44 protein-coding genes, 1 tRNA gene and 1 pseudogene are annotated in these 53705 nt (G+C 38.1%); 25 read left to right on the forward strand and 21 right to left on the reverse strand.

All coding sequences use genetic code 11. The features are described 5' to 3' along the window. Nucleotides 1–44 precede the first annotated feature (44 nt). The 10 genes from C9E89_RS15245 to C9E89_RS15290 all read left to right on the forward strand — a co-directional run bounded on the left by C9E89_RS15245 (nt 45) and on the right by C9E89_RS15290 (nt 12940). Nucleotides 45–120 (forward strand) — tRNA-Trp (locus C9E89_RS15245). 74 nt (nt 121–194) lie between these two features. Beyond that, on the forward strand, nt 195–635 hold the full coding sequence (secE, locus tag C9E89_RS15250) for a preprotein translocase subunit SecE (RefSeq protein WP_107009198.1): 441 nt from the start codon (nt 195–197) through the stop codon (nt 633–635). Between the two features lie 7 nt (nt 636–642). Beyond that, a complete protein-coding gene (gene nusG, locus C9E89_RS15255; RefSeq protein ID WP_004920613.1) occupies nt 643–1176 on the forward strand; it encodes a transcription termination/antitermination protein NusG in 534 nt (177 codons plus the stop codon). A gap of 131 nt (nt 1177–1307) precedes the next feature. Beyond that, nucleotides 1308–1736: a 50S ribosomal protein L11 gene (gene rplK / locus C9E89_RS15260; RefSeq protein ID WP_107009199.1), complete on the forward strand. Its 429-nt coding sequence runs from the start codon at nt 1308–1310 to the stop codon at nt 1734–1736. 3 nt (nt 1737–1739) lie between these two features. Next, nucleotides 1740–2435 carry a 50S ribosomal protein L1 gene (rplA, locus tag C9E89_RS15265; RefSeq protein ID WP_107009200.1) on the forward strand — a complete coding sequence of 232 codons (696 nt, stop codon included), beginning with the start codon at nt 1740–1742 and terminating at the stop codon, nt 2433–2435. A 319-nt stretch (nt 2436–2754) separates the two neighbouring features. After that, entirely contained in the window at nt 2755–3261 is a 507-nt protein-coding gene (gene rplJ, locus C9E89_RS15270) for a 50S ribosomal protein L10 (protein WP_107009201.1), read from the forward strand. A 48-nt stretch (nt 3262–3309) separates the two neighbouring features. Then, a complete protein-coding gene (gene rplL, locus C9E89_RS15275) occupies nt 3310–3678 on the forward strand; it encodes a 50S ribosomal protein L7/L12 (protein ID WP_107009202.1) in 369 nt (122 codons plus the stop codon). Between the two features lie 307 nt (nt 3679–3985). Then, the gene (gene rpoB, locus C9E89_RS15280; protein WP_107009203.1) at nt 3986–8074 is read left to right on the forward strand and encodes a DNA-directed RNA polymerase subunit beta; all 4089 of its coding nucleotides are present in this window, start codon (nt 3986–3988) and stop codon (nt 8072–8074) included. A gap of 154 nt (nt 8075–8228) precedes the next feature. Beyond that, the gene (rpoC, locus tag C9E89_RS15285; RefSeq protein ID WP_107009204.1) at nt 8229–12422 is read left to right on the forward strand and encodes a DNA-directed RNA polymerase subunit beta'; all 4194 of its coding nucleotides are present in this window, start codon (nt 8229–8231) and stop codon (nt 12420–12422) included. 161 nt (nt 12423–12583) lie between these two features. Next, the gene (locus C9E89_RS15290) at nt 12584–12940 is read left to right on the forward strand and encodes a DNA transfer protein p32 (RefSeq protein ID WP_107009205.1); all 357 of its coding nucleotides are present in this window, start codon (nt 12584–12586) and stop codon (nt 12938–12940) included. Between the two features lie 65 nt (nt 12941–13005). On the opposite strand, the gene hisIE is transcribed toward C9E89_RS15290, so the two are convergent. Then, nucleotides 13006–13788, reverse strand: a complete 783-nt coding sequence (hisIE, locus tag C9E89_RS15295; protein ID WP_107009206.1) for a bifunctional phosphoribosyl-AMP cyclohydrolase/phosphoribosyl-ATP diphosphatase HisIE — start codon at nt 13786–13788, stop codon at nt 13006–13008. A gap of 111 nt (nt 13789–13899) precedes the next feature. On the opposite strand from hisIE, the gene C9E89_RS15300 reads away from it, so the two are divergent. Then, the gene (locus tag C9E89_RS15300; RefSeq protein WP_213069646.1) at nt 13900–14169 is read left to right on the forward strand and encodes a hypothetical protein; all 270 of its coding nucleotides are present in this window, start codon (nt 13900–13902) and stop codon (nt 14167–14169) included. Nucleotides 14170–14228: 59 nt separating this feature from the next. Here C9E89_RS15300 and C9E89_RS15305 read toward each other — a convergent pair whose 3' ends face one another. The 7 genes and pseudogenes from C9E89_RS15305 to C9E89_RS15335 form a co-directional block, all read right to left on the reverse strand. Then, entirely contained in the window at nt 14229–14597 is a 369-nt protein-coding gene (locus C9E89_RS15305; RefSeq protein WP_107009207.1) for a hypothetical protein, read from the reverse strand. Continuing rightward, nucleotides 14590–14848: pseudogene (locus C9E89_RS23845) on the reverse strand (oxidoreductase); the annotation flags it as partial. The pseudogene C9E89_RS23845 and the gene C9E89_RS15305, both read right to left, overlap by 8 nt. A gap of 20 nt (nt 14849–14868) precedes the next feature. Then, a complete protein-coding gene (locus C9E89_RS15315) occupies nt 14869–15951 on the reverse strand; it encodes a patatin-like phospholipase domain-containing protein (protein WP_107009208.1) in 1083 nt (360 codons plus the stop codon). Between the two features lie 607 nt (nt 15952–16558). Further along, complete coding sequence (locus C9E89_RS15320) at nt 16559–18178, reverse strand: ABC1 kinase family protein (protein ID WP_107009209.1); 1620 nt, start codon at nt 18176–18178, stop codon at nt 16559–16561. Between the two features lie 3 nt (nt 18179–18181). Further along, nucleotides 18182–18862: a ubiquinone biosynthesis accessory factor UbiJ gene (locus tag C9E89_RS15325; protein ID WP_107009210.1), complete on the reverse strand. Its 681-nt coding sequence runs from the start codon at nt 18860–18862 to the stop codon at nt 18182–18184. A gap of 31 nt (nt 18863–18893) precedes the next feature. Then, nucleotides 18894–19838 carry a bifunctional demethylmenaquinone methyltransferase/2-methoxy-6-polyprenyl-1,4-benzoquinol methylase UbiE gene (gene ubiE / locus C9E89_RS15330; protein WP_107009211.1) on the reverse strand — a complete coding sequence of 315 codons (945 nt, stop codon included), beginning with the start codon at nt 19836–19838 and terminating at the stop codon, nt 18894–18896. A gap of 152 nt (nt 19839–19990) precedes the next feature. Continuing rightward, complete coding sequence (locus C9E89_RS15335; protein ID WP_107009212.1) at nt 19991–20698, reverse strand: FFLEELY motif protein; 708 nt, start codon at nt 20696–20698, stop codon at nt 19991–19993. 206 nt (nt 20699–20904) lie between these two features. On the opposite strand from C9E89_RS15335, the gene pap reads away from it, so the two are divergent. Next, the gene (gene pap / locus C9E89_RS15340) at nt 20905–22323 is read left to right on the forward strand and encodes a polyphosphate:AMP phosphotransferase (protein WP_107009213.1); all 1419 of its coding nucleotides are present in this window, start codon (nt 20905–20907) and stop codon (nt 22321–22323) included. 108 nt (nt 22324–22431) lie between these two features. Here the strand turns inward: pap and C9E89_RS15345 are convergent, their stop codons facing one another. Beyond that, nucleotides 22432–22944, reverse strand: coding sequence for a hypothetical protein (locus C9E89_RS15345; RefSeq protein WP_107009214.1), 513 nt, complete (start codon nt 22942–22944; stop codon nt 22432–22434). 180 nt (nt 22945–23124) lie between these two features. Here C9E89_RS15345 and C9E89_RS15350 point away from each other — a divergent pair, with 180 nt between their 5' ends. The 3 genes from C9E89_RS15350 (at nt 23125) to recD (ending at nt 32403) form a co-directional block, all read left to right on the forward strand. Then, on the forward strand, nt 23125–26781 hold the full coding sequence (locus C9E89_RS15350; protein WP_107009215.1) for an exodeoxyribonuclease V subunit gamma: 3657 nt from the start codon (nt 23125–23127) through the stop codon (nt 26779–26781). A 24-nt stretch (nt 26782–26805) separates the two neighbouring features. After that, entirely contained in the window at nt 26806–30570 is a 3765-nt protein-coding gene (locus C9E89_RS15355) for a UvrD-helicase domain-containing protein (RefSeq protein ID WP_107009233.1), read from the forward strand. Between the two features lie 87 nt (nt 30571–30657). Continuing rightward, complete coding sequence (gene recD, locus C9E89_RS15360; protein ID WP_107009234.1) at nt 30658–32403, forward strand: exodeoxyribonuclease V subunit alpha; 1746 nt, start codon at nt 30658–30660, stop codon at nt 32401–32403. Nucleotides 32404–33001: 598 nt separating this feature from the next. Here recD and C9E89_RS15365 read toward each other — a convergent pair. Further along, nucleotides 33002–34300, reverse strand: coding sequence for a serine hydrolase domain-containing protein (locus C9E89_RS15365; protein ID WP_107009216.1), 1299 nt, complete (start codon nt 34298–34300; stop codon nt 33002–33004). Between the two features lie 257 nt (nt 34301–34557). On the opposite strand from C9E89_RS15365, the gene rpsO reads away from it, so the two are divergent. The 3 genes from rpsO to C9E89_RS15380 all read left to right on the forward strand — a co-directional run bounded on the left by rpsO (nt 34558) and on the right by C9E89_RS15380 (nt 38546). Then, entirely contained in the window at nt 34558–34827 is a 270-nt protein-coding gene (rpsO, locus tag C9E89_RS15370) for a 30S ribosomal protein S15 (RefSeq protein ID WP_107009217.1), read from the forward strand. A gap of 263 nt (nt 34828–35090) precedes the next feature. Beyond that, the gene (pnp, locus tag C9E89_RS15375; protein WP_107009235.1) at nt 35091–37178 is read left to right on the forward strand and encodes a polyribonucleotide nucleotidyltransferase; all 2088 of its coding nucleotides are present in this window, start codon (nt 35091–35093) and stop codon (nt 37176–37178) included. Nucleotides 37179–37325: 147 nt separating this feature from the next. Further along, nucleotides 37326–38546: a magnesium transporter CorA family protein gene (locus tag C9E89_RS15380; protein ID WP_107009236.1), complete on the forward strand. Its 1221-nt coding sequence runs from the start codon at nt 37326–37328 to the stop codon at nt 38544–38546. Between the two features lie 12 nt (nt 38547–38558). Here C9E89_RS15380 and C9E89_RS15385 read toward each other — a convergent pair whose 3' ends face one another. The 6 genes from C9E89_RS15385 to C9E89_RS15410 form a co-directional block, all read right to left on the reverse strand. Next, nucleotides 38559–38822 (reverse strand): YdcH family protein, encoded by a 264-nt coding sequence (locus C9E89_RS15385; RefSeq protein WP_107009218.1) that lies wholly within the window; start codon nt 38820–38822, stop codon nt 38559–38561. A 105-nt stretch (nt 38823–38927) separates the two neighbouring features. Continuing rightward, entirely contained in the window at nt 38928–39263 is a 336-nt protein-coding gene (locus tag C9E89_RS15390) for a chaperone modulator CbpM (RefSeq protein WP_107009219.1), read from the reverse strand. A gap of 29 nt (nt 39264–39292) precedes the next feature. Beyond that, nucleotides 39293–40255 carry a DnaJ C-terminal domain-containing protein gene (locus C9E89_RS15395; RefSeq protein ID WP_107009237.1) on the reverse strand — a complete coding sequence of 321 codons (963 nt, stop codon included), beginning with the start codon at nt 40253–40255 and terminating at the stop codon, nt 39293–39295. Nucleotides 40256–40508: 253 nt separating this feature from the next. Next, nucleotides 40509–40961: a DUF2147 domain-containing protein gene (locus C9E89_RS15400; protein ID WP_107009220.1), complete on the reverse strand. Its 453-nt coding sequence runs from the start codon at nt 40959–40961 to the stop codon at nt 40509–40511. A gap of 129 nt (nt 40962–41090) precedes the next feature. Then, on the reverse strand, nt 41091–41966 hold the full coding sequence (hslO, locus tag C9E89_RS15405) for an Hsp33 family molecular chaperone HslO (protein ID WP_107009221.1): 876 nt from the start codon (nt 41964–41966) through the stop codon (nt 41091–41093). Between the two features lie 73 nt (nt 41967–42039). Beyond that, nucleotides 42040–43923 carry a monovalent cation:proton antiporter-2 (CPA2) family protein gene (locus tag C9E89_RS15410; RefSeq protein WP_107009222.1) on the reverse strand — a complete coding sequence of 628 codons (1884 nt, stop codon included), beginning with the start codon at nt 43921–43923 and terminating at the stop codon, nt 42040–42042. Between the two features lie 128 nt (nt 43924–44051). On the opposite strand from C9E89_RS15410, the gene C9E89_RS15415 reads away from it, so the two are divergent. Then, nucleotides 44052–44327 (forward strand): hypothetical protein, encoded by a 276-nt coding sequence (locus C9E89_RS15415; RefSeq protein WP_107009223.1) that lies wholly within the window; start codon nt 44052–44054, stop codon nt 44325–44327. Nucleotides 44328–44354: 27 nt separating this feature from the next. On the opposite strand, the gene C9E89_RS15420 is transcribed toward C9E89_RS15415, so the two are convergent. Then, nucleotides 44355–46571: a primosomal protein N' gene (locus C9E89_RS15420; protein ID WP_378227882.1), complete on the reverse strand. Its 2217-nt coding sequence runs from the start codon at nt 46569–46571 to the stop codon at nt 44355–44357. A 188-nt stretch (nt 46572–46759) separates the two neighbouring features. On the opposite strand from C9E89_RS15420, the gene gspF reads away from it, so the two are divergent. The 3 genes from gspF (at nt 46760) to C9E89_RS15435 (ending at nt 49061) form a co-directional block, all read left to right on the forward strand. Next, on the forward strand, nt 46760–47965 hold the full coding sequence (gspF, locus tag C9E89_RS15425) for a type II secretion system inner membrane protein GspF (protein WP_107009225.1): 1206 nt from the start codon (nt 46760–46762) through the stop codon (nt 47963–47965). 50 nt (nt 47966–48015) lie between these two features. Further along, on the forward strand, nt 48016–48453 hold the full coding sequence (gene gspG / locus C9E89_RS15430; RefSeq protein ID WP_107009226.1) for a type II secretion system major pseudopilin GspG: 438 nt from the start codon (nt 48016–48018) through the stop codon (nt 48451–48453). A gap of 272 nt (nt 48454–48725) precedes the next feature. After that, on the forward strand, nt 48726–49061 hold the full coding sequence (locus C9E89_RS15435; protein WP_107009227.1) for a hypothetical protein: 336 nt from the start codon (nt 48726–48728) through the stop codon (nt 49059–49061). 67 nt (nt 49062–49128) lie between these two features. Here C9E89_RS15435 and C9E89_RS15440 read toward each other — a convergent pair whose 3' ends face one another. Next, nucleotides 49129–49557 carry a GFA family protein gene (locus C9E89_RS15440; RefSeq protein ID WP_107009228.1) on the reverse strand — a complete coding sequence of 143 codons (429 nt, stop codon included), beginning with the start codon at nt 49555–49557 and terminating at the stop codon, nt 49129–49131. Between the two features lie 87 nt (nt 49558–49644). Between C9E89_RS15440 and C9E89_RS15445 the strand changes: the two genes are divergently transcribed. Then, nucleotides 49645–49983 carry a tRNA-binding protein gene (locus tag C9E89_RS15445; RefSeq protein ID WP_107009229.1) on the forward strand — a complete coding sequence of 113 codons (339 nt, stop codon included), beginning with the start codon at nt 49645–49647 and terminating at the stop codon, nt 49981–49983. Nucleotides 49984–50029: 46 nt separating this feature from the next. On the opposite strand, the gene lnt is transcribed toward C9E89_RS15445, so the two are convergent. After that, nucleotides 50030–51589, reverse strand: coding sequence for an apolipoprotein N-acyltransferase (gene lnt / locus C9E89_RS15450; protein WP_107009230.1), 1560 nt, complete (start codon nt 51587–51589; stop codon nt 50030–50032). Further along, nucleotides 51586–52425, reverse strand: coding sequence for an HlyC/CorC family transporter (locus C9E89_RS15455; RefSeq protein WP_107009231.1), 840 nt, complete (start codon nt 52423–52425; stop codon nt 51586–51588). The genes lnt and C9E89_RS15455 overlap by 4 nt, the downstream gene beginning before the upstream one ends. Nucleotides 52426–52619: 194 nt before the next feature. Here C9E89_RS15455 and tusA point away from each other — a divergent pair, with 194 nt between their 5' ends. Both tusA and C9E89_RS15465 read left to right on the forward strand, forming a co-directional pair. Then, on the forward strand, nt 52620–52877 hold the full coding sequence (tusA, locus tag C9E89_RS15460) for a sulfurtransferase TusA (protein WP_107009232.1): 258 nt from the start codon (nt 52620–52622) through the stop codon (nt 52875–52877). A gap of 32 nt (nt 52878–52909) precedes the next feature. Then, nucleotides 52910–53485 (forward strand): hypothetical protein, encoded by a 576-nt coding sequence (locus C9E89_RS15465; RefSeq protein ID WP_228199051.1) that lies wholly within the window; start codon nt 52910–52912, stop codon nt 53483–53485. A gap of 99 nt (nt 53486–53584) precedes the next feature. Here the strand turns inward: C9E89_RS15465 and C9E89_RS15470 are convergent. After that, nucleotides 53585–53705 (reverse strand): 4Fe-4S dicluster domain-containing protein (locus C9E89_RS15470; protein WP_147305725.1); only part of this gene is annotated, 121 nt, incomplete at its 5' end.

Here is a 53705-nt window from a genome sequence, read left to right on the forward strand (position 1 = left end):
AGTATTGTCTCAAGCCGAGGGTTTCGATTCTCGGTTTGTGTTATAGGTCAGTAGTTCAATTGGTAGAGCGTCGGTCTCCAAAACCGAATGTTGGGGGTTCGAGTCCCTCCTGACCTGCCATATTTTTAATAAAAAGCTTGATGCCGACTGAACTGGTCATATAATAAGTCGCGAATCCTACGACGAGTAAAAGAATGTCGAATGATAAATCGCGTGACGCAATGGGCGGCGCGCCAATTCCTCAAAGAAATAATCCTGCTGAAGTAGTAAGTTCTGGTTCTCCACTAGATGTGGTGTTTTGGATCGTTGCCTTAATCTTATTGGTTGGTGCAATGATGGTGAATCAGTTTCTACCAGCATATTGGGCACCAGCAAATAGTATTTGGGTGCGCATTGGGGTAATTATAGCTTGTATCGTAGTGGCTTTAGGTTTATTATACGCCACCCATCAAGGCAAAGGTTTTGTTCGTTTGCTAAAAGATGCTCGACTTGAATTGCGTCGAGTGACTTGGCCTACAAAACATGAAACAGTCACAACTTCATGGCAAGTTTTACTGGTTGTGGTCGTTGCCGCTATCGTATTGTGGTGTTTTGACTACATGATCGGTTGGTTTATGAAGTTTATTATCGGGTAAGAGAGCTATGAAACGTTGGTACATTATTCATGCCTATTCAGGTTATGAAAAACAAGTGATGCGTTCACTTAATGATCGAATCCAGCGTAGCGCTGTTGCTGATAGTTTTGGTGAAGTCCTTGTTCCTACCGAAGAAGTGGTGGAAATGAAGGATGGTAAGAAACGTAAATCAGAGCGTAAATTCTTTCCAGGCTATGTGTTAGTTGAAATGGAAATGAATGATGAAACTTGGCACATTGTAAAAGAATGTCCAAAAGTATTGGGTTTCATTGGTGGTACAGCAGAAAAACCTGCACCAATTACGCAAAAAGAAGCTGATGCGATTCTTGCACGTGTACACAATAAAGGTGAAGCACCACGTCCTAAGACGATGTTTGAGCCTGGTGAAGAATTATTGGTTATTGACGGTCCATTCACAGACTTTAAAGGTGTGGTGGAAGAAGTTCAATACGAAAAGTCTCGTTTAACGTTGACAATTAATGTATTCAATCGACCAACTCAAGTTGAATTGGAATTTCGCCAAGTCGAAAAAACAATCTAATTTGTGTTGTTCAGGAACGCCCGATTTTTTGAAAGTCGGGCATTGTTGTTGTAACGGTATCATACTGATTTTACGTTACATTAAAAATATGGGGAGCTCTAAAAGGCGTTTGTACCCAGAGGTAATTTGAAATGGCTAAGAAGATTGACGGCTATATCAAGCTGCAAGTTCCAGCTGGTAAAGCGAATCCATCTCCACCGATTGGTCCTGCACTAGGTCAACGTGGTGTTAACATCATGGCATTCTGTAAAGAATTCAATGCTGCTACACAAAAAGTTGAAGCTGGTCTTCCAATTCCTGTAGTGATTACTGTGTACAACGATAAGTCGTTCACATTCATCATGAAAACTCCACCTGCTGCGATTCTTCTTAAGAAAGCTGCTGGTATTCAAAAGGGTTCAGCTGTACCTAACAAAACTAAAGTTGGTAAGTTGACTCGTGCTCAGTTAGAAGAGATCGCGACTACTAAAGAACCAGATTTAACTGGTGCTGATTTAGACGCTCGTGTACGTACCATCGCTGGTTCTGCACGTTCTATGGGCTTGGATGTGGAGCTATAAGACATGGCAAAGTTAACTAAACGTCAAAAAGCCATTGCTGCTGCAATTGAAGCTAACAAAGTTTACACTTTGGAAGAAGCAGTACAAGTTCTTAGCAGCCTACCTGCTGCAAAATTCAAAGAATCTTTGGATGTTGCGGTAAATCTAGGTGTTGATCCTCGTAAATCTGACCAAGTTGTTCGTGGCGCGACTACACTTCCTGCAGGTACTGGTAAAACTGTACGTGTTGCTGTGTTTGCTCAAGGCGCTGCTGCTGAAGCTGCTAAAGCTGAAGGCGCGGACATCGTTGGTTTTGATGATCTTGCTGAAAGCATTCAAGCGGGTAACTTAGACTTTGACGTAGTAATTGCTGCTCCAGATGCAATGCGCGTTGTAGGTAAGTTAGGTACAATCCTTGGTCCACGTGGCTTAATGCCAAACCCTAAAGTGGGTACTGTAACTCCTGACGTTGCAACTGCAGTTAAAAATGCAAAAGCAGGTCAAGCACGTTACCGTGTAGACAAAGCGGGTATCATCCACGCTGCGATCGGTCAAGTAGGTTTCACTGCTGAAGCTGTTCGTTCAAACGTTGAAGCACTTGTTGCTGACCTTAAGAAAGCAAAACCTGCAACTTCTAAAGGTATTTACATTCAAAAGATCACTTTGAGCTCAACTATGGGTCCTGGTCTTACTGTTGATGTACAAAACGTTTCTAAATAAGTTTTAACTTATTTAAATAAAGAATTTTAAAGCCCTGAAAATCTCCCCCAGCCCCTCTTTATGAAAGAGGGGAGTAAGTCCCACTTTTTTAAAGGGGGATTTAGGGGGATTCTTAGGCAAACTTTGAATTGATAAGTGAATATTTATCAGCGTCAAAGACCTCAGGCGAGGTGGTTTTTCGAAGCCACTTCTTAAAAATCCAGTCTGAGTAGACGCGGTGGTGTGATTTGTTCCTCCTCCGCGTGTAAGTTCAGTGATGATCTTACGAATTGGGAGTGCACTTTTTTAAGTGCATAAATCACCGTTAGGAGGTTTTACAATGGCTCTTCTTATCGAAGACAAAAAACAGATCGTAGCTGAAGTAACTGAAGTTGCTTCTACTGCGTATGCTGCTGTTGTTGCTGACTATCAAGGTTTAACTGTTGAGCAATTAACTGCTCTACGTGTTGAAGCTCGTAAACTTGGTGTTGCTACTCGTGTAGTGCGTAACACTTTAGCTAAACGTGCGCTTCAAGACACTCAATTCAATATTTTGAGTGACAACCTTGTTGGCCCAACAATCTTAGCTTTCTCAACTTCTGAAGACGACATGGGCGCAGCTGCTCGTTTGTTTGAAGATTTTGCTAAAACTAATAAAGCATTTGAACTTAAAGCTGCTGCATTCGACGGTAAAGTTTATCAAGGTGCTGAAGTGAGCGTTATCGCGAACCTTCCAAACCAAGAGAAAGCGCTTACTATGCTTGCAAACGTTCTTCAAGCTCCTATTTCGAAATTGGGTCGCCTTATTACAGCGCTCAAAGAGAAAAACGAGTCAGAAGCTGCTTAAGCTTAAACATTTTTACACACCATTCAATATCCATTTGGAGTTACTCTCATGGCTTTAACTAACCAAGAAATCTTAGACGCAGTTGCTGAAAAAACAGTTCTTGAACTTGTTGAACTTATTTCTGCTTTTGAAGAAAAATTCAATGTATCTGCTGCTGCTGTAGCTGTTGCTGCTGCAGGTCCAGCTGTTGCTGCTGCTGAAGAACAAACTGAATTCACAGTTGAACTTGCTAGCTTCGGTGCTAACAAAGTTGCTGTAATTAAAGCAGTTCGTGAAGCAACTGGTCTTGGTCTTAAAGAAGCTAAAGATCTTGTTGAAGGCGCTCCTTCTGCAATCAAAGAAGGCGTTTCTAAAGAAGAAGCTGAAGAACTTAAAACTAAACTTGAAGCTGCTGGTGCTGAAGTTAAACTTAAGTAATCTTAAGCGGAGTCGATTATTTAAAAATCGACTCCACAAATTGGCTGATAGCTCTTGGGCTATCAGCCTTTTTGCGTTACAATAATCGGCTCGATTTTAAATTGAATGATGGGAAAATCGTCAATTTTAAAAATAAACAAAGAAAATCAAACGCTTAACAATGTTTTTCGATTTTGAAAATATTGTTAAGCGTTTTATACCACTGAAAATTGCAGCATTTGTATAAAGGTGGTGGTCATATCGACCTGCGTAATTCCTTCTAAATCTGTTCTGCAGGCGGATTTAGTTTACTTTCCGAGGACTCCAGATGGCATACTCATATACCGAAAAGAAACGGATCCGTAAGAATTTTGGTAAATTGCCCCAAGTCATGCATGCTCCGTACCTGCTCTCGATTCAAGTCGACTCGTACAGAACATTCTTACAAGATGGCAAATCTCCAAAAAATCGCGAAGATATTGGTCTCCAAGCCGCATTTCGTTCAGTGTTTCCAATTGAAAGCTATTCTGGCAATGCTGCTTTAGAATTCGTTGAGTATAGCCTTGGTAAGCCAGAGTTTGATGTACGTGAATGTATTCTTCGCGGCTCAACTTATGCGGCACCAATGCGTGTGAAAATTCGTTTGATCATTAAAGATCGTGAAACGAAATCAATCAAAGACGTTCGTGAGCAAGAAGTTTACATGGGTGAAATGCCACTCATGACAGAGAATGGTACCTTTGTTATCAATGGTACTGAGCGTGTAATTGTATCGCAATTACATCGTTCACCAGGTGTATTCTTTGATCATGATAAAGGTAAAACACACTCAAGTGGTAAAGTGCTTTATTCAGCACGTATTATTCCTTACCGTGGTTCATGGTTAGACTTTGAGTTTGATGCAAAAGATTTAGTTTATGTACGTATTGACCGTCGTCGTAAATTATTAGCTACCGTTGTACTACGTGCATTAAATTATACAAATGAACAAATTCTAGACATGTTCTATGAAAAAGTTCCTGTATATCTTGATATGGGTAGTTATCAAATTGACTTAGTGCCTGAACGCCTTCGTGGTGAAATGGCGCAGTTTGATATTGCTGACAATGATGGTAAAACTATTGTTGAGCAAGGTAAACGTATTAATGCGCGTCATGTACGTCAAATGGAAGCTGCGGGCTTAACAAAACTCCCAGTTCCTGATGAATACTTATATGAGCGTATTGTTGCACAAGATATCACTTTACATAATGGTGATGTGATTGCTGCAAATACAGTATTGAGCCATGAAGTAATGGTGAAATTGGCAGAAGGCGGTGTTAAACAATTTAACGTGCTTTATACCAATGACATCGATCGTGGTCCATTCGTTGCGGATACTTTGCGCGCAGATACTACTTCAGGTCGTGAAGAAGCATTAGTTGAAATTTATAAAGTAATGCGCCCAGGCGAGCCACCAACAAAAGAAGCGGCAGAAAACTTATTTAATAACTTATTCTTCTCAACTGAGCGTTATGATTTATCGCCAGTGGGTCGTATGAAGTTTAATCGTCGTTTAGGTCGTCCTTATGAAGTGGGTACTGACCAAAAATCACGTGAAGTTGAAGGTATTCTTTCAAACGAAGATATTACTGATGTTTTAAGAACATTGGTTGAGATTCGTAATGGTAAAGGTGAAGTCGACGATATTGACCATTTAGGTAACCGTCGTGTTCGTTCTGTTGGTGAAATGACAGAAAACCAATTCCGTGTAGGTCTAGTTCGTGTTGAGCGTGCTGTTAAAGAGCGTTTAAACCAAGCTGAAACAGATAACTTATCTCCACAAGATTTGATCAATGCTAAACCAGTTGCTGCTGCAATCAAAGAATTCTTTGGTTCAAGCCAGTTATCTCAGTTTATGGATCAAAACAATCCATTATCTGAAATTACACACAAACGTCGTGTATCAGCACTTGGTCCTGGTGGTTTAACACGTGAACGTGCAGGCTTTGAGGTACGTGATGTACATCAAACTCACTATGGTCGTGTTTGTCCAATTGAGACACCAGAGGGTCCAAACATTGGTTTGATCAACTCACTTTCTGTATATGCAAAAGCAAATAGCTTTGGTTTCTTAGAAACACCATATCGTAAAGTTGTTGATGGTCGTGTAACTGAAGAAGTTGAATATTTATCTGCAATTGAAGAAGTAGGTACTGTCATTGCACAGGCCGATTCTGGTGTAGATAAAGATGGTAACTTAACAGAAGAATTCGTTTCTGTACGTCACCAAGGTGACTTCGTTCGTATGCCACCTGAAAAAGTAACGCATATGGATGTTTCTGCACAGCAGGTTGTATCTGTTGCAGCATCACTTATTCCATTCCTTGAACACGATGATGCCAACCGTGCATTGATGGGTTCAAACATGCAACGTCAGGCTGTTCCGACATTGCTTGCTGACAAGCCACTTGTTGGTACAGGTATGGAAGCAAACGTAGCACATGACTCTGGTGTGTGCGTGATTGCGAAACGTGGCGGACGTATTGAGTTTGTTGATGCTTCTCGTGTGGTTATTCGTGTAAATGAAGACGAAATGATCGCGGGTGAGGCAGGTGTAGATATCTACAACTTAATCAAATATACACGTTCAAACCAAAACACTTGTATTAACCAAAAAGTGCTTGTAAGCCTTGGTGATAAAGTGGGTCGTGGCGACGTTCTTGCTGATGGTCCATCAACTGATGGTGGTGAATTAGCACTTGGTCAAAACATGCGTGTCGCATTTATGACTTGGAACGGTTACAACTACGAAGACTCGATTTTATTATCTGAGCGCGTACTTCAAGAAGATCGTTTAACTTCGATTCATATTCAAGAATTGTCATGTGTTGCGCGTGATACTAAGTTAGGTGCAGAAGAAATTACTGCCGATATTCCTAACGTCGGTGAAGCTGCATTATCTAAACTTGATGAATCTGGGATCGTGTATATCGGTGCTGAAGTAACAGCAGGTGATATTCTTGTTGGTAAAGTAACGCCTAAAGGTGAAACGCAATTAACACCTGAAGAAAAATTGCTTCGTGCAATCTTCGGTGAAAAAGCGGCTGACGTAAAAGATTCTTCTTTACGTGTATCTTCTGGTGTGAAAGGTACAGTCATTGATGTACAAGTCTTCACTCGTGATGGTATTGAGAAAGACGAACGTGCTCAAGCGATTGAAAAATCACAACTTGATGCTTACCGTAAAGACTTGAAAGAAGAATACAAAATCTTCGAAGAAGCAGCACGTGAACGTATTGTTCGTTTGTTGAATGGTCAAGAATCTAACGGTGGTGGTTCAACTAAACGTGGTCAAAAAATCACTGAAGATTTATTGTCGACTTTAGATCTTGTTGATTTACTTGAAATTCAACCTGTTGATGAAGCTGTTGCTGAGCGTTTAACTCAAATTCAAGTGTTCTTGAAAGAGAAGAGCCTTGAAATTGATGAGAAATTTGCTGAGAAAAAACGCAAACTTTCTACAGGTGATGAATTAACAACTGGCGTATTGAAAGTTGTTAAAGTTTACTTGGCTGTTAAGCGTCGTATCCAACCAGGTGACAAGATGGCGGGTCGTCACGGGAACAAAGGTGTTGTATCTAACATCTTGCCTGTAGAAGACATGCCACATGATGCAAATGGTATTCCTGTTGATGTGGTGTTGAACCCACTCGGCGTACCATCACGTATGAACGTGGGTCAGATTCTTGAAACTCACTTAGGTATGGCAGCAAAAGGTCTTGGCGATAAGATCGATAAGATGTTGAAAGAGCAACGTACTATTCTTGAGTTACGTGAATTCTTAGACAAGATTTATAACAAAGTCGGTGGTGAGCAAGAAGATCTTGATAGCTTAACTGATGATGAAATCTTGGTATTGTCTGGTAACCTTCGTCAAGGTGTTCCTTTAGCAACACCTGTATTTGATGGTGCTGAAGAAGGACAAATCAAAGAGTTACTTGAACTTGGTGGTATCTCACGTACAGGTCAGACAGTATTGTATGATGGACGTACAGGTGAGCGTTTTGACCGTCCAGTAACCGTTGGTTATATGTATATGTTAAAACTCAACCACTTGGTTGATGACAAAATGCATGCGCGTTCTACAGGTTCTTACTCGCTTGTAACTCAACAGCCGCTTGGTGGTAAAGCACAATTCGGTGGTCAGCGTTTCGGTGAGATGGAGGTTTGGGCACTTGAAGCTTATGGTGCTGCTTATACACTTCAAGAAATGCTTACTGTGAAGTCGGATGACGTTGAAGGTCGTACTCGTATCTATAAGAATATTGTAGATGGTAACCATTATATGGACCCTGGTATGCCTGAATCGTTCAACGTATTGACCAAAGAGATCCGTTCTTTAGGTATCAACATTGAACTGAAAAATGGTGATTAAACTTCACCATTAAATCTCCCTAAATCCCTCTTTATGAAAGAGGGACTTTCCCCCTTTTTTAAAGGGGGACCAAGGGGGATTAAAATTCAGTGAAAAAACAATATTTGTGACCCAGTTGTAGAGTGAAAATCTCCACAACACACGGAGAAAAAAATTGAAAGACTTGCTCGATATCATGCGCAAAAAGACGGATTCAGACGGTCATGCTCCTGTAGAGTTTGACCGCATCCGTATTGGTCTTGCGTCACCAGAAATGATTAAGTCATGGTCTCACGGTGAAGTTAAAAAGCCTGAGACAATTAACTATCGTACTTTTAAACCAGAACGTGATGGTTTGTTCTGTGCCAAAATTTTTGGTCCAGTAAAAGATTACGAATGCTTGTGTGGTAAATACAAGCGTATGAAATACAAAGGCGTCATTTGTGAAAAATGTGGCGTTGAAGTAACAACTGCGAAAGTTCGTCGTGAACGTATGGGTCATATCGAATTAGCTTCTCCAGTTGCACATATTTGGTTCTTAAAATCATTACCAAGCCGTATCGGTTTACTTCTTGATATGACTTTACGTGATATCGAACGTGTATTGTATTTCGAATCTTATGTTGTAACTGATCCTGGCATGACGCCAATGGAGAAGTATCAACTTCTTAATGATGAAGAATACTTCACTGCGTTAGAAGAACACGGTGATGAATTCAGCGCGAAAATGGGTGCGGAAGCTGTTCAAGATTTGTTAAAAGATATTGATCTTGAAGCTGAAATTTCTCGTTTACGTGAAGAAATTCCAAATACAACTTCAGAAACAAAGCTTAAAAAAGCATCTAAGCGTTTGAAGTTGATGGAAGCATTCAACGATTCAAATAACAAGCCTGAATGGATGGTGTTGACTGTACTTCCAGTACTTCCACCAGATCTTCGTCCGCTTGTACCGCTTGAAGGTGGTCGTTTTGCGACTTCTGACTTGAACGATTTGTATCGTCGTGTGATCAACCGTAACAACCGTTTAAAACGTCTTCTTGACCTTGCAGCGCCAGACATTATCGTACGTAACGAAAAACGTATGTTACAAGAGTCTGTGGATGCATTGTTAGATAACGGTCGTCGTGGTCGTGCAATTACAGGTTCGAACAAACGTCCTCTTAAATCTTTGGCAGATATGATCAAAGGTAAACAAGGTCGTTTCCGTCAAAACTTACTTGGTAAGCGTGTTGACTATTCAGGTCGTTCGGTAATTACAGTTGGTCCATCACTACGTTTGCACCAATGTGGTCTTCCTAAGAAAATGGCACTTGAATTATTCAAACCATTTATCTTTGCGAAACTACAAGCGTCTGGTCAAGCAACCACCATTAAAGCTGCGAAGAAAATGGTTGAGCGTGAGACACCAGAAGTTTGGGACGTACTTGCATCTGTCATTCGTCAGCATCCAATTATGTTGAACCGTGCGCCAACACTTCACCGTTTAGGTCTTCAAGCATTTGAACCGACTTTAATTGAAGGTAAAGCGATCCGTCTTCACCCACTCGTATGTGCTGCGTTTAACGCCGACTTCGATGGTGACCAAATGGCGGTACACGTTCCATTAACACTTGAAGCTCAACTTGAAGCTCGTGCGTTAATGATGTCTACCAATAACATCTTGTCACCTGCAAATGGTGAGCCGATTATCGTACCTTCTCAGGACGTTGTCTTAGGCTTGTATTACATCACTCGTGATGCGATCAATGCCAAAGGTGAAGGCATGGTGTTTGCGGATACTCACGAAGTAAACCGTGCACTTGCAACAGGTCAAGTTGACTTACACGCTCGCGTAAAAGCACGTGTACACCAAACTGTTATTGATGAAAATGGTAATCGTGAGCATCAAACGATTGTTGTAGATACAACTCCTGGTCGTTGTTTACTTTGGGAAGTTGTTCCTGAAGGAATGGATTTCCAACAAATCAATCTTGAGATGACCAAGAAAAACATCTCTAAATTGATCAACTCTTGTTACCGTAAATTAGGTCTTAAAGATACAGTAATCTTTGCGGATCAATTGATGTACTTGGGCTTCCGTCAAGCAACTCGCTCTGGTGTTTCTGTCGGTATGGAAGACATGGTTATTCCACCACAAAAACAAGCGATTATTGACAAAGCAGAAACTGAAGTTCGTGAAATTGAACATCAGTTTGAGCAAGGTTTCGTAACTGCTGGTGAGCGTTATAACAAAGTTGTCGATATTTGGGCACGTACCAATGACCAAGTAGCGAAAGCAATGATGGACAACTTGTCATTCACAACTGTTAAAAACAAACAGGGTGAAGATGAGAAACAAAAATCATTCAACTCAATTTATATGATGTCTGACTCAGGTGCCCGTGGTTCGGCAGCTCAGATTCGTCAGCTTGCAGGTATGCGTGGTTTGATGGCGAAACCAGATGGTTCGATCATTGAAACACCAATTAAAGCAAACTTCCGTGAAGGTTTGACAGTACTTCAGTACTTCATTTCAACACACGGTGCACGTAAAGGTTTGGCCGATACAGCACTTAAAACAGCGAACTCTGGTTACTTAACTCGTCGTTTGGTTGACGTAGCACAAGACTTAGTGATCACTGAGCCAGATTGTGGTACTTATGACGGTCTTGTAATGACTCCGTTCATTCAAGGTGGTGATGTCATCGAGAACTTAGGTGCTCGAGTATTGGGTCGTGTACTTGCTGAAGATGTGAAGAAACCAGGTACAGAAGATGTACTTCTTCCACGTAACACATTGATTGACGAGAAACTTGCAACGTATCTTGAAGACAATGGTGTCGATGAAGTTAAAGTACGTTCAGTTGTAAACTGTGCTTCAACATTCGGTGTTTGTGCGAAATGTTATGGTCGTGACCTTGCTCGCGGTCACTTGGTAAATCCAGGTGAGTCTGTTGGTGTAATGGCTGCACAATCAATTGGTGAACCTGGTACACAGTTAACCATGCGTACATTCCACGTGGGTGGTGCTGCAAGCCGAACTTCTGCTGCAAACAGCGTTCAAGTACGTAACAAAGGTACAGTACGTTTCCATAACGTTAAAACTGTACAACATGCCAAAGGTCACTTGGTATCTGTTTCACGTTCAGGTGAAATCGGTATTGCAGATGATATCGGTCGTGAGCGTGAGCGTTATAAACTTCCTTACGGTGCAAGCATCTTGTTGAAAGATGGTGAAGCTGTTGAAGGTGGTGGTATCGTTGCAACTTGGGATCCGCATACACATCCATTGGTTACGGAAGTTGCTGGTAAAGCACGTTTCAGCCAAATCGCTGATGGCGTGACTGCAACATCAAAAACTGATGATGCAACTGGTATGACAACGACTGAAATTTTACCTGTAACAGCTCGTCCTGCTTCTGGTAAAGATTTACGTCCTGCGATTGTGTTAGATACAGTGGATGGCGGTGAACAATTCTACTTCTTACCACAAAATACGATCGTAACTGTTCGTGATGGCGAAACGATTGGTGTCGGTGACGTTATCGGTCGTGTACCACAAGAAACTTCACGTACACGTGATATTACCGGTGGTCTTCCACGCGTAGCGGATTTATTTGAAGCACGTAAACCGAAAGAGCATGCAATTCTTGCAGAAGTTTCAGGTATTGTGAGCTTTGGTAAAGAAACTAAAGGTAAAAACCGTTTAGTGATTACACCTGATGATGGTGCAGAAGTTTACGAAGAGTTGATTCCTAAATGGCGTCAAATCAACGTGTTTGAGGGTGAGCATGTGAACCGTGGTGAAACCATTTCTGATGGTCCACAAAATCCACATGATATCTTACGTCTCAAAGGTGAAGTTGCATTAACCAACTACATCGTAAACGAAGTACAAGACGTTTACCGTCTCCAAGGTGTAAAAATCAACGATAAGCACATTGAAGTTATCGTACGTCAAATGTTGCGTAAAGTTGACATCACTGATGGCGGTGATACAAGCTTCATCAAAGGCGAACAAGTGGATTACATCCGCGTTGTGGGCGAGAACCAAGCTGTTCTTGCACAGAACAAGTTCCCAGCGAAGTTTGAACGTCAATTGATGGGTATTACCAAAGCATCGCTTTCTACTGACTCGTTCATCTCTGCTGCATCGTTCCAAGAAACAACACGTGTGTTAACGGAAGCTGCTGTAACAGGTAAAGAAGATGATTTACGTGGTCTGAAAGAAAACGTTGTTGTAGGTCGCTTGATCCCAGCGGGTACAGGTTTGGCTTACCACTTAGAACGTCGTCGTCAAGAAGCTGAAGCTGCTGAGCATGAGCTTGTAAATGACTTCTCTGAAGTTGACCAAGCATTCTCACAAGCTTTAAATGAAGATATGTTCTAATTTGACAATATCATCTAGATTTTAAAATAAAGAGGCGCCTTAGGGCGTCTTTTTATTGTTTACAGAAAATATGTGAAAAGTTGCGTTTCTTAACAGAGTACTAAGATTCAGTTCATGAAATGCGATTAAGATAAATGAAAGAGCAGATCATGGAGAATGACATGAAAAAATTAATGAGTATATTTGCAATCGCATCACTTTCAACATTGATGTTGACAGGCTGTGAAAACATGTCGAGTAATGATAAACGTGTTGCATCAGCAGCTTTAGGTGGTGCAATTGGTGGGGGCGTAGGAAATAATGTAGGCGGTGGTACAGGTGCTGCGCTTGGTGGTGGTGCTGGTGCTGCGGTAGGAAGTAAAACATCCAATGGTTCAAATCGTAATGCAACTTATAGTGGTGTAGGTGGCGCGATTGGTTCAGCAATTGGGAAAGGCGTTTTTGGTGGTAATACAGGTGCTGCAATTGGTGGTGCAATCGGTGGTGGAGCAGGTGCTGCGATTGAACAAAGACGTTAAGCTTTAGCCTTAAAAGATTGAATAAAAAAATAAGCGCATAATGCGCTTATTTTTATTGGAAAATTTTAATGTTGGCGATTTGCTTTTTCAACCAAGCCAGACAGTCCTTGACGACGCGCTAATTCATTTAAGACCAATTGTACATCTAGGTCGAAATAACCCAACATCACAATGGTATGGAACCATAAGTCAGCGACTTCATAGATCAAATCATTTTTATTGTCTTCATTGGCTTCCGCTTTAAAATCTTTAGCAGCAATCACCGTTTCAAAGCTTTCTTCACCAATTTTCTCTAAGATTTTGTTTAAACCTTTATGATAAAGTTTTGCGACATATGAAGACTCAGGATCGGCTTTTTTACGCTCTGCCATCATTTTGCCAAGATAATCTAAAACTTCAACTTGTTCTGATTGGGCATTAGATGCATTCATTGCAATAGTATGTGGGTTAGATGACTTTTCCCCATAAATCGCATTTGGATCTTTGAGCTGTGCATCGACAATTTCCCAACCGTTTGGCGTAAGTTTGCGATAGAAACATGATTCACGACCTGTATGACAAGCGATGCCACCTTCTTGTTCAATTTGTAACACAATAACGTCAGCATCGCAGTCTAAACGGATTTCATAAACTGTTTGAAAATGTCCAGATTCTTCGCCTTTGAACCATAATTTATTGCGTGAACGTGAGAAGTAAACGCCACGCATTTTTTCTGCGGTGAGTTGTAGTGCTTCGCGGTTCATCCATGCCACCATCAAAATGCGTCCCGTTTGATGATGTTGTGCAATAGCAGGAATAAGTCCTTGTTCGTTAAATTTTACTTCATCGAGCCATTGCAAGTTGTTCATAGGATTTCACCAAGTTGATTGATATTAGATAATTGCTTTAAACGCACGTAATAGATAGCGTGGAGCTTGTATAGTGTACGTTATTTCCAACATTTTAGGAAAATATTGATCATGGATTTAGTCGAGATCAAAAAACTTGCAGACGCTTTTAAAGCTGAAGATGAGGTTGCATTAAGTAATCAAGTATTTAAATTAAAAAAACAAAATGTAGGGCTGCTAGGTTTAATTTATTTTGTTCAAGTTAATCAGAAATTATCCTTAAGTGAAGCAAGAACAAAGACTCTCAATTTTTCATTTTGGCATGTAGAAGAACTTTTAAAAATTGAAGAAAGTCACCAAATTATGAAAAGTGACTTTATTGAGAAAGATGAATTTGATTAAAGCATCGTAGCAGTGATAGTTTACGTGATTTGAGGAAAAAAATTAGTATAATTAAACGACTAAGATCTGAATAATGGGCGAGTTAATATCAACTCAAAGCTTTCTTTGTCAATGTCTATTTGTAGCTTAAGGTCAGTGATCTTTCCAAAATTATAAATATTACATTCAACAAGAAAACAATTTTTATCCATAACTACGATATGAAATAAAGGCATGTTTTTCGGCATGGTTTCAGGAAGTTCTTCAAATGGAATGATGCTGAGTTGATAATTATCTTCAAATGAAGAATTGAGTTCCTCATGTAATTCTTCAAGCATGGCATCAGTCACTTGGTTATATTCAAATAAACCTTGACGATCATTTTGATTAATTCTGTGTAGGAAATCCTGAACCAATTGATGAATCTGTAATTTTAAAAGTTTATCCATGATCATTTCTCTTAGAAATATCTTCATCCTTCATCTGACTAAACATCCCTGATTTTAAACCTGACACTGTAATTGCCATCTCTTTAAGAAAATAGGGGATTTGATATATCCACAGAAAACTCAAATCACGTAAACTGCTTCCCTACCAAAGATCAGATTGATATAACAGTGTCAGTAGACGACTTAAAAGTGATAAAAAGCAGTCGAGCTTTGACGATGTTGATGGTAATCTGCCAAAGCTTTGTATAATCATAAATTCTTTATTTTTGAATTACAAACCTTGCATCACTTCCGTAAAATTCTGCTTTTCGACCAATTCCAGAAACTCATCGCCCATACGCTGGCTTTCAGCCACGGTTTGCTTCCATAATTTTTTACGCTCAGCATCAGACAAGCCTTTTAAAACAAAATCTTTACGGTCAGGTAAACGACCTAAAGGCAATGATTGTAAATATTCTTGAGAGGGAGAAATCAGCAAAGTACGTGCCTGATTTTGTGGATTGGCTCTGCGCGATTTAAACATCTTATCGAACCAACCTGGGGTGATGCTATCGGTAAAATGGGGATATAAAACAATGCCTTTACTCTCAAAAGGTAGGTCAATATGATAGTCAATTAAACCGCCATCACGATAAGCCCCTTTAGGTGCGTCAGCAATATTTTTCACCGCAGGGGTGACCGCAGGAATGGAACCCGAAGCCATGAGCCAATCGGCGACATTGTCGGTATTAAAGTTAATATAATGGGTTTTAAATGCATCATCCTGAATTTTAAACTGTGGAAAATCAGTTGGCTGACAAATCACACGTTGCATAAATTTATTTAAATGATCACGTGAAATCGCATTGCTACCGATAATCCCAAGCAAGGAACTATATAGTGCAAGTTTTTGATCACTTTGAAATAAATGTTCAGCTTTTGCTGCAATAATCGTCAAATGATAATCAGGATGATGAACCAATTGATCAGCTTTATTGCCTAAAATACCATGCAACATATCACGTGATATTTTTTCGATATCTGCTATTTTCATGCCTTTTTTAAAGGGCAAATTGATATATAACTCAGCCAATTTTTCAGGTCCGAGTTTTTCACCTTGGGCAATAATCCCTGCAAAACGCCATGCACCCACAGATGAGCCAATTAAAAAACGGCGTTGTTTGGCTTGAGGAAGAAATTCAGCAAAGATGGCTTGGTCAAGACCCATTAAACCAATGCCTTTTGGACCACCTGCCGCACCGGGAATCATGTCGACATGATGTGCTTGTAGTCCTTCTTTTTCTATGCGTTGTTTGGCAAGTGAACCTGCTTGAATTGTTAATGCAGCAGGGCGTTTTTGTAAAATTTGGGTCATGGTTTCACTCACTCAAACGGATGTGAGTATTTTAGGAATAAGCCGTGACAGGGCAATGGCGATAGGTTTCAGTGGGTGACTTAGGAGTCATTAAATATTTTATTCAAATTCTTTGAATATAAGTCGCCATTAATTCTTCATTTTTCCTATTTATGTCACGGAATATCAAATAGAAACCTGTAACGTAAAATATAGAGTAAGTATTGATATACCAACTATTAATTAAAGAATACACGGTTGCAAGAATAAGCCAAAAATTGAATAGACGAATAAGATTTTTTTTGTGGTACAGATATTAATAGTAAAAATGGAATGAAGTTAAATAAAGTGGTTTGCCAGAAATCATTGCTATCAATAAGCTTTCCCAACGTTGAGTTTGGATTGGCAAGAGTGAAATCAAAAAAATGATTATGAATATTTAAATAAGCAAAAATGTTAAGTACATTGGGTACTATCAAAAATAGACTGATCCATATAACGCTACTTTTCTTTTGTCTATAGACAGCCCATAAAAAACTATTTTTCATTATTTTCTTTGAGTTAATTTATTATTGTCTTGATTTTAAAATATTGAGCACCTTTTAAACAAGATGCTCAATCAAAAGATTTACTTCGCAATCCGCCAAACAGCTAAAATACTTGCCAATACAATCAATACAATAGAAATATACCACGGTGCAATAATTGCAATCGACAAGAAAATCGCCATGATACTACCGAACATCCAACTACGTTTTTGTTGATGCTCAACTTCCAAACGCATCATTTGCAATTCATGTAATTGCTTCGCATGCCATGCCGACTGATTTTTTAAACCATTCAAACTGTCAATCATCAACATTGGTAAATCTTGCGCACCTAAAAGTAAATCAGGAATTTTTTGCCCCAATTCTTTTAAGTTTTTCTGTGGATTCATTTGTGCTTTAACCCATTCGGTCAGAATCGGTTTTGCCAAACTCCAAATGTCCAAATCAGGATAAAGGTCTGTGCCTAAACCTTCTACATGGACTAATGTTTTTAGTAATAACATCAACTGTGGTGGAATTTCCAAATGGAAACGACGGGCGATGTCCATGACCTGAATCAGGATGCCTGCAAAGTCCAATTCATGCATCGGTTTAGACACCATTGGACCCACGGTACGGCGCATTTCACGGGCTAAAGCATCTTGATCCGTTCCCGGTGGAATCCAACCTGCTTGATGCACAATCTGAATCAGTTGCATGAAATCGCTGTTCATGACCGCAAGTAACATGCGAGCAACAGTCATTTGATCGGACTTAGACAATTCGCCCATAATTGCACAATCAAGCGCAATATAACGAGGTTTGCTTGGATTCAGGGTTTCAACAAAGACATTTCCCGGATGCATGTCGGCATGGAAAAAGTTGTCACGGAACACTTGGGTAAAGAAAATGGTTAAACCTTTTTCAGCCAGATCTTTACGATCCATGCCGAGTTTTTCAAAGGTTGCAATATCCGAAATCGGTACGCCTGTGATGCGTTCAGCCACCATCACATCTTTGCTATCCATATAGACTTCAGGCACATACATCATGCTTGAGCCTGTGAAGTAATGGCGCATACGGCGGGTATTATCCGCTTCTAAAGTCAAATCGAGTTCATTCAAAATGACTTGACGATAGTTCTCAATAATTTCTGAAATATGCACAGCACGTGCTGCTTCCAAACGTTTTTCTAAACTTGCACCGAGCCATCTGAGAATTTCAAAATCTTCTAAAATTTGACTGCGAATGTCAGGACGGGTGACTTTGACCACCACTTCACGACCATCATGCAAAGCTGCGGTATGCACTTGCGCAATAGACGCGGCAGCCAAAGGTTGCTCATCAAAACGAGCGAAAAGTGTCGTGATATTGGCTTTTAAGGATTCTTCAATACGGGTTTTGGCAACATCAACCCCGAATGGTTTCACTCGATCTTGTAATAAAACCAATTGCTGTAAAATTTCAGGTGGAATTAAATCACGGCGTGTTGAGAGCAATTGCCCCATTTTAATTGCCAAAGGACCCATTTGCTCTAAAGCTTCTTTGAGCTTTAAAGGATTTTTTTTCTCTTTGCTTGACCATGCCGCAGGGTGCATACGAATCAGCGACAAAGCATGGCGGGCTTTTTCAGGTAATTCTTCCGCAGGAACCAGTGTGTCGAGTCTATAGTGCGCGGCGATGCGCCAAAGTTCGAGTAAACGGCTGATATGCGGAATCATAAATTACATTACCTGATCTTGAGAGGGAGTAGTAGGGTTGAGTTGTTGCTGTAGCTGCTGAATTTTAGCTTCAAGTCGATCAATATTCTGATTGAGTTGACGGGTGTCTTGTTGCAGATCATCCATTTGCCAGCGTGGTGCAAATAAACCTGTGTCTTCTTTTAAAAAGTCCTCAGCAAAGAATAAATGACTTTGCAGGGAACGCTTTAAATGTTTAGGTGCAAGCTGAATTTTGGCAATTTCATGTGCCAATGCAGGACCAATCCACGGGCTTAAATGTGACGCTAAATCAGGCTCAGCCTGTTGAATAATACGTTGAATATCCTGCAATAGATGATAATCACCTTGCAAAGGAATATTGCCAATATCATCTGCTAAAAATAGCTTTGCCAATGCAACAATGTTTTTTACATGCAAGGTTGCAGTTGCTTCCGTGATGACCGTATTTTGATCAAAAGGACGTTGCTCAAAAACCGAAGGTGTTTCACTTTTACCTGTCACAGTCGGTTCTAAACGGACTTTATTTTCATCAAAAAAGACATCTACAGACAGCTGTGGTGAATCAATCACCACACGCAGCAATTTGCCTTGTAATTGATTGAACTGAATGCGAGTGATCGCATCCATATTGATAAATTGATTGATGAGTCGTTCAACTGCACCCAGTGCCAGAATGGACCACATAATTCAACCTTTATGCTATTTTTGAGAAAACTTAGAGTTTGAAGCCACGGTGTACCGCAACAATACCACCTGTTAAGTTATGGTAGTCGGTATTTTGGAAGCCTGCATTTTCCATCATGCCTTTTAAGGTACGTTGGTCAGGGTGCATACGGATGGATTCAGCTAAATATTTATAACTTTCTGAGTCATTCGCCACAAGTTTACCCATGATTGGTAATGCCGTGAATGAGTACAGATCATACAATTTTGAGAATGGCTCAAACACAGGTTTAGAGAATTCCAGAATCAGTAAACGACCACCCGGCTTAAGCACACGGTACATGGCTGCAAGGGCTGCATCTTTATCGGTCACATTACGCAGACCAAAGCTGATGGTTAAAAGGTCAAAACTATTGTCTTCAAATGGCTCTAAAGTTTCAGCATTTGCCAAGACAAAATCGACATTGGTACAGCCTGCATCGATCAAACGGTCACGACCAACATTGAGCATGGATTCATTAATGTCAGATAAAACCACATGACCTGTAGGACCAACTTCACGGCTGAATACTTTGGCTAAATCACCTGTACCGCCTGCAATATCAAGCACGCGCTGACCACGGCGCACACCAGACATATTGATCGCAAAGCGTTTCCATAAACGGTGAATACCAAATGACATTAAGTCATTCATGATGTCGTATTTGGCTGCAACTGAGTGGAATACTTCAGCGACTTTTTGTGCTTTATCTTCACTGCTAACAGTTTGATAACCGAAATGTGTGGTTGCACCGACATTGCCTGTATTGGCACCACGTGGCAGATTATATTTTGGTACCGTTCCTGAAACAGGCGTGTCAGTCAACTGTTGTTGTAAAGACTGCTGTTGACCTTGTGGTGCGCCTTGCGGTAACGGTTCTGTTAAGAATGGACTCACGTTGTCTGTGTTTTGTGCCGACTCTGCTTCTGGGGTTGGCTTTTGGTTTTCATTCGACATCTGAGTCACTCCTGAACACAAAAATGGGAAATTTGCTCTTGCATCGCATAATGACAGATTCTGCAAAAATTTGCAGTCTTCATCATCAAATAGTTATGAATAATATACAGAAGAGATGACATTTCATCTGTCATTTATGCAATCAAACACTATCATATTCTAAAAGGATTGGCTTGTCCTGAATGCACATTATTGACAATTTCACGCTCTTTTGTTGTAAATGCATGAATAAAATCAGCAGCAGATTTCATTGGTTTCATTGCCACAAAACCTTCGCCAATGAACTCATACATCAATTGGAAATTGTATTTATGTGCAGTACCTTTACACATTTTAAAGGCAGTATGCATGATAAATGAGCGCATATATTTATCGAGTGCTGTACCTAAATCATCAAGTAAATCGAGTTGTTGTTGACGCTGCTCGGCTTGATCAAGTTTGATTAAAGTTTGGCGCATCATTTCATCATTAATATCTTGGTTTGCAGGATAGTCTTTGAGTAATTGTGCTGCGACTTGTTCATCCAGTTGCATGGCTAAAACTGCAAGACCAATCGATTTTAATCCTGTTTTAATGGCATTTTCAGGAATAATTTTTTCAGCCTTATGTGCATATTTTAATAATCGTTCAATTTGTATGGCTAAAGGATCAAAGTCAGGACCCCCATATAAACGGTTGATAAAATAATCAGCCATGAGTTTATTTTCTTTGCGGTTAAATAACTCAGTATGAGTGTCTAAAATACGTGTTTTGAGCCAATCTTGTGCTTCATGCAGACGTTTTTTTAGCACAGGATCTTGATGGTAATTAAACTGTTTATATTCTTCTAAAAGCTGATCTAATGCTGCGAGTTTTGACATGTGTGAACTCAATTTGAAATATATATGAAAATCATAAACACAGTTTAACTGAACAACCATGACGATATTGCTTTAAGATGACTGAAATTAGGTCAGTCATTGGAATGATCAAGTAAAACATCAATAAAACTGATACAAAAATGAGTTCAAGTGAAGCGAAATATTTGTAAACTTGAATCAGTACAAAAACATAAAAAGAGAAAAGTATGACGACACCTGAAAGTAATGTTGAACTTGTTGATGCAGGTCAGCTCACTTTAGATTTGATAGAAGCGCAATATGGCTTAAAAAATACGCGTGGGCAAAAAAATGCAAAAAGTCTGGTGATTTTAGTCAGTGGTATTGAGCTTGCAGGAAAAGGGGAAGCCGTTAAACAATTAAGAGAATGGGTTGATCCACGCTATTTACGTGTTAAAGCTGACCCTCCTTATATGATGCAAAAAAATCAAGCATTTTGGCAGCCTTATACTCGTTACATTCCTGCGGAAGGACAGATGATCGTCATGTTTGGTAATTGGTATAGTGATTTACTTGCCACTGCGCTGCATGTGTCAGAGCCAATGGATGATACTTTGTTTGATGCTTATGTTGCGCAAATGAATGCTTTTGAACAGGATTTAAAAAATAACCATGTTGATGTGATAAAAGTTTGGTTTGATTTATCTTGGAAATCTTTACAAAAAAGATTAGACAAAATGGATGTTGAGGAACAGCGCTGGCACAAATTACATGGTTTAGATTGGCGCAATAAAAAACAATATGACAATGTACAAAAATTACGTCAGCGTTTTACCGATGATTGGTTGATCATTGATTGTGAAGATGCTGAAGTACGCGATCAGCAATTTGCTCAAGCGATTTTAAAAAACTTAAAACATTTGCCTCATTATCCAACACAAGTCAAAACAAAATGGAAACAAGCTGAAGTTCCCAAAGCATTATTAGCACCTGCTACAGCAGAAATGTCGAGTGAAGATTATAAGGCTGAGCTGAAAAGCTTAAGTAAAAAAGTAGCTAAAGCCATGCGTTTTGATCCACGTAAAGTTTTGATTACTTTTGAGGGCATGGATGCGGCAGGTAAGGGTGGAGCAATTAAACGCATTGTCAAAAAACTTGATCCTCGTGAATATGGAATTTATACCATTGCTGCACCTGAAAAATATGAATTGGCTCGACCTTATTTATGGCGCTTTTGGACAAAGTTATTAGAAGATGAAAAAATTTCGATTTTTGATCGTACATGGTACGGACGAGTATTGGTCGAACGGATCGAAGGTTTTGCAACACCTGTTGAATGGCAACGTGCCTATGATGAAATCAATCGTTTTGAAAAAGATTTGTCAGATAACCAATATATCATTGTAAAATTTTGGCTTGCAATCAGCAAAGATGAACAAGAGTTACGTTTTAAAGCACGTGAAGAAACACCACATAAACGTTTTAAAATTACAGAAGATGATTGGCGTAATCGAAGTCATTGGGATGATTATTTAAATGCCGCAGCAGATATGTTGCAACGTACCAATACCTTTTATGCACCTTGGCATGTGATTGCAACTAATGATAAATATTCAGCGCGAGTTGAAGTGTTAAAAGCAATATTGAAGCAATTGAAAGCAGATTGAGAGGGTATTTAAAAATTCTGTATCTTTGAAAAATGTAGCCAAATATACTGAATAGCACTTTATATCACGCAATAAAAAGCGGACGCTGAGTCCGCCTTCATTCAATCATTAAGAATATTTTACAATTTTTTCTTTTTGTTTGTTTTGAATGCCTTTTGCTAATTTATAGCATTCATCCACATGTGCTTCAGCCACTTTCTTCATCACAATATAGCCCAAACTTGCAGCGATAATAGACCCACCTAAAGGAATAAACTTGGTGACTTGTTTGGTAATGACTTTCGCAGCAACATTATTTAAAGAAGATTTGACTGCTGTACGGGCAACCACTAAGCCTGAAAACTCAAAACCGCGTTTACGTAGTTCATTCCAATGAATCTGTTTGGTTTTTGGGTCATATACACTGATTTGCTCAGGTGCTAAACCAAAACGTGCATTAATCTCAGGAATGAGTTGTGACAAGATCCCGACATCAATCACGACATCAAAAAAAGGAATAGGAACAACGGCTGCACCAGCAGAAAAATACGAGCGCTTTTTAACAAGTTCAAGGCATTCTGTACGAATGCTTTCTAAATTTAAATTTGGATCAATCGAATCTGGAATTTTATCAATTTTCATTTAGGTTCACGCTCCATTAAGCTGTTTATAATATTTGCGAGTAAAAGCATCTATACATATGCTGAGTGATTAAAAAAAGTGGTATGAACAATGCTTTAAAAGTGGCACATTGTGTTTAAGATGTATAGTAATGAAAGTTTATGATTTTGTGTTCGTTTTAATGTTATAAAATGAGGAAGTATGGGGATTCATGTCATTCAAAGCCAATCTATCGAAGTATTGGTACAAGGTATTTTACAAAGTGCGACAGCACCTTCAAACGACCCATTTTCTGTTTTAAGAACACAACATTTTATTGTCCCTAGTCCAGCTATACAGGAATGGTTAACCCAACGTTTAGCAGAACAGCGTGGTGTAAGCGCCAATACTGAATTTCATCAACGGATTCGTGGCTTTCAGTGGTATGCCTATAAGCAGGTTTTGAATGGTGAAGATGATCGTGTCGGTAAAGCCAACGTTCCTAGCTTGATTATGAAATGGCGGGTTTATCAGACTTTAAAAGATTTCATTCAAACGAAAGAGAATAATTTAGCCCAAGAACATCCACTGTATCCATTGATTCAACGTATTTATGATGCGGCTGCACAACTTGAGCATGGACTCGAAAAACAACAAAAAAAACAAGGAATGTTATATTGGGTCGCAGAACAAGTTTCATTATTATTTAATTATTACATGGTTTATCGTGGGCAATGCCAACGGGGCTGCCGTGATCTTTGTACTTGTCCAAGTAATTGGTTAGGGCAATGGGGACGAGGGCAAGCGCTCAATATTGAACAACAATTTCCAAAAACCGATCAACAAGTCTCAGCATTTCGTCTTGCGCAGGCGCAAGAGTTAGAACAGTGGCAACGTTGGTTGTGGATGCATATTTTTCATGAAGATTTTGCAGAAATGCAAATGATTGATACCTTATTTTGGCAAGTATTTGACCATCCACAGTTGCGTGAAGATGCGCTTAAAAATCTACCTGAAAAAATTGTGGTTTTTACCTTATTAGAATTACCACCACAACAATTAAATTTTTTAAGACGTTTAGGTCAATATCTGGATGTGATCATTTTACATTACAACCCATCGCAAGAATATTGGGCGGATAGTGTCGATCCAAATTGGAAAAAACGCTATGATTTGGGCGTAAAAGCACGTTTTATTGAAAAAAATCCGAAAGCGACAGATGCAGATTTACAACGTTTTTTTGATGAATTTACTTTAAATTTTAATGCGGAAGTTCGTGAGTCACGCCATCCATTGCTCACCCGTTTTGGTAAGCAAGCACGTGATCATTTCTCTTTGCTTTCACAGTTATCCTCAGGAGAAGAAGGACAATGGATTGATGCTTTTGTGAATGAAGAGCCAAAAAATTTACTGAGTCAATTACAGTCCGATATTTTATATCTTATTGAACCACAAGAACATAGCTATCCATTAGACCTCAAAGATCAATCTATACAAATTCATGTTTGTCATTCAACTTTGCGTCAACTTGAAGTATTAAAAGAACAGTTGATTCACTGGTTAGCGCAAGGAACACCCGAGCAACCACGCCGTCCAAGTGATATTTTGGTGTTAACACCGCATTTAACTGAAATTGAACCTCTGATTCGGAGTGTATTTCCACATATTCCCCATCAGGACAGTATTCATGTGCCTGCTAAAATTGCAGGGGTGACGCAGCTTGATGTTGAAAATGCATGGCGCGCGATCTTGGGCAGAATTGAGTGGTCACAAGGTCGTTTTAGCATTGAAGATTTTTCAGATTGGTTGACTTTAGAAGCGACTCAACTACGTTATGGTTTGGATGTACAAAATACTGAACGTATGTTGGAGTTACTCATTCAAGCAGGATTTAAGCGTGGTTTTGATGCAGAACATTTACAACAAACGCTGAGCGAGGATGATCAGGATTTCCGTTTTAGCTTTAAATTTGCTTTAGATCGCTTAGCTTTAGGTGTGGCAGTTCCAACGCATGCTGTTTTTGAGCAAACTTTAAGCTATCAATATGTTCGGTCAAGTGATTTTGAGTTGATTGGTCAGTTGATTGAGATTTATCAAGATTTTTCAGCACGTCGTTATTGGTTAACTCAACATGAATTAGGACAAGGTCATAGTGTCGAAGAATGGCTAGGTATTTTAATTGATGAAGTAAATCAATTTATTCATGCCAAAGTTGATATTTTGAAAGCAGTAAAAGAAACCATCAGTTTACAACAAAAAATGTTGCGACATTCTTATTTGCGTTTAGAGGATCAACAGCAATATGTAACGCATCTAAAAGGTGTACATTTACCTTTAACTTACGTACTGGCTGAAATTCATAATGCTTTGTCTGGTCAATTAGAACAAACATTACCAACGGGTGATATTACATTTAGTCAAATTGGGCAAATTCGTCCATTGCCTTATAAACTTGTGGTCATACTCAATTTAGACAGTGGCAAATTTCCAAACCGAAACCAACATATTCCTTTTGACTTAATGGAGTTACTCCGTCCGCAATTGGGTGATCGTTCTCGTTTAGAAGACGATCAGGGTGCATTTTTAGACAGTTTGTTGTTAGCACAAGACGCGCTCTGGTTATTTTATAATGGTTTTGATGTCAATGATGGCGAAGTTCGTGATCCTTCAAGTGTTTTGCAAGAGTTGATTGCTCATTTACAACTGATTTGTGAAATGCCAAAAAATCAGAGTGTATCCGCATCTGAACAGGTCATAGAAATTCCTGAAAACTTACGCTCTTTATATCATATTCATCAGTTGCAACCCTTTGAGCCTCAAGGTTTTGTCGAAAATAGTGCTGTACGCTATCAAGATCAGTGGTACAAAGTCGCAAAATATTTACAACAATCAGCACATTTAAGTCAGCGTGAAGCATGGGTAAATACGCCTTATCCTGCTGTGCAAGAAAGCATGACCATTTTAGAGGCAGGACAATGGATTCAAGATCTGACTTTCCCTGCGCGATTATATTTAAAGACTTTAGGTGTACAAAACTTAAAAGCACAGGACTTACCTGCACAGTCTGAACCTTTGGTTTTAGATGGTTTGGCGCGTTATCAGATTCGTGATTATTTACAGCAGCAAGATGAAGAAACTGCACATAAAATTGAACTGTTACAAGACCAACTTCCTGTGGGTAAAGTTCAGCAAAGCGCATGGAAAATCAGTATTGCTGAACAAAATAGTTTAAAAGAGCGCCTTGCGATCTATACCGATGCAGTGACTGAAACAACCCAACGTCAGTGGCGAATAGAAGCACATACTGTGATGAATATTACTGTTCCACAAAAATTTGCACAGGACTGGGTGAGTTTAGATGCATCTAGTGGACGTGCAAAACGTCGAACCAAAGTTTGGCTTGAATATCTTTTGTGGTTAAGTTATCTGAATTTAGGTGATGAACAGTCAGCTAAATTACGACGTGTTGCTGTCTTTAGTGATGTCACTGTGATCAATACAGGTGTCACTTCTCAGCAAGCCAAACGTTATATTGATGAATGGTTTAAAGCCTATCTGTATGCACAATCTGAACCTTTAGTTTTACCTGCCGCCTTACTACTTTTATTGGCTGAAAAATCTAAAACACTAGAATGGTCGATGGATGAACAACAGCAACCACAATTAGATAATATTGAAGATTTACTCAAAGAGTGGAATAAAAGTGATGCCTTCTTACCTTTTGCTTTAGAAGAAATGGAGTGGAGTAAAAAGCATTATGATTGGCAGTTTATTTTGCAAGAACAAGATACGACAGCTTTGCTGAAATATGCGTGTGAACATTATGCTTATGCGTTATATCAACCTATTTATCAATATCAATCTGTGGCAGAGGAATGAAAAATGCATCAGGAATCTTTTAATATGATCTTAGATGAAACCATTCCTCAAGCAGCGAAAGCCAAGCATCCTTCGGCGGTTTCAACACAACCCATTGCTGACATGCAATTTTCAGGTTTACATTGGATTGAAGCCTCAGCAGGAACAGGAAAAACCTATACTTTGTCAAGTTTGATGGTGCGTATTTTTTTAGAAAAATATTTACCAAATCAAGTAATTGCAACAACTTTTACACGTAAAGCTGCGGCTGAGTTAAAAACACGTATTCGAGGACGTTTACAGGAAACTTATCAGTATTTTGATGCTTGTCGTGATTTAACAGAACAACAGGTTTTAGCCAAAGCCAAACAAGAAAGTGATCCTTTATTTGCCAAAGTTTTAACTGTTTTTGCAACTCAAGTTGCCTATGCTTGTGAGCGTTTAAAATTAGTGATTGATCAACTCGATGAGTTATTTGTTGGAACTTTGGATAGTTTTAGTCAAAAATTACTGCGTGAGTTTGCATTTGAAAGTGGAAAAATTGAACGTGCTGAAATAACGGATGATGCAAAAAGTTATAGTTATCAACTCATTCATGATGTATTACGTGAATGGATACAACAACAGCCACAGAATATTATTGATTATTTAATTTTAAATAAAAAACTAAAATCTCAAGATGCTTATATTGCGGTAGTAGAAAATAGTTTAAATTTTTCATCTGCAAAATTACAAGAAATTCAGCCACCTGTTTTGGATTTATCTCAATTTGATACTGAAATTCAGACACTATTAACACTAGATTTAACTCAAGCGGCAACATTGGCAGATTTTTATTTGGCTGATGGGCAACACAATAAAATCATTGCAAAAAAATGGCGTGATCAAGGCAAAATGCAAAGTTTATTGACTGAAGATTTAGCACATTTGGTCGAGGAAATTCGAAAGCAAGGCGCATATTGTTTATTTGCACCACGTCAGGCACATACATTAAAAGCATTAAGTGATTTAACGACAAAAAAAGTACTGAATAAATGTTCTGAGGAGGTCTTAACTTCTTTTGAACAAAATACATTTTTACAAGCATTAAAGCATTTTGTTGAAGCTTTTTGGCAGTTAGGAGAAGGTCTAGATCTGCTTGATAGTTATTTGCAATATCATTTAGCCAGTGAGGTCAAAAAACGTTTACCTCAAGTATTACAGCAAAAAGGCGAAACCACCTTTGCACAACAGATTCGAACACTTGCTGAAGCTTTACAAGGTGAACAAGGGCAACGTTTTGCGAGTTTTATTCATGCGCGTTATCCCCTGATTTTAGTCGACGAATTTCAAGATACCAATCAAGACCAAGATGATATGTTGGCACAAATTTGGCGACATAGCAGCCGAGTGAATCACGGTTGTATGATTATGGTCGGTGATCGTAAACAGGCAATTTACGGTTTCCGTGGTGGTGATATGTTGACATTTTTGAAAGCCCATCAGGATGTTTTTGGCAAAGATGGTCATGCATATCACTTGATTCATAATCATCGTTCTGTTCAGCCTTTGGTTGAAGTAGTAGATGCTTTATTTCAACGGCAAGCTGATTTTGGTGAAGAGGTGATTTATACACCTGTTCAGGCAGGTGAACGTCCGCATCCTGCTTTAATTGATCAAGATCAAGTGAATCCAACGCCATTACGTTGGATGCAATTAGAAGATAAAAATAGTGAAGCTGAACAAGTCGCTTGGAAGATTCGAGAGTTACTAAATCAAGGTGTACAAGGGACATTATATTTTGTAGAGCAAGCTGCAAATCGGGCAATGGATGAAAATGATATTGCGGTTTTATCTAAAAATCATGCCGATCTTGACAAAGTGCAGTCTGCTTTAGAGTTTTTAGGTATTCGTACCAATCGACCTGCAAAGAAAAGCGTTTTTGAAGGGGCTTTAGCACAAGATGTTGCTGCGGTATTGACTGCGATCATGCATCCTTATGATGAAGCTAAAATCAAACGGGCATTGCTCAGTCGTTTATTAGGATTTGATTTAAAAAAATTAATTGCTTTAGAACAGCATGCTGAAGGTTTAAGTACATATATTGAACAGTTTGATTTTATTCGGGAAATGTGGCTCAAACAAGGTTTTTTAAGTGCTTGGCAATATGCATTAACCAAGTTTGATATTTGGACTAACTTAGTTGCAAAACAAAGCCGTGATAATGAACGTGTCGTGGTCAATTTACGTCATTTAACAGAGCTACTGAGTCAACATAGTGAGCGTTATCAAGGTGCACAAAATTTATATCATTGGTACTTAAAACAACTGACTGATCCCATGCAACGTGAATGGGAGTTAGAGCGCAAGTTATCCAATGATGCAGGCGTGCAATTGATGACCATTCACCAGTCTAAAGGTCTAGAGTTTAAATGTGTATTTTTATTGGGTGCAGATAAAGATTTTAGAGAACCCAATAAAAGTTTAAATTTTTCCACACAAGATACTTTAAATCACACCACAGGACAGATGGAACAGCAACGGGTTGTCGCTGTGAATGATAAAAATATTTTAAAACCTGAAGCTATTCAACAACATGATGCACGTGCTTTAGCAGAACATCATCGTCTATGGTATGTGGCTTTGACACGTGCAAGTTATCGTGTATATGCCATGATGCAGGATAATGACGGAAAATCTACGACAGGTTTAGCATTTTGGCGAGGGCATCCTGTACAGGCATTTCAACATGAGGGTTGTGCGATTGAACCACTGATAAGTCAACGTCCTGTACAACTCAAAACACAACATATCGATACCACGCTACGTTTAGATGCAGCGACATTACCCAAAAAGCGCTTTTATTCGAGAACAAAAACCAGTTTTAGTGCTTTGGCACAGCATTTAACCCGACAGCAGATTCAGGATGCTTTAGCTGTTGCTGAACCAAGTAGTGCAGGGGCAGAAGATGAAATCTATCTTCCGATTAAAAATAAAAGCATGATGCCAACCACAGCCCCAATCGCATGGATCAAAGAAAACTTTCCAATGGGAACCACAGCAGGAACTTTTTTACATAAAGTTTTTGAGCATCTTGATTTTCAAGATCAGCGTCTATGGCATGTTGAAATTCGACGTTGTTTTATCAATGAAGATAAAACCTTAAAAGAATCATTAACTGAAAAATATCTGAGTGCATTCCCTGAGAAGCAAGAACTTGATGTACGTACAGTTGAAAATGAAATCATTGATTTGATACAAGAATGGTTAAGTGAAGTTTTAGATACACCAATTTTAAATCATTTTAAGTTAAATCAATTATCAAAATCGCAACGTTTAGCGGAGTTTCCGTTTCATTTAGCTTTGTCAGATCGGGTATTTACCATACAACGGATTCATAGTTTATTTGAAGAATATGCGATTACGATGCCTGAATTTAAAGAAGCTTTTTCTGCCCGTTATTTAAAAGGTGAAATTGACTTGGTTTTTTATGATGGTCAAAAATTTCATATCGCAGATTATAAAAGTAATTATTTAGGTGCAGACCAACAACAATATAATGTACAAGCCATTCAAGAAAGTATGAGTTATGCCAGTTATTGGTTACAAGCTGCTTTATATTTGGTTGGATTACATCGTTATTTAAGTGTGAAACTTGAAAACTATCAAATTGATCAGCATTTAGGTGGTGCGAGTTATTTGTATTTACGTGGCATGAATGGTCAGACTGAACAAGGTTATTATTATTGGCGACCTGATTCAGAATTTATTTTAAGATTAGATGCAATTTTGGGTTATTTCTCTGAAGACAAACTCAGCACTATTGCATGATTATTTAGATGAATTGCAATACAAACAAAAGATTGTATTGTGGATAAATTTGTTGAAAACATTGTAGATAAGTTTGAGGATAGTTGTGTGGTAAATAGCCAAATTTTAGAAGATCAATATCCTCAATGGATTATAAATTGGGCAAATTATATTGTTCGTCAGCATCCAATGTCTGAGGAATTACAGGAAACTTCACTCAAATTAATCAGTGAAGTTTTAGATGCTTCTTTACAAGGTGACAGTTGTATATTGCAGGAACAAGATACAACTCAACATTTAGGCTCTTTATGTTTGTCTGAACTGCAAGCACAAGCATCGCAAGTTGCACCTTTTGTTTATGATGATGAGTATTTATATTTATATCGTTATTGGCAGCTTGAGCAACGTTTAGCGCAACAAGTGATTCGCCTAAAACAGCAAAAAATACTTGCTATTGATTTAAAAGATTTTGATGACTTACTCAATGATATTCATCAAAAAAATGCGCTAAAAATGGTCGCTGAAAATGCTTTTAATATCATTACAGGTGGACCTGGAACAGGGAAAACCTATACTTTAGCGCGTATTATTGCGGTACTTCATCAAACCTTACCTGATCTTCGTGTGGCAATGGCAGCACCTACAGGTAAAGCAGCACAGCGTATGGGCGAAGCATTACAAAAGTCCTTAACTGACCCCAAACTAGAGCCTTTTGGTTTACATTTAGATTTATTCACGCCTGTAACAATTCACCGCTTATTGGGTTTAGGGCATCAACATATTCCACGTTTTCATTTAAAACAGCCTTTACCTTATGATGTGATTGTTATTGATGAAGCATCTATGTTGGACTTAAATTTAGCCACATTATTATTAGAAGCTGTTCCTGAACAATGTCGTTTGATTTTATTGGGAGATGCAAATCAATTGGCATCTGTGGATGTCGGATCAGTACTTGCAGATTTGCAAAATGTTAAAATGCTACAGCAAAATCAAGTCAATTTAGTCAATACACATCGTTTTAAACAAGATGCAGCTATTGGTAAATTCGCCAATTTTATTCAACAACAAAAACAACATATTCAACTTTCAGATCATGTTTTAAAGGATTTTGAACAGCAAGTTGTTGCAGCATCTGAAATTATTCCGATTGCTCTTAACTCAGAGATGAATGATTTTATTCAACTTGAATATTTGCCTGAAAATATTCAGCCACAAGCTTTAGAAGGTTATTATCAAAAATTGAGTGCAGGATTTTCTTCATATTTTGATGCATTAAAAACCTATTTAGCAGATACGATGTCCACCCAACATGTGCAAACCGTGATACAAGCATTTGACCAATATCGTATTTTAAGTGCAGTTCATCATGGTGTTTTAGGTTTAAGAACTATTAATAGTGAAATTGAAAAAGCGTTATTTAAAGCCATTCCACAACTTTATAAACAAGGGGATTGGTACGTTGGTCGTCCTGTGATGATGGATTACAACGACTATCAATTGGGCTTATCCAATGGTGATATTGGTGTATGTTTTAAACATCGCCAATATGCAGATCAGTTTGAAGTATATTTTCCGAGCTTAGATAAGTGGGTACTGGCATCGCGTCTACCAAAATCCATTCAAACGGCATTTGCTTTAACCATTCATAAATCACAAGGTTCAGAGTTTAAACATACGATGGTTGTTTTGGATGCTTCTGCACAAAAACTACTTAGCCAAGAACTACTTTACACAGCCATTACTCGTGCGAAAACGGTTGTGAGTTTGTTAGTTGAAGAAAATGCTTTTTATAAAGCACTGACGGTTGCGACACAGCGAAAAAGCGGATTAGTTAAAAAAATTAAAACTTAAAATTTATTATTAAGTTTTAATTTACAATAAGTATCTTGTAAGAAATTGCTTACATAAATTCGAGATATTGACGCATAGAGCTCTGTGTAACTTTTTGAGATGATGAGTCCTATAAAGAGCTTGGTAAGGAACACTAAGCAAAATCGCAAAATAATAATAATTTAAAGTCGAGAGACTGCGAACTTACATGAAGTAAGGCATAAAGAGGAAACTTACAGCCGCTAAGCCTTGTAGTTTTGGGAGAGACTACAAGGCTTTTTTATATCTAAAATATTTATAATTATGTTACAAAAAATACAAAATGTACGATATTTCTTACAAAAAGATAAGATAAATGCGACTTTTATCATACTTTAAATGTGGCATCATACACACATAGGGAAATACTTAAGAAAACTGATAAATAAGGGACAAAAACATAGTAATAAGAAATCATGAGATAACAATAAAAATAAATAAAATAATAACAACCAGAAAATAAGAAACTACAGCGCAAAGGAAAGCCCTTAGAGTAATCTAAGGGCTTTTTCTTTATTTAAACTTAATAATAAGTATGAAATTTGATAAAAATATTGAACAAATCATTGATTTTTTTACTTTATACAATGTCAGTTTCAGTGGCATCTGTACCAAATAGACCACGACGTTGTTCTTTAGAGACTTTTGGACATTGGCTAGAAATTTGTAGTAATACATTAGCTAATGCTGCTAAATGCGTACCTACAACAGATTTTCCTGTATTTAAGATACTGACGCTGATATCACGTTCAGGATCTGCCCAACATAAAATATTTGAAAAACCAAGATGTCCAAAGGCTTGACCAGTATGTGGTCCAAAAATACCCACTGGATTACTTCCCAACATAGGTCCAAGTGCATAACGCATCGGTGCTAAAAGTGTACGATCAATCGTCGTGGTTGAGGTTGGCAAAGTTGCACGAAATACAGTTTGCGGACTCATGATTTGTTTGCCCTTATAAGTTCCGCCATTGAGTAACATTTCAAAGAAACGGTTGGCTTGTTCTGCGCTGGTATAGATATTTCCAGCAGGGCAAATGGTATCCATAAAACGATGATCATTGGTCACATTGACAGCCAATTCTAAGCCTCCACCTAAGACATGATCTAAATACAGATCTGTACCCAGTTTAGGATGAATGCCCGTTGCGGTGTTGAGTGCGACTTGATCACGGAATTCAGTTTTTAAACCATAATTGAAAAATTGCATATCCATTGGTTTTTCAATATGTTCATGTAAAAAGTGACGTAAATCTTGTCCTGTTACTCGTTCAATCAGCTCACCTAAAATATAGCCCGCAGTGACAGCATGATAAGCAAGATTTGCACCCGCAGATGAAATCGGTTTTGATGCATAAAGATGTTGTAAAATTTGTTCTTTATCAAATAATAATTCTGGTGTGACTTCAGCTTCAACGCGAGGAATGCCTCCACGATGCGAAAGTAAATGGAAAATGGTAGCACGACGTTTTCCATTTTGTGCATATTCAGGAATATAGTAGCTGATTGGGTCAAGGAGATTAATTTCACCTGTTTCATCCAACATATGGATGAGCATTGCAGTGATCATTTTTGAAGCTGAAAATAAACAAATCGGTGTATCTGGGTTGGCAATGACAGCATCATTGGCTAAGCCTTGTGCGGTGTTGCCTCGTGTATAGCCTAAACTACGGTTAAGAACAATTTCCCCTTTTCTGCGTAAACAAACACTAATTAGAGGATGATTTCCCGTTTTGTAAAGCGACTCAATACTTGACCAAATTTTATGGACTTGTTTTTCGGTCATTCCAGCACGTTCTGCTGCAACCTCATCTTTGGATTGCATAATTTGGCTTAGGTCTTTGGGTACATAACAGGTATTAGTTGAAAATATTTTCACAGTTTATTCCATCATTATTTTTCTATTGAACAGTCTGCCTTTGCTCGATTTTATTGTCAGTGTCCTAAATGCCGTATACATGTCATAAATTTGCAAGATGATGATGGTATGACTGAAATATCCTGACGATAATTTTGCAATCTCAGGGTAGTTCCTTTAAAATAGGCGACTGCTGTAGTGATGCACGGCAGTCAAATTTAGTGTTTAGCATTAAATTGATTTTTATCAAATATTTACAAGCATCTCGGAGAAATCGAATGGCTTTAACAAACGCAGATCGCGCAGAGATCATCGCAAAATTCGCTCGCGCTGAAAATGACACTGGTTCACCAGAAGTACAAGTAGCTTTATTGACTGCTCAAATCAATGATTTACAAGGTCACTTCAAAGATCACAAACATGACCACCACAGCCGTCGTGGTTTGATCCGTATGGTTAACCAACGTCGTAAGCTTCTTGACTACCTTAAAGGTAAAGATGCTACTCGTTATAGCGATTTGATTGCTGCTTTAGGTTTACGTCGTTAATTCGATTAAACTTTTATTTTCGGATTATTGCATGCTTTGTGCTATACTGATGAAAACTAAAGTATATCTAGCTTTGTCTAGATAATAGAAGGGGCGAATATTCGCTCCTTCTTCGTGTCTAAAATGATGCTTTTATAGAAATGATTGTCTAGTGAGGTCGGCTTCTAAGCTTTGTCATTTATGCGGTTGATATGAATGCCAAACCTTAGGGGTCTCCACTAGAATAACTGTTCAAAAGAACTAGGAAACAAAAATACATGTCAATGTTTAATGTAATTCGTAAAGAATTCCAATATGGTCAATACCAAGTTGTACTTGAAACGGGTCGTGTTGCTCGTCAAGCAAATACTGTTGTGATCACCATGGGTGGCGTAACTGTTTTGGTTGCTGTTGTTGCTCAACCAACTGCTAAAGCGGGTCAAGACTTTTTCCCACTTACAGTAAACTACCAAGAAAAACAATATGCTGCAGGTCGTATCCCGGGTGGTTACGGTAAGCGTGAAGGTCGTGCTTCAGAGTCTGAAACTTTAATTTCTCGTTTAATTGACCGTCCGATTCGTCCATTGTTCCCAGAAGGTTACTATAACGAAATCCAAGTGACTGCAACTGTTGTATCTTCTGATAAAACAATGGAAGCGGACATTGCTGCAATGTTAGGTACTTCAGCTGCATTGGCAATCGCTGGTACACCTTTCCGTGGTCCAATCGGTGGCGCACGTGTAGGTTTAATTAACGGTGAATACGTTCTTAACCCAAATCATGAACAATTAAAAGAGTCTGACCTTGACCTTGTGGTTGCAGGTACTGAATCTGCTGTGCTTATGGTTGAGTCTGAAGCGAAAGAACTTTCAGAAGACCAAATGCTAGGTGCTGTGCTTTTCGGTCATGACGAAATGCAAATTGCTATTCAAGCGATTAAAGAATTTGCAGCAGCGGCTGGTGCAACAGAGTCTACTTGGACTGCGCCTACGAAAAATGAAGATCTTCGTGCAAAATTAAAAGAAGCATTTGAAGCGAAAATCTCAGAAGCATACACAATTGCGATCAAACATGATCGTTATGCAGCATTAGATGCTTTACAAGCTGAAGCAGTTGCTCAATTTGTTCCAGAAGAAGACGTTGATGGCATTGCAGATGACCTAAACGAATTATTCGAAGATCTTAAATACCGTACAGTACGTGACAACATCCTTTCTGGTAAACCACGTATTGATGGTCGTGACACGAAAACTGTTCGTGCATTAGACGTACAAGTGGGCGTGTTAGATCGTGCTCATGGTTCTGCATTATTCACACGTGGTGAAACTCAGGCGTTGGTAACAACAACTTTGGGTAATACACGTGATGCATTAATGGTTGATACTTTAGCGGGTACTAAAACTGACAACTTCATGCTTCACTATAACTTCCCTGCATACTCTGTAGGTGAAACAGGTCGTGAATCTGGTCCTAAACGTCGTGAAATTGGTCATGGTCGTTTGGCACGTCGTGGTGTTCAAGCTGTACTTCCTGCGGCTGATCGTTTCCCGTATGTGATCCGTATCGTATCTGATATTACAGAATCAAACGGTTCATCTTCTATGGCTTCTGTATGTGGTGCGTCATTGTCACTTATGGATGCAGGTGTTCCACTTAAAGCACCAGTTGCAGGTATTGCAATGGGTCTAGTGAAAGAAGACGAGCGTTTCGCAGTTCTTTCTGACATCTTGGGTGATGAAGATCATCTTGGCGATATGGACTTTAAAGTAGCAGGTTCTGCAAACGGTATTACTGCGCTTCAAATGGACATCAAGATCGAAGGGATCACTGAAGAAATTATGGAAGTTGCATTGAATCAAGCATATGCTGGTCGTATGCACATTTTGAATGCAATGAACCAAGTGATTTCACGTGCTCGCCCTGAAATTTCAATGCATGCGCCAACCTTCCAAGTGATCAGCATTAACCCTGACAAAATCCGTGATGTGATTGGTAAAGGTGGTGCAACTATCCGTGCAATCACTGAAGAAACTAAAGCTGCGATTGATATCGAAGACAACGGTACAGTACGTGTATTTGGTGAAACTAAAGCTGCTGCACAAGCTGCGATTGCTAAAATTCAAGCACTTACTGCTGAAGTTGAGCCAGGTACAATTTACGTAGGTAAAGTAATTCGTATCGTTGAGTTTGGTGCATTCGTCAACATTCTTCCTGGTACAGATGGTTTATTACACATCTCTCAAATCTCAAATGAGCGTGTTGCAAACGTGACTGACGTATTGGCTGAAGGTCAAGAAATCAAAGTTCAAGTTGCTGATGTAGACAACCGTGGTCGTATTAAATTAACTATGAAAGATATTGACCAAGCGTAATATCTTTTAAAAAATTTACAGTAAGCTGATTTGGCATTATTGTAAAAATTAAGCCTTGTGTTTTGCTAGAGTGATCACTTTAGCTTGCTCAAGGCTTTTTTTATGGCATGATGCTGTTTAATCTTGATCAACATGCTTTATGCAATTATGCAAACTTTTTATTTTTTTCAACACCCAGAACAACAATATACATGTATCCAAAATCAACCAAATATACATACAGAACAACAGTTTATCTGGATTGATTGTACGCGTGAAGATGTCGTCAACCGTGTTGAAGCTTGGCAAAAAGAAATTCTAGAACTGAGCCAAATTCATTTAAATGAATATCATATTCGTGACATTTTAAATCTTGAGCATCCTTGTGCTTTTGATGCTATGGATGAATATGACTTATTGATTTTTAGAAAGTTAATCACACCTGATGACCAAATTAATGTAGGAAGTACTTTTGAACAGCATGAAAGTGTTTTTGGTTTAACTTCATCCCCAGTTAGTTTTGTGATGACTTCGCAAGTGTTGATCAGTATCCATGAAAAGGGAAATCATGCTTTTGAAAGTTATCTGAACCGTATTATGGCGATGCTTACAAAATCACTGGATGAACAAAATAAGCCTCGAAAATTACCTTCAACGCCTTTAGATTTGTCGCTACGTTTATTAAATAGCATGGTTGATGGTTATTTAGATTTGCGTAAACCTTTGACACGAAGGGTAGAGTTTTGGCAACAGGAACTTTTACAAGGCAATCGTCGATTTTCTAAATGGCATCAACTTTTTCAAGAGATGATGGTTTTTCAGCAAATTGAAAATTTATGTGAGGAACAAATTGATGCTTTACAAGAAGTAAGGGATGAAATTGTCGAAAATTATTCACATTTAAAAGGTAAAAAAAAGGCTGATAAACAAGATCTTATTTTAGTTCGTGTTGATGATTTAGTCAGTCATGTTGAACGAATTCAAAAATATACCACGCGATTAAGTAGTGCTATTCAAGCTGCGATAGATTTGCATTTTTCAGCCATTGCCAACCAAACCAATGAAAATATGCGTATTTTAGCGATCATTACCGCAGTTTTTGCACCTTTAACTTTGCTGACAGGTGTATATGGGATGAATTTTGAATTTATCCCCGGTCTCAAAAACCAATCAGGCTTTTGGATTGTGCTCTCAGCAATGTTGATTTGTACAATTGCATTATTGGTCTATTTTTATCGACGCCATTTGGTTGGGCGTGGTGAAAGAAGTGTGATTGATATGTTGGCACAACAACATAAAAATCAGCACGTCAATTTACTGTGGTTCTTGGACTATGAACCCATTAAACAAACAATGAAAGAAGTCGAAAAAATCACCAAATTGAAATAACTTTTCTTTAAATTATTTGCGACTCGCTTGAGTGGCTTTTTGTAGTAAAGAATAAAGTTCATCTTTAATTTTTAATTTTTTGCGTTTTAGAACCTCGATATCATCATGAATATGGTTGATGGGATCAAGTTCAAGATGAGTAATCGTATGATCAAGCTCATTATGTTCTGCGAAAAGTTTAGCAAAATGTGGATTGGTATTTTTGAGTGTATTTACTAATTCACTATGCTCAGGGAACATGTGTTTGATTTTCTTATTAATAACTTTGGAATTCATAGGGGTTGATGACCTCTTAAAACCATTTTGAATGAGATAAGAGACCTATCATGACAGGTTAAATATTAACCTGTCATCTGTATTTAACAATTTGAAATGAATTAGTCATAATGAGCGATAAAGATGCTTGGTTTGTTTACGTAATTGTTGAACCTCATCAATTAAATCCATCATCATTGCAACTGCGGAAAAACTGGCTTCAAAGTCTCGTTGTAAACGATAAGCACGCCTTGCCCGAGCCACATCCTCACCAAAAAATTGATGAATACGTTCCTTTGGTCGAGCTGCTAAAATATCATATTCAAGTAGTTGTAAAACCCATTCAGGACTTTGCCCACACGCTTGTGCAAAGTGAGTTAAATCAAAACACAATCGTTCATCAACGATTTCAGCATCTTGACAGTCGTTACAGACAATTTCACGATAATGTATAGTTGTCATAAGTATGCTCCTTGAAGTGATTCAATGATTTACCGTGCTTTAAAATTTGGGAAAGCATTTGCATAATCTTGATATGCTTGTTGTTCTTGGCTGGTATCTGCTTTTGGATAAACAATATTGAGCACTAAATACAAATGCCCAGCCGTTTTACTTGGAATTCCTTTATCTTTTAAGCGTAATTGTTGATTTTGTTTGGCATTTTTAGGAATGTTCACTTGAACTTTACCCGCAGGTGTAGAGATTTCAACACTTTGACCCAGCGCAGCCTCCCAAGGGGTAATGTCTATCGTGTAATAAACATCAGCATCTTCTACACGGACACGATGACTATCTTGATAGCGTATTTCAATATATAAATCGCCATTTTCTCCGCCATTAATACCTGCTTGACCTTGTTGAGCAAGGCGAATCTGTTGTCCCTCTTTCATTCCTTTAGGAATTTTGACTTGTAAGGTTTTTCGTTGAACTTCAGCTTCACCATAAGCATTATAGGTCGGAATTTGTAGGGTAATGGTTTGGGTTGAACCTTCATAAGCCACTTGGATCGGGACTTCTATACTTGCATGTTGATCTTCACCTCGATAACTGCGTTGTTGACGAGATTGGCGCTGCCCAAAATCTTGTTGATGACCACCACCAAAGCCACCACCAAAACGTCCAAATAAATCTTCAAAACCGCTAAAGTCTTGTTGTCCACCTGAGCTATTTCGATAAAATTGACTTCCATCAAAGCCTTGACCACCTGCCTGACCACCAAAACCACGATTTGAAAAATCTTGTGGATGATCTAACTCAAAATCATATTGTTTTTTCTTTTCTTCATGACTTAAGGTGTCATATGCAACGTTAATGGCTTGCATTTTTTCTTCAGCATCAGCTTCTTTGCTGACATCAGGATGATATTTACGTGCTAATTTACGGTAGGATTTTTTAATTTGATCAGGTGTTGCATCCCGAGAAACACCAAGTTCTTCATAATAATTTTTTGCCATATGTACAGCCATTTTTGATCTTGATTTTATTCATTAATATGCCATTTTTTGCAAAGTTAAAAGTACTGCTTGGTTAAGATATTGTTTCAAAAGCTGTCAAAATAGCGATAATGATATTTATCACGTTATTTTTTGTTTTTATCTAATTGATTTTTATATCCTTAATGCTTTTTTGAGAAATAATTTTCTTCTGTTTAATAAATTAAAGCCAATCATGACAAAAATGATTAGCTTAGTTTATGAGAAGTTGTCTTTATTCTGTTAGGCGAATCCATGTTGCAGAACGTCCTAGCAGAGAAACACCAATGTAACCACGCATCGTTAAGCGTGTACCTTTAGCATTGAGTTTAATTTTGCCATGATAGACATTACCCGAAAGCGGGTCTAAAACTTGACCTTGAGTAAATAAAAGCGGGTCTTTTGGTGACTGGCGAAAACCATTTAAAATTTCTAAATTCATATAAGGTACATTTTTGAGAGAGCCTTTGCAGTGCGTGCAATTTTCTTCTAAAGGTTTATTGGGAATTGGGCGTATCTCAATAATTTTCCCTGTATAAACTCCTTCATTATTTTTACTAATTTCTACGTCTGCTCTAGAGTAACCCGTTTTATCATCTACTGTTCGCCATTTTCCTGTTAAATCAGGAGCTGCGAAACAGAGTGTTGAAAAAAAGATACTGGATAAAATAAGTGATTTTTTTAGCATTATTGTGTCCCCTAATCTTATAATTAAAAAAGAGTAAATCTACATTTACTCTTTTTTTAAAGAAAGGCAAGACTCATTTTATGAATAAATTAAATTACTTAGTAAAACTTAATTTATTCATTAGTTTTTTTAACTCAAATGTTCGCCAAATAAACTGAGCGCTTCTTTTGCTGTAAATTGATAGCGTTTATTGCAGAACTGACAATCCATTTCGATTGGATTATTGACTTCTAACGTTTCTTTTACAGCATCTAAACCAATTTGAATGAGTGCATTTGCACATTTTTCAAGTGAACAAGTACATGAAAACTTAAGGTGCTCAGCTTCAGGCAAACGAACTTCTTCTTCATTATAGAGACGGTAAAGAATCTCTTGTGCGCTTAAGTCGGTCAGTTCATCACGTTTTAGCGTTTCAGTTAACATAGTGAGGCGTGGCCACAAGTCTTCATCGACCCATTGTTGTTCTTCATCATCATTAAGAGGTAAGAGTTGAATGAGTAAACCACCTGAACGCTCTGCTGTACTTGCTAAAACAATACGTGTCGCGATTTGTGCAGAAAGGTCATAATATTGCATTAAACAACCTGCTAAAGTGGGTTGATCTAATGCGATAATGCCTTGATAACGTTCGCCATGTTCAGGTTCAATATTAATAAACAATACAGGCGAAGTTAAAGTGGCAAGCACTGTGCTACTGTCTTGAGCATCCGCAAAACGTGAATCTTCTTCATAATCTGCAAGCGCGCGAATTTCACCTAAATGGTTACACTCAGCCATTGCCCATTTAAAGTTGCCTTGTGCTTGGATTTGTAAGCTGATACGACCTTTAATTTTTAATGTACTTGCAAGTAAAGCAGTTGCACTGAGCATTTCACCTAAGAGTATTTGAATCGCAGGTGCATATTGACGTTGTGCCAAAATTGTCTGTAAAGCATTTTCTAAATGCACAACTTCACCACGAACAGGGCTATCTTCAATATAAAAACGTTGACGTAAATCAGACATAAAATTCTCCAAATCCCTGTTTAAATGGTGACGATATTATAAATCACAAGCACACTTTTTTAGAAATATCTGCTTAGTTTTCATGATCACGAGTTACATTGATACGATCATGGGTATGTTTTAGTATCTCTTTGCGTTCTAAACCCGACTCGTCAATATCAGGATTGTCTTCAAATTGGTCTGGATCATGCTGTGTGATCTGGGCATCACTTTCAAATAAATGCTCAAGCTCTGATATGAAATCACGATAACTTTCATATACTTTCTGTTCATCGGTATAAATACGTTGTTGGCGTGTTAATAGATCTTCATCATAATTTCTAAATAACTCAACACTATCATAAGCAGTTGACTTGTCTAAACCTAATTCACATAAAGTCCGATAACCTATGCCTAAAGAAGTTAAGTAGGTTTCTCGCCAAATATGCTTAACACCTAAATCACGTAATAAGTGCATATGATAACGGTCACGTGCACGTACCAATAACGTTAAATTTGGATAATTTAAACGAATATGCCGTGCAACATTCATCGAGTCTTCTACGTCATCAATAGCAAGCACAAACACTTTTGCTTGTTCAATGCCTGCCGAACGTAACAAATCAGGCAAAGTCACATCACCATAATACAATGTACCGCCATAGCGCCGTACAAAATCTATTTTTTGTAAGTTATGGTCAATGGCTGTAAAAGGAAAGTGTTGCATATGGGCTAAACGAGCCACAATTTGCCCAACACGCCCAAAACCCGCAATAATTAACGGTGGATGTTGATTAGGAATATCATCATATTTAGGTGCTTGATCTTTATTGAATAAAGGTAAAACCCATGTTGAAACTAACCAAAACACGATAGGTGTAAAGACCATGGATAAGGTCACGACCAACGTAATTGGTTCTAAAATGGCAGCTTGAATCACTTTTTCACTTTTGGCGACATTTAACACAACAAAAGCAAATTCACCACCTTGAGCAAGACAGGTTGCAACCATCAAGCTATTTTGCCAATTCATTTTTTTAAAACGAGCAACCGCGGTCATGGCGATCATTTTGATGATGATTAACAGCAGGGCAGCACCGATAATTTGTAGAGGAAGTTCCACAAGTAAATTTAATTGCGTGGTCATGCCCACGGTCATAAAAAACAAACCTAAAAGTAGCCCTTTAAATGGAGAAATACTGGCTTCAATTTCATGACGAAACTCTGAATCAGCCAACAGTACACCTGTTAAAAATGCACCTAGCGTTGTGCTGATGCCGAGTGTGTCCATGAGTAAAACGACAGCAAGGACAATAAATAAACCCACAGCAGTCAGTAGTTCAGTAGCTCCACTTTTTGCCACAAATCTGAAAAAAGGACGCATGACATAGCGACTAAATAAAAACAGTCCTGTAAATGTTGCAATAATCGCCGCAAAATAAGCAATGCCATGATGGGTAGATTCAGCACCAGATAACAGTGGTATCACTGCAAGTAAGGGAATAGCCGCAATATCTTGGAATAATAAAATAGAAAAAGATTGCTGACCATGTGTGGTATTTAGTTGTTGTTTTTCTGATAAAAGCTGTAGAACGAAAGCTGTAGAAGACAAGGCAAGTGCAAAACCAATGACAAAACTTGCTGATAATGATTGCTGTAATAGTAAAAACACGGTTCCCATGAGTACGATGCCTGTCACAACAACTTGCAAACTTCCCATGACAAAAATGGATTGACGCATTTCCCATAAACGCTGTGGGCGTAGTTCTAGCCCGATGAGAAACATCAGTAAAATTACGCCAAATTCGGCAAGGTGCATGATTTCTTCAGGATCACTAGCAATATTAAAAACGCTAGGACCAAGTAAGATTCCTGTAAAGAGATAGCCGAGAACTGTCGCGATCCCAAATTTTTTACCTAAAGGTACGAGTATTAATGCTGCACCTAGAAAAAGCGTTATTTGTAATAACGGTGACATTGATCTGTCCTAATTTTTTTACTTTAGAAATTGTACCTTGATTTTAGACTTTGCTTATTTTAATTTTTTGCAGGAATAATCATGTCACTCTAAGATTGAGTAAATGAAAACAGAAGAACTATTGAGCGATGATCAGACAACATATTTTGAAATTTTTAAATGAAATAGAAAGTGATGAATCACTCGAAGCGTTTCATGTTTTTTTGATTGGGCTTAAAAATGCTCACCATACTTCTAAAGATGAACTGTATGACATTCTTATGGACATTCTTCAGAAAGAAGGGCATGAGGATGATTTTATCTACAATCAGATTGCTGATACCTTAGATTATTTTGTAGGTTGGCATTCACCCTTAAAAGAGTCAGATTCTACCTCTGTCTTTGTTCAGCAACTCAATTCATAAATTAAAAATATCTTTCATTCATTTGACTTAATTTAACTCTTGCGGATCTACATCAATCGTCAGTTTCATGTAAGAGGGTTTTTGTTGTGTTAAATATTGCCACCATTGACGAACATAAAAGTGCATTTTGGCACGTTCATGCGAGAGTAAAACTACATGGGCTTGATAACGTCCTGCTTTACGCTCCATAGGTGCAGGGATAGGTCCCCAAATATCAATTAAATTTTCCTCTGACTGTTGTCTTAATTGTTGCGTCATTTCAGTTAAAAAGTTTTGGTTATCCTGTTGGCTTCTTGACTCACAACGGATCAAAATCGCGTAACGATAAGGCGGCATTTGAGCAACTTGACGATCCGCTAAGGTTTGTTTTGCAAAAGCTCGATAATTTTTATTCAATAAAACATTTAAGAGTGGATGCTCAGGACGCAAAGTTTGTAAATAAACATCGCCTTTTTTCTCACCACGTCCAGAACGTCCTGCAACTTGTATAATTAACTGTGCAGTTCGTTCCGTAGCCCGAAAATCTACACTCAATAAACCTGCATCAATGTCTAAAATTGCCACTAAAGTGACATAAGGAAAGTGATGTCCTTTTGCCAACATTTGCGTGCCTAATAAAATTGTGGGTTCACTTTTTTGAATTTGATCATAAATTTTTTGCCAACTTCCCACACGACTGGTTGAATCACGGTCAACACGTAAAACAGGATATTTGGGAAATAATTCATTTAAAGCTTCTTCTACTTTGGCAGTGCCTAAACCGATAGGTTTTAACGTATTTTGATTACACTCGGGGCAAGTTTCAGGCAGACGATTAATCGTACCGCAATGATGACAATGCAAATGAGCATAAGGCTTTAAATGTAAAGTGAAATGGGCATCACAATGAGGACAATTGGCTTGCCAAGCGCAGCTTTCACAAATTAAGACAGGTGCATAACCACGTCGATTTAAAAAAATTAAAACTTGTTCTTTTTTTTCTAAGCGTTTACCAATTTCACTGATCAGTTGAGTGCTGAGCCCCGCCGTTTTTTTACTAATTTTTAAATCAATGAGGTGCATTTTTGGCATGACTGCGCTACCTGCACGTTGATTTAACTCTAAACGGGTTAATTTACCTTGTTGCGCCAAATGATAACTATCAATACTCGGTGTGGCAGAACCTAAAATGATGGGGCAATGTTCTAAATATGCACGATATAACGCCATATCCCGTGCATGATAACGAAAACCTTCCTGTTGTTTGAAGGAAAGATCATGTTCTTCATCTAAAATAATCAAACCAAGATTTGGCATCGGGGTGAAAATTGCAGAACGTGTACCTAAAATAATCGAGGCTTTACCTGTTTCTGCATATTGCCATGCTTGTAAGCGTTTAGAGTCATTTAAACCCGAATGTAACAACACGGTATTACAATGAAAACGAGATTGGAAACGGCTAATGGTTTGTGGTGTTAAGCCAATTTCAGGGACTAAAACAAGAACTTGTTTGCCTTGTTTAAGTACTTCATGCATGACTTGTAAATAGACTTCAGTTTTACCACTTCCTGTTAGCCCATCGAGTAGAAAAGCTTGATATTTTTTTTGAGCTTTTAAAATGGTTTGAATGGCTTTTTTCTGTTCATCATTTGCTGTTAATGGCATTTGTGCCAAGCTGACAGGTTCAGGTTTAAAATTTTGTGCTTCTAAATCACATGCAATAATTTCTTTTTTTTCCAAAGCTTTTAAGGTGACGGTTTCGATACCACTCAAATTTAAAATATTTTCCTGTGTTCCTTTAGGATGTAGCTTTAAAATTTTATAAGCATCTTGCTGTTTTTCAGAACGCTTAATTTTATCTTCAGCATGCAAATCTAATACTTTCCAAACACGTGCCAGTAAGTTATAGGGTTTACCTTGGCGTAATAATGTAGGCAAAGCAGTATGCATCACTTCACCAATTGGAAATTGATAATATTGTGCAGCCCATGTCAACAAACTTAAAACTTTGTCATTTAAAATCGCGCGATCATCTAAAAATTCAGTGACAAATTTGAGCTGAAAATCTGGGTTAATCGGTTCATCTAGCGCTAACTTTGCCGTAATAATAGCAACGAGCTTTTGCCGACCAAAAGAAACTGCGACACGCATACCGACTTCTGCTTGAGCATATTGCTCAGCACTGACTTTATAGTCAAAACAGTCATAGAGAAATACGGGTACAGCTACACGTACTCGATAAATGAGAGGTTGAGACATTGGCATAGTGGCATTCATAGCATTTGGCATAAATTATCAATTACACTTTGATGAAAAAGTATCGTGTGGCGTTGAGCCTATGATAGAGTGTAGCAATCATGATTATCTTTGAATAACTGCTTAGAATATGAATGATTTTAAGCGTCGAATGCAACCGCAAAGACAAAAGAAATTTGGAAAACTAGAGCATTATAATGCCAGCATATCAATTTACTGCTATTGATGCTTCAGGAAAGCAACAAAAAGGCGTGTTAGAAGGAGATTCGGCACGGCAAATTCGACAACAATTACGGGATAAAGAATGGATTCCTGTAACAGTAGATGCGGTGGAGCAAAAAGATAAAGCTCAAAGCACAGGATTTTTTCAAAAGAAATTTTCAGCTTATGAATTGGCTTTAATGACACGCCAATTGTCTGTACTTGTGGCTGCATCTATTCCACTTGAAGAAGCTTTACGTGCTGTTGCGAAACAAAGTGAAAAAACACATGTACAAAACTTACTGTTAGCCGTGCGCTCCAAAGTGCTTGAAGGGCATTCTTTGGCACAAGCGATGCAACAATCAGGAAGTTTTCCAGATTTATACATTGCAACAGTCGCTGCGGGCGAACGTTCAGGGCATTTGGATTTAATTTTAGATCAATTGTCAGATTACACCGAAAACCGTTTTGCCATGCAAAAGAAAGTACAAGGTGCCATGATTTATCCCATCATTTTGATGCTCATGTCTTTTGGCATCGTGATGGGGTTGATGACTTATGTGGTACCTGACATTGTTAAAACCTTTGACCAAAGTAAACAAGCTTTACCTTGGATTACGGTCGCATTGATGAAAGCTAGTGATTTTATTCGTACTTCATGGCCTTTTGTATTGGTTGCAAGTGTAATGGGTATTTTCTTGCTAATCCGCTTTTTAAAAACGACTGCAGGTCATTATGCTTTTGATCGTTTAGCACTCAGATTGCCATTATTTGGTAAATTATCACGTGGTATAAATTCGGCACGTTTTGCCAGTACCTTGTCCATTTTAACAAAATCAGGTGTTCCATTGGTGGATGCCCTTAAAATTGGCGCAGCCGTCAGTAATAATTGGGTCATTCGTGATGCAGTAAATATTGCCGCAGAAAAAGTCACAGAAGGGGGAAATCTCGCAACTCAATTAGAACGCTGTGGCTATTTTCCACCGATGATGGTGCAAATGATTAAAAGTGGTGAAGCATCAGGCGAATTAGATCGTATGTTAGAACGTGCTTCAGATATGCAAGATCGAGAAGTCAGTACCTTTATTTCAACTTTACTGGCATTGCTTGAGCCGCTCATGTTGGTATTTATGGCAGGTATTGTTTTGGTGATTGTGATTGCAGTAATGTTGCCAATCGTCAATATGAATAATATGATTTAAAAAACGTATTTTAATGGTTTTATAACAAATTGCGGTAAGAGAGAATTTAAATGCAAAGGAAGATGAATAGAAGCAAACAAGCTGGTTTTACACTGATTGAAGTCATGGTCGTGATCGTTATTTTGGGCGTGTTGGCGGCATTGATTGTACCGAATGTGATGGGACGTGGCGAAAAAGCCAAAGTGGATACCACAAAAATTACATTAAAAGGTGTTGCTGGTGCTTTAGACCAATATAAATTGGACAATGGACATTTTCCAAATACCCAAGAAGGTGGTTTAGATGCTTTGGTGAATCAACCTGCCAATGCGAAAAACTGGATGCCAGGTGGTTATCTGAAAGGTGGTTATCCAAAAGACAGTTGGGAAAATGATGTGCAATATGTGATTCCAGGTTCTGAAGGTCGCCCATTCGATTTATATTCTTTTGGTGCAGATGGTCAGCAAGGTGGTGAAGGCAATGATGCTGATATTTATTATCAACCTTAATTAAATATCTGTGTGGTGATGGAAATAATCACTTTACTTAATTGAATTAATAAATATTAAGTGAAGTGATAATGTTTCTTGATTACTGTTTTAAATGTAAGTATATGATAAATATTAAAAATTAATAAGGTATTTTATTGAGATGTATAATAAGAATTATTCCCATATTTAATAGTTACAAGAAAGTTAAATAATGGATAAAAATAGACTTTTTATTTATTTAAAAGCTTGCATAATGTTGTTAACGGCGACGAAATTGTAAGGAGAATAAGATGAAAGCATTATTTTTATCAGATGAAATCAATCAGTTTCATTGGTCAATGCTCAAATCTGTTCTTTTAATTTTGAGTCTTTTACCGATGAGCCAATTATTATTAAATGTCTGGCAAGAACTAGATGCAAGTAGCCAAATTATGATGGGCTTTTTAGGCATGAGTGTATTTAGTGCATTGGCGATTATTAGCTTTTATAGTGCCTTAAATGCAACAGTCTCAAAATTAAATATTGAGCATTTATCTAAACTTGATGGCATTTTAGTTCGAGTTTATCGCTATATGCCAATGCTATTTTTAGCGAGTATGTTGTCTTATTTAGCAACTCAAATTTAAGATAATCGTAACGTAAAAACCGAGCTTGGATGCTCGGTTTTTTTATTTTAAGTTGCAATCATCATTTTCAATTCAGTTTAAAAAATTCTTTGAGCGTATCCCAAGATGGAACCTCGTTATAATCAATACTGTGTTGTAGGTTTGCCCAAGTAACTTTAGATGAAATACAGAAGTTTAATCGTTGCTGTGGCTCAATATCATGTTCGATTAAACCTAAAGGAATCCAGAGATAAGGATGTGTTCCTATATAATTAGGTACAGGAGAACCACAATTTTGACAAAAAGATGAAGTGAAACCAGTTTCTTTTTTATATGTGCGTATTTGATCTTGTCCTTTTAGCCATATAAAATTTTCAGCTTTAATCATTGTTGCATGATTTGCATGTGTACCTGACTGTTTTCGGCATAGACTACAATGGCATTGATAAATCGTTTCAATCTTTTTTTGCTGGATCTGAAAATGAATATTTCCACATAAACATTGTCCATTTATCATAAGTAGTTGTCCTTTTTGCCTGAGGTTTTATTTTTATTGTTGTTTACAATAGCACAATGAATGTTGGAAATGAAAATAAGGTCAAACATGCAGCAAATTCAATGGGATGATTTCTTAAAAGTTGAGTTACGTGTAGGCAAAATTATTCAGGCTGAGGCTTTTAAACAAGCACGTAAACCTGCTTATATTCTCCATGTAGATTTTGGTGATGAGATTGGAGTCAAAAAGTCGAGTGCACAAATTACAGAATTTTATCAAGCTGAAAAATTAATTGGACAATTGGTTGTGGCGGTGGTGAATTTTCCTAAAAAACAAATCGCCTCTATTCAGTCCGAATGCTTAATCACGGGTTTTCATGATCAAAATGGGCATGTGGTACTGTGTGTCCCAGATTTTGAAGTGCCATTGGGAACAAAATTATTATAATCAATTCATAGACTTCCTCTTCAAAAAGAAGAGGGAGTCTAATGGTTTAGCGTCTAGACTTAAAACTTACATCAATTTTACGTGGGCGATACATCCAACCCATCACCAATAATAATAAAGAGAAGATTAAAATTGGGAAATCGCTTAAGCGAGTATAGAGTGTTTCACCTTGCATCGCAGGTAAATCACCACGTAGTACAGCTTGTTGATCCATTGGTGCTTGTTTCACAATATGACCATTATGGTCGATAAAAGCAGTAACACCTGTGTTCGTCGCACGAATAAACCATCGTCCATTTTCTTTGGCGCGCATTTGTACCATTTGTAAATGTTGTTGAGGTCCTGCTGTACCTGTAAACCATGCATCGTTAGATACAGTCACCAGAAAATCACTATTGATCGCATTACGACGTGTCAAATTGGGATATGCCACTTCATAACAAACTGCTGCTGCAAGTTGATGATTTTTGATTTTAAAAGGTTTTTGATCACTTTCACCACGAGAGAAACCACTCATAGATGGGTCATTTTGTAGTGCAGGAAGCACCCAACTCAGTAAACCTGATAATGGAATGTATTCACCAAAAGGAACTAGGCGTTGCTTTTTGTATAGACCAGATGAATCTGTACCAGAAGCCATCATGCTATTGTAATACATGGGATGCCCCACTTGTTTGGACTCTTTTAAGTCCCAATAAGGAATCCCTGTGACCCATGCTGAACCTGTTTGCTTGGCTTTTTCATCCATCATTTGTAAAAAGTCAGGAATATCACTTTGGAATAAAGGAATAGAAGACTCAGGCCAAACAATCAAATCACGTCCCCATTCATTACGGGTTAACTCTACATAGATTTGTAAGGTTTTGACTTGATACTCCGTCAGCCATTTTAAATCTTGTGGAATATTGCCTTGAATGAGCGAAACAGAAAGTGGTTTCTCAGCTTTAGGCTGTACAAAACTAATAAATGAAGCACCCCAAGCACCCAGTAATAAAATGGCTGAAGGAATGATCCAAATCAGTTTTTTATGCAAAATCTCAACGAGTGCACAAGCAAGAATGATCACGACAAATGACACAGCAAACACACCAAATAATGGTGCATAGCCATCTAAGAAGCGTTCAGTGAAGGCATAACCTGCAAACAACCATGGAAAGCCTGTAAATACCCATGTTTTTGCCCATTCAAATGCGACCCAAAGTGGTGCAAAGGTCAACGGTGTTTCTGGAAAAAAGCGTCGATACAACCATGTTTGAACGGCTGTGAATAAGCCCATTAACACAGCCATGATTACGATCATGAGGACACTTAAAACCGCATTTGTATCTCCATAAGTATGAATGGATGTATAGAGCCAAAATGCACCAACAAACCATAAACCAAAACCATAGCTCCAACCCAAAATGAATGCTTGTTTTGGATTACGCCCTTTAAGACTCGCATAAAGAAGCGCAGGCGATAAAATTGCTAACCACCACCAATGAAAAGGAGCAAGTGCGAGACTAAACACCGCACCTGACATTAAACAAATTAAAAGTGGAATAATAAAAGGAAGTTGCTTTTGTTGTTCTGACGGATTTAGCAATTTGTCAAAATAGGCTCTCATTTACGTACAGCTCGAATCAGATGAATAGTGCGGGCATCTGCTTCAATAATTGTGAATTGCCATGATTCAAGTTCAATGACCTGTCCTTGTAAATCACTCACTAAGCCAATTTCTTGAAGCAATAAGCCCCCAACAGTTTCTACTTCATCATCAGAAAAATCAGCATCTAAAACATTGTTAAAGTGTTCGATTGGTGTAAGTGCTTGAACAATCCACGCATTAGCTGTGTTATGCGCAGGATCAGGCAAAATAAATTGAGCTTCTTCATCGACATTGTCGTGTTCATCCTCAATTTCACCGACGATTTCTTCTAAAATATCTTCTAAAGTGACTAAACCTGCCGTAGAACCATATTCATCAATCACAATCGCAATATGTGTTTGCGTATTTTTCAACATACGCAAAACTTGATCTGAGCGCGCACTTTCAGGGACAAATAGAGGTTGACGCATAATACTATGAACATCAACTTTAATGGTGCGATCTGTTAAATAAGGCAATAAGTCTTTTGCAAGTAAAATTCCCACAACATTTTCAGGTTGATCTGCTGAAAATACAGGGAAGCGTGAGTGTGCTGACTCGATAAGTACATGCAAGATGTCAAGTAATTGATCATCTTCTTGTAAGCTAATCATTGCAGTACGTGGAGTCATTACTTCACGAATTTTTGTTGCAGGAAGGTCTAAGACGCCTTCTAACATTGCAACGGTATCGGGTTCTAAAAAACGACGTGAATCTTGTACTAATTTTAGCAGTTCATCGCGGGTTTCGGGTGCAGTTCCTAACCATTTGCGTAAGCCACGCATACCCCACGATGGGCCTGATTCCTCGTGCATGATCTTTCCTGAAGACTCTTGATATCAAAAATAGAATTTTTATCATACCGAAGAAAATGCAGAAGTCTATCTATTAAATGCATTGAAGCGATGAATATAAGTATCCTTTTATGCAGAACTTATAAGGCTTATTCATGATTTAAGTTTATGTTAAAATTTGGCTACTATTTTTTGAAGCATTTTGAGAATTGATTATGTCTGAACAGTTTTCTACACCAAGCATACAGCTCAATACTCGAGGCTTGCGTTGTCCTGAGCCTGTGATGATGTTACATCAAGCCATTCGTAAATCTAAATCGGGTGATATTGTCGAGGTTTTTGCAACGGATAATTCAACCTCTTGGGATATTCCAAAATTTTGTATGCATTTGGGGCATGAGCTACTTTTGCAAGAAGAAAAACTAGATGAAAATGGCAATAAAGAATTTCATTATTTGGTGCAAAAAGGTTGAAAGTAATTTTTAAGTTACTCAAGCTAAAATTCATGTTAATAAAAACAGGCATATCACATGCGCCGAATGAAAAAACAACAGCTTTATTATTTATATTAAGTGCTTTGAGTATCTTGCAATCAGTTTGGGCTAAACCGTGTGCACTTCCCATGCAACAAATTGAAGTGGCGGGCATTCGGTTGGCTCAACCTATTTCTGAATTTCAAAAGCAACATCCGACAGCAAGTGTTGAGGTGTTAGGTGATGACCACGATCGTTTTGAGTTTAAAGATGGTGTGGATGATCTTGCCAAAAAAGCAGGCGCGACTTATTTTGGGCACATCGCTTTTGATAGTAAAAAGCAGATCATTACTTCATTTAGTGCTAGTTTCTTAGATGGAGCTTTGGCAACTTATGAAACAGATTTAGAGCAATTTAAACAAAACATTTTGCAGCATTCCCATGTACCACAAGTTGGATGGAAAGCTCAAAACAATGCTTATTTATATAGTTGTCAAGATTATGTGATTAATATTATTCAAGATCATGGCGCAGTAAAATCGGCAGTTGGACCTACAGTCATGGTATTTAGCAAATATTCTCATATTTGGAAAAGTATACAGAAATAAAAAAATTAGAAATAAAAAATACCCCGATTGTATCGGGGTATTTTTTCACTGATATTGATCATATATTTAAATATGAGCTTTATATAAGAACGATCCAAATTACATATTAGGATAGTTTGGACCACCACCGCCTTCAGGTGTTACCCAAGTAATGTTTTGAGATGGGTCTTTAATATCACAAGTCTTACAATGAACACAGTTTGCTGCGTTGATTTGGAAA

Origin of the sequence: Acinetobacter sichuanensis (assembly GCF_003024515.2) — a bacterium.
Taxonomy (GTDB): domain Bacteria; phylum Pseudomonadota; class Gammaproteobacteria; order Pseudomonadales; family Moraxellaceae; genus Acinetobacter; species Acinetobacter sichuanensis.

Excerpts from the sequence above, each read along its gene's own strand:
- C9E89_RS15300 (WP_213069646.1), top strand. The coding sequence starts at position 13,900 with ATGGATTTAGTCGAGATCAAAAAACTTGCAGACGCTTTTAAAGCTGAA.
- C9E89_RS15465 (WP_228199051.1), top strand. The coding sequence starts at position 52,910 with ATGTTAATAAAAACAGGCATATCACATGCGCCGAATGAAAAAACAACA.
- C9E89_RS15390 (WP_107009219.1), bottom strand. The coding sequence starts at position 39,263 with ATGACAACTATACATTATCGTGAAATTGTCTGTAACGACTGTCAAGAT.
- lnt (WP_107009230.1), bottom strand. The coding sequence starts at position 51,589 with ATGAGAGCCTATTTTGACAAATTGCTAAATCCGTCAGAACAACAAAAG.
- C9E89_RS15325 (WP_107009210.1), bottom strand. The coding sequence starts at position 18,862 with ATGTGGTCCATTCTGGCACTGGGTGCAGTTGAACGACTCATCAATCAA.
- secE (WP_107009198.1), top strand. The coding sequence starts at position 195 with ATGTCGAATGATAAATCGCGTGACGCAATGGGCGGCGCGCCAATTCCT.
- C9E89_RS15385 (WP_107009218.1), bottom strand. The coding sequence starts at position 38,822 with ATGAATTCCAAAGTTATTAATAAGAAAATCAAACACATGTTCCCTGAG.
- C9E89_RS15440 (WP_107009228.1), bottom strand. The coding sequence starts at position 49,557 with ATGATAAATGGACAATGTTTATGTGGAAATATTCATTTTCAGATCCAG.
- tusA (WP_107009232.1), top strand. The coding sequence starts at position 52,620 with ATGTCTGAACAGTTTTCTACACCAAGCATACAGCTCAATACTCGAGGC.
- pnp (WP_107009235.1), top strand. The coding sequence starts at position 35,091 with ATGTTTAATGTAATTCGTAAAGAATTCCAATATGGTCAATACCAAGTT.
- rpoB (WP_107009203.1), top strand. The coding sequence starts at position 3,986 with ATGGCATACTCATATACCGAAAAGAAACGGATCCGTAAGAATTTTGGT.
- C9E89_RS15415 (WP_107009223.1), top strand. The coding sequence starts at position 44,052 with ATGATCAGACAACATATTTTGAAATTTTTAAATGAAATAGAAAGTGAT.
- C9E89_RS15420 (WP_378227882.1), bottom strand. The coding sequence starts at position 46,571 with ATGCCAATGTCTCAACCTCTCATTTATCGAGTACGTGTAGCTGTACCC.
- pap (WP_107009213.1), top strand. The coding sequence starts at position 20,905 with ATGACGACACCTGAAAGTAATGTTGAACTTGTTGATGCAGGTCAGCTC.
- rplK (WP_107009199.1), top strand. The coding sequence starts at position 1,308 with ATGGCTAAGAAGATTGACGGCTATATCAAGCTGCAAGTTCCAGCTGGT.
- rpsO (WP_107009217.1), top strand. The coding sequence starts at position 34,558 with ATGGCTTTAACAAACGCAGATCGCGCAGAGATCATCGCAAAATTCGCT.
- C9E89_RS15320 (WP_107009209.1), bottom strand. The coding sequence starts at position 18,178 with ATGATTCCGCATATCAGCCGTTTACTCGAACTTTGGCGCATCGCCGCG.
- C9E89_RS15435 (WP_107009227.1), top strand. The coding sequence starts at position 48,726 with ATGAAAGCATTATTTTTATCAGATGAAATCAATCAGTTTCATTGGTCA.
- C9E89_RS15445 (WP_107009229.1), top strand. The coding sequence starts at position 49,645 with ATGCAGCAAATTCAATGGGATGATTTCTTAAAAGTTGAGTTACGTGTA.
- hisIE (WP_107009206.1), bottom strand. The coding sequence starts at position 13,788 with ATGAACAACTTGCAATGGCTCGATGAAGTAAAATTTAACGAACAAGGA.
- C9E89_RS15400 (WP_107009220.1), bottom strand. The coding sequence starts at position 40,961 with ATGCTAAAAAAATCACTTATTTTATCCAGTATCTTTTTTTCAACACTC.
- gspG (WP_107009226.1), top strand. The coding sequence starts at position 48,016 with ATGCAAAGGAAGATGAATAGAAGCAAACAAGCTGGTTTTACACTGATT.
- rplA (WP_107009200.1), top strand. The coding sequence starts at position 1,740 with ATGGCAAAGTTAACTAAACGTCAAAAAGCCATTGCTGCTGCAATTGAA.
- C9E89_RS15305 (WP_107009207.1), bottom strand. The coding sequence starts at position 14,597 with ATGGATAAACTTTTAAAATTACAGATTCATCAATTGGTTCAGGATTTC.
- C9E89_RS15350 (WP_107009215.1), top strand. The coding sequence starts at position 23,125 with ATGGGGATTCATGTCATTCAAAGCCAATCTATCGAAGTATTGGTACAA.
- C9E89_RS15355 (WP_107009233.1), top strand. The coding sequence starts at position 26,806 with ATGATCTTAGATGAAACCATTCCTCAAGCAGCGAAAGCCAAGCATCCT.
- C9E89_RS15315 (WP_107009208.1), bottom strand. The coding sequence starts at position 15,951 with ATGACCCAAATTTTACAAAAACGCCCTGCTGCATTAACAATTCAAGCA.
- C9E89_RS15410 (WP_107009222.1), bottom strand. The coding sequence starts at position 43,923 with ATGTCACCGTTATTACAAATAACGCTTTTTCTAGGTGCAGCATTAATA.
- C9E89_RS15395 (WP_107009237.1), bottom strand. The coding sequence starts at position 40,255 with ATGGCAAAAAATTATTATGAAGAACTTGGTGTTTCTCGGGATGCAACA.
- nusG (WP_004920613.1), top strand. The coding sequence starts at position 643 with ATGAAACGTTGGTACATTATTCATGCCTATTCAGGTTATGAAAAACAA.
- rplJ (WP_107009201.1), top strand. The coding sequence starts at position 2,755 with ATGGCTCTTCTTATCGAAGACAAAAAACAGATCGTAGCTGAAGTAACT.
- C9E89_RS15455 (WP_107009231.1), bottom strand. The coding sequence starts at position 52,425 with ATGCACGAGGAATCAGGCCCATCGTGGGGTATGCGTGGCTTACGCAAA.
- C9E89_RS15290 (WP_107009205.1), top strand. The coding sequence starts at position 12,584 with ATGAAAAAATTAATGAGTATATTTGCAATCGCATCACTTTCAACATTG.
- ubiE (WP_107009211.1), bottom strand. The coding sequence starts at position 19,838 with ATGTCGAATGAAAACCAAAAGCCAACCCCAGAAGCAGAGTCGGCACAA.
- rplL (WP_107009202.1), top strand. The coding sequence starts at position 3,310 with ATGGCTTTAACTAACCAAGAAATCTTAGACGCAGTTGCTGAAAAAACA.
- hslO (WP_107009221.1), bottom strand. The coding sequence starts at position 41,966 with ATGTCTGATTTACGTCAACGTTTTTATATTGAAGATAGCCCTGTTCGT.
- C9E89_RS15335 (WP_107009212.1), bottom strand. The coding sequence starts at position 20,698 with ATGTCAAAACTCGCAGCATTAGATCAGCTTTTAGAAGAATATAAACAG.
- gspF (WP_107009225.1), top strand. The coding sequence starts at position 46,760 with ATGCCAGCATATCAATTTACTGCTATTGATGCTTCAGGAAAGCAACAA.
- C9E89_RS15345 (WP_107009214.1), bottom strand. The coding sequence starts at position 22,944 with ATGAAAATTGATAAAATTCCAGATTCGATTGATCCAAATTTAAATTTA.
- C9E89_RS15380 (WP_107009236.1), top strand. The coding sequence starts at position 37,326 with ATGCAAACTTTTTATTTTTTTCAACACCCAGAACAACAATATACATGT.